General features: G+C 66.8%; 45 protein-coding genes (2 of these 45 only partly in view). 20 read left to right on the top strand and 25 right to left on the bottom strand.

Annotation, left to right across the window (positions count from 1 at the left end; genetic code table 11):
* From R2733_18580 to R2733_18540, 9 genes are all read right to left on the bottom strand, one after another.
* On the bottom strand, positions 1–111 hold the start of the coding sequence (locus R2733_18580; protein MEZ5378517.1) for an HAD-IA family hydrolase. 537 nt of this gene lie to the left of the window's left edge; 111 of the gene's 648 nt are visible here — the first part of the coding sequence; it begins with the start codon at positions 109–111; its stop codon lies beyond the left edge, outside the window.
* A 74-nt stretch (positions 112–185) separates the two neighbouring features.
* Complete coding sequence (locus R2733_18575; protein ID MEZ5378516.1) at positions 186–1496, bottom strand: DUF3179 domain-containing (seleno)protein; 1311 nt, start codon at positions 1494–1496, stop codon at positions 186–188.
* A 35-nt stretch (positions 1497–1531) separates the two neighbouring features.
* Positions 1532–2524: a branched-chain amino acid ABC transporter permease gene (locus R2733_18570; protein MEZ5378515.1), complete on the bottom strand. Its 993-nt coding sequence runs from the start codon at positions 2522–2524 to the stop codon at positions 1532–1534.
* Entirely contained in the window at positions 2521–3474 is a 954-nt protein-coding gene (locus tag R2733_18565) for a branched-chain amino acid ABC transporter permease (protein MEZ5378514.1), read from the bottom strand. Before R2733_18565 ends, R2733_18570 begins: the two co-directional genes overlap by 4 nt.
* Positions 3475–3577: 103 nt before the next feature.
* Positions 3578–5197, bottom strand: a complete 1620-nt coding sequence (locus tag R2733_18560; GenBank protein MEZ5378513.1) for an ABC transporter substrate-binding protein — start codon at positions 5195–5197, stop codon at positions 3578–3580.
* An 81-nt stretch (positions 5198–5278) separates the two neighbouring features.
* Positions 5279–6397, bottom strand: coding sequence for a branched-chain amino acid ABC transporter permease (locus tag R2733_18555; protein ID MEZ5378512.1), 1119 nt, complete (start codon positions 6395–6397; stop codon positions 5279–5281).
* Positions 6398–6410: 13 nt separating this feature from the next.
* On the bottom strand, positions 6411–7322 hold the full coding sequence (locus R2733_18550; protein MEZ5378511.1) for a branched-chain amino acid ABC transporter permease: 912 nt from the start codon (positions 7320–7322) through the stop codon (positions 6411–6413).
* A gap of 39 nt (positions 7323–7361) precedes the next feature.
* Positions 7362–8084: an ABC transporter ATP-binding protein gene (locus R2733_18545; protein ID MEZ5378510.1), complete on the bottom strand. Its 723-nt coding sequence runs from the start codon at positions 8082–8084 to the stop codon at positions 7362–7364.
* The gene (locus R2733_18540; protein MEZ5378509.1) at positions 8081–8845 is read right to left on the bottom strand and encodes an ABC transporter ATP-binding protein; all 765 of its coding nucleotides are present in this window, start codon (positions 8843–8845) and stop codon (positions 8081–8083) included. Before R2733_18540 ends, R2733_18545 begins: the two co-directional genes overlap by 4 nt.
* 495 nt (positions 8846–9340) lie before the next feature.
* Between R2733_18540 and R2733_18535 the strand changes: the two genes are divergently transcribed.
* Positions 9341–9652 (top strand): antitoxin, encoded by a 312-nt coding sequence (locus R2733_18535; GenBank protein ID MEZ5378508.1) that lies wholly within the window; start codon positions 9341–9343, stop codon positions 9650–9652.
* Between the two features lie 81 nt (positions 9653–9733).
* A complete protein-coding gene (locus tag R2733_18530; protein MEZ5378507.1) occupies positions 9734–10261 on the top strand; it encodes a GNAT family N-acetyltransferase in 528 nt (175 codons plus the stop codon).
* Positions 10262–10303: 42 nt separating this feature from the next.
* On the opposite strand, the gene R2733_18525 is transcribed toward R2733_18530, so the two are convergent.
* The gene (locus R2733_18525; GenBank protein ID MEZ5378506.1) at positions 10304–11062 is read right to left on the bottom strand and encodes an SDR family oxidoreductase; all 759 of its coding nucleotides are present in this window, start codon (positions 11060–11062) and stop codon (positions 10304–10306) included.
* Between the two features lie 197 nt (positions 11063–11259).
* Here R2733_18525 and R2733_18520 point away from each other — a divergent pair, with 197 nt between their 5' ends.
* A complete protein-coding gene (locus tag R2733_18520; protein MEZ5378505.1) occupies positions 11260–13125 on the top strand; it encodes an NAD(P)/FAD-dependent oxidoreductase in 1866 nt (621 codons plus the stop codon).
* Positions 13126–13129: 4 nt separating this feature from the next.
* Here the strand turns inward: R2733_18520 and R2733_18515 are convergent, their stop codons facing one another.
* On the bottom strand, positions 13130–13699 hold the full coding sequence (locus R2733_18515) for a TetR/AcrR family transcriptional regulator (GenBank protein MEZ5378504.1): 570 nt from the start codon (positions 13697–13699) through the stop codon (positions 13130–13132).
* Between the two features lie 102 nt (positions 13700–13801).
* On the opposite strand from R2733_18515, the gene R2733_18510 reads away from it, so the two are divergent.
* The gene (locus R2733_18510) at positions 13802–16255 is read left to right on the top strand and encodes a glycoside hydrolase family 3 C-terminal domain-containing protein (GenBank protein ID MEZ5378503.1); all 2454 of its coding nucleotides are present in this window, start codon (positions 13802–13804) and stop codon (positions 16253–16255) included.
* A 52-nt stretch (positions 16256–16307) separates the two neighbouring features.
* Here the strand turns inward: R2733_18510 and R2733_18505 are convergent, their stop codons facing one another.
* The 4 genes from R2733_18505 to R2733_18490 form a co-directional block, all read right to left on the bottom strand.
* Positions 16308–17471, bottom strand: a complete 1164-nt coding sequence (locus tag R2733_18505) for an LLM class flavin-dependent oxidoreductase (protein MEZ5378502.1) — start codon at positions 17469–17471, stop codon at positions 16308–16310.
* A gap of 93 nt (positions 17472–17564) precedes the next feature.
* The gene (locus R2733_18500; GenBank protein MEZ5378501.1) at positions 17565–19157 is read right to left on the bottom strand and encodes a helix-turn-helix domain-containing protein; all 1593 of its coding nucleotides are present in this window, start codon (positions 19155–19157) and stop codon (positions 17565–17567) included.
* A 231-nt stretch (positions 19158–19388) separates the two neighbouring features.
* Positions 19389–21302: a glycoside hydrolase family 3 N-terminal domain-containing protein gene (locus R2733_18495; protein ID MEZ5378500.1), complete on the bottom strand. Its 1914-nt coding sequence runs from the start codon at positions 21300–21302 to the stop codon at positions 19389–19391.
* Between the two features lies 1 nt (position 21303).
* A complete protein-coding gene (locus R2733_18490; GenBank protein ID MEZ5378499.1) occupies positions 21304–22746 on the bottom strand; it encodes a sulfatase-like hydrolase/transferase in 1443 nt (480 codons plus the stop codon).
* Between the two features lie 134 nt (positions 22747–22880).
* Between R2733_18490 and R2733_18485 the strand changes: the two genes are divergently transcribed.
* The 3 genes from R2733_18485 to R2733_18475 all read left to right on the top strand — a co-directional run bounded on the left by R2733_18485 (position 22881) and on the right by R2733_18475 (position 27546).
* Complete coding sequence (locus R2733_18485; GenBank protein MEZ5378498.1) at positions 22881–24455, top strand: AMP-binding protein; 1575 nt, start codon at positions 22881–22883, stop codon at positions 24453–24455.
* Positions 24456–24663: 208 nt separating this feature from the next.
* Positions 24664–26382 (top strand): FAD-dependent oxidoreductase, encoded by a 1719-nt coding sequence (locus tag R2733_18480; GenBank protein MEZ5378497.1) that lies wholly within the window; start codon positions 24664–24666, stop codon positions 26380–26382.
* Between the two features lie 153 nt (positions 26383–26535).
* Positions 26536–27546: a hypothetical protein gene (locus tag R2733_18475; GenBank protein MEZ5378496.1), complete on the top strand. Its 1011-nt coding sequence runs from the start codon at positions 26536–26538 to the stop codon at positions 27544–27546.
* Positions 27547–27580: 34 nt separating this feature from the next.
* Here the strand turns inward: R2733_18475 and R2733_18470 are convergent, their stop codons facing one another.
* The gene (locus R2733_18470; protein ID MEZ5378495.1) at positions 27581–29113 is read right to left on the bottom strand and encodes an MDR family MFS transporter; all 1533 of its coding nucleotides are present in this window, start codon (positions 29111–29113) and stop codon (positions 27581–27583) included.
* Between the two features lie 125 nt (positions 29114–29238).
* Here R2733_18470 and R2733_18465 point away from each other — a divergent pair, with 125 nt between their 5' ends.
* The 4 genes from R2733_18465 (at position 29239) to R2733_18450 (ending at position 33370) form a co-directional block, all read left to right on the top strand.
* On the top strand, positions 29239–30987 hold the full coding sequence (locus R2733_18465) for a DUF2207 domain-containing protein (GenBank protein MEZ5378494.1): 1749 nt from the start codon (positions 29239–29241) through the stop codon (positions 30985–30987).
* Positions 30988–31057: 70 nt separating this feature from the next.
* A complete protein-coding gene (locus R2733_18460) occupies positions 31058–31621 on the top strand; it encodes a LemA family protein (protein ID MEZ5378493.1) in 564 nt (187 codons plus the stop codon).
* Positions 31622–31818: 197 nt separating this feature from the next.
* The gene (locus R2733_18455; protein ID MEZ5378492.1) at positions 31819–32574 is read left to right on the top strand and encodes a crotonase/enoyl-CoA hydratase family protein; all 756 of its coding nucleotides are present in this window, start codon (positions 31819–31821) and stop codon (positions 32572–32574) included.
* 37 nt (positions 32575–32611) lie between these two features.
* The gene (locus R2733_18450; protein MEZ5378491.1) at positions 32612–33370 is read left to right on the top strand and encodes a VOC family protein; all 759 of its coding nucleotides are present in this window, start codon (positions 32612–32614) and stop codon (positions 33368–33370) included.
* A gap of 13 nt (positions 33371–33383) precedes the next feature.
* Here R2733_18450 and R2733_18445 read toward each other — a convergent pair whose 3' ends face one another.
* Positions 33384–34427 carry a mechanosensitive ion channel family protein gene (locus R2733_18445; protein ID MEZ5378490.1) on the bottom strand — a complete coding sequence of 348 codons (1044 nt, stop codon included), beginning with the start codon at positions 34425–34427 and terminating at the stop codon, positions 33384–33386.
* A gap of 69 nt (positions 34428–34496) precedes the next feature.
* Entirely contained in the window at positions 34497–35258 is a 762-nt protein-coding gene (locus R2733_18440) for an SDR family oxidoreductase (protein MEZ5378489.1), read from the bottom strand.
* 142 nt (positions 35259–35400) lie between these two features.
* On the opposite strand from R2733_18440, the gene R2733_18435 reads away from it, so the two are divergent.
* A complete protein-coding gene (locus R2733_18435; protein ID MEZ5378488.1) occupies positions 35401–36195 on the top strand; it encodes an enoyl-CoA hydratase-related protein in 795 nt (264 codons plus the stop codon).
* A gap of 22 nt (positions 36196–36217) precedes the next feature.
* Here the strand turns inward: R2733_18435 and R2733_18430 are convergent, their stop codons facing one another.
* Entirely contained in the window at positions 36218–37624 is a 1407-nt protein-coding gene (locus R2733_18430; GenBank protein MEZ5378487.1) for a wax ester/triacylglycerol synthase family O-acyltransferase, read from the bottom strand.
* Positions 37625–37746: 122 nt separating this feature from the next.
* Here R2733_18430 and R2733_18425 point away from each other — a divergent pair, with 122 nt between their 5' ends.
* The 3 genes from R2733_18425 (at position 37747) to R2733_18415 (ending at position 41336) form a co-directional block, all read left to right on the top strand.
* Positions 37747–38787, top strand: coding sequence for an AraC family transcriptional regulator (locus R2733_18425; protein ID MEZ5378486.1), 1041 nt, complete (start codon positions 37747–37749; stop codon positions 38785–38787).
* Positions 38780–39772, top strand: a complete 993-nt coding sequence (locus R2733_18420) for a phosphatase domain-containing protein (protein ID MEZ5378485.1) — start codon at positions 38780–38782, stop codon at positions 39770–39772. Before R2733_18425 ends, R2733_18420 begins: the two co-directional genes overlap by 8 nt.
* 238 nt (positions 39773–40010) lie before the next feature.
* Entirely contained in the window at positions 40011–41336 is a 1326-nt protein-coding gene (locus tag R2733_18415; protein ID MEZ5378484.1) for an alpha/beta family hydrolase, read from the top strand.
* Between the two features lie 217 nt (positions 41337–41553).
* On the opposite strand, the gene R2733_18410 is transcribed toward R2733_18415, so the two are convergent.
* Positions 41554–41736, bottom strand: coding sequence for a hypothetical protein (locus R2733_18410; GenBank protein ID MEZ5378483.1), 183 nt, complete (start codon positions 41734–41736; stop codon positions 41554–41556).
* A 286-nt stretch (positions 41737–42022) separates the two neighbouring features.
* Here R2733_18410 and R2733_18405 point away from each other — a divergent pair, with 286 nt between their 5' ends.
* Positions 42023–43081 (top strand): DUF4214 domain-containing protein, encoded by a 1059-nt coding sequence (locus R2733_18405; protein ID MEZ5378482.1) that lies wholly within the window; start codon positions 42023–42025, stop codon positions 43079–43081.
* Positions 43082–43095: 14 nt separating this feature from the next.
* Here R2733_18405 and R2733_18400 read toward each other — a convergent pair whose 3' ends face one another.
* The 4 genes from R2733_18400 to R2733_18385 form a co-directional block, all read right to left on the bottom strand.
* Positions 43096–43278, bottom strand: coding sequence for a hypothetical protein (locus R2733_18400; GenBank protein ID MEZ5378481.1), 183 nt, complete (start codon positions 43276–43278; stop codon positions 43096–43098).
* Positions 43279–43501: 223 nt separating this feature from the next.
* Positions 43502–44965 (bottom strand): glycosyltransferase family 2 protein, encoded by a 1464-nt coding sequence (locus tag R2733_18395; GenBank protein ID MEZ5378480.1) that lies wholly within the window; start codon positions 44963–44965, stop codon positions 43502–43504.
* Positions 44962–46032: a hypothetical protein gene (locus R2733_18390; protein ID MEZ5378479.1), complete on the bottom strand. Its 1071-nt coding sequence runs from the start codon at positions 46030–46032 to the stop codon at positions 44962–44964. The genes R2733_18395 and R2733_18390 overlap by 4 nt, the downstream gene beginning before the upstream one ends.
* Positions 46029–47975, bottom strand: coding sequence for a response regulator (locus tag R2733_18385; protein MEZ5378478.1), 1947 nt, complete (start codon positions 47973–47975; stop codon positions 46029–46031). Before R2733_18385 ends, R2733_18390 begins: the two co-directional genes overlap by 4 nt.
* Before the next feature lie 84 nt (positions 47976–48059).
* Between R2733_18385 and R2733_18380 the strand changes: the two genes are divergently transcribed.
* Entirely contained in the window at positions 48060–51650 is a 3591-nt protein-coding gene (locus R2733_18380; GenBank protein MEZ5378477.1) for an alpha/beta fold hydrolase, read from the top strand.
* 16 nt (positions 51651–51666) lie between these two features.
* On the opposite strand, the gene R2733_18375 is transcribed toward R2733_18380, so the two are convergent.
* A complete protein-coding gene (locus R2733_18375) occupies positions 51667–54831 on the bottom strand; it encodes an AAA family ATPase (GenBank protein ID MEZ5378476.1) in 3165 nt (1054 codons plus the stop codon).
* A gap of 199 nt (positions 54832–55030) precedes the next feature.
* Between R2733_18375 and R2733_18370 the strand changes: the two genes are divergently transcribed.
* The 3 genes from R2733_18370 to R2733_18360 form a co-directional block, all read left to right on the top strand.
* On the top strand, positions 55031–56584 hold the full coding sequence (locus R2733_18370; protein ID MEZ5378475.1) for a hypothetical protein: 1554 nt from the start codon (positions 55031–55033) through the stop codon (positions 56582–56584).
* Positions 56585–56601: 17 nt separating this feature from the next.
* The gene (locus R2733_18365) at positions 56602–57282 is read left to right on the top strand and encodes a Crp/Fnr family transcriptional regulator (protein MEZ5378474.1); all 681 of its coding nucleotides are present in this window, start codon (positions 56602–56604) and stop codon (positions 57280–57282) included.
* 130 nt (positions 57283–57412) lie between these two features.
* On the top strand, positions 57413–57671 hold the 5' portion of the coding sequence (locus tag R2733_18360; GenBank protein ID MEZ5378473.1) for a hypothetical protein. It continues 104 nt past the right edge of the window; only the first 259 of its 363 coding nucleotides appear in the window; its start codon is at positions 57413–57415; its stop codon lies off the right edge, out of view.

Raw genomic sequence — 57671 nt, 5'->3', positions numbered from 1 at the left:
GTCGGCCTCGTACTGGTTCAGCTCGATGAACGGACTCGAGATCACCACCCCACCGAAGTCGAAGAACACCGCGCGAAACGGGGTCGACGACGAGTGCGTAGGTGTGGTCATGAGGGCTCCCAGTGGTTGGACGACGCCCGATGATGCCCGAACTTCGGCGAGTTTGCAGCGTTCGTCGGCCACGTTCACTCCGACGGTTGCCACACGTCGGTGTCGGGATGGTTGGCGTACCAGGCGAACCAGAAGGACTGTTCGCTCACCACGAGCGACCCCATCGAGTCGGTCACCGCAGCCCCGGGGCCCGTCGGCGTCACCGTGAAGGTCTTGCCGCCAACCTCGACCTCGATCGCTCCGTCGAGCGCTGCCAACTCGATCGCCAACTGTCGGCCATCATGGTCGATGCCCACCACCTCGGTCTTCGGGTCGAACGGACCGGGTGTCTCGAGCACCGGGAACCACAGATCGGGGTTGTCGTAGTAGCTGCGGTAGGCCGTGCCGGGGCGATAGTCGTAGGCGATGGGTGGGCGTTCGAGTTCGTCGAAGAAGATCGGTTCGGGTGTGTCGAGTACCTCGGTGTCAGGATGCTCGGCGACCCAGTCCGCCCATTCGACCAGCTGGACCGGACGCGTCGTCAGCTCGACTCCCGCCAGCGGCCCGCCAATCCCGATACCGAGGAGGTGATGCCACAGCGTTCCGGTTTCGACGTCGTACATGATCTTGTTGGAGTTGAGCAGGAGCCCGCTGGTCTGGAACTGCAAGCTCTGCCCGTCGACCACCGACTCGAAGACGAGCGCCGACCGGCAAAGCGTGCAGTAGACGACAGCGATATCCGTCTCGCCGACGGTGTCGTTCACCAGCTCGTGATGCGACAGGAACCGCAGCGGGTACGCCACCGCCTCGCCATCGACTTCGACACCCAGCACCGCCTCGTCATCGGTCATCCACGTCGCCTCGGGCGCGGTGAGCCGGGCGGGGTCGTTCAGCTCGGGGATCCCGCCGAGCGGCACACCACCGAACTGGATCGCTGCCAGCTGTGTCTGGTCCTCGACCGAGAGGAGCAGCGGCCCGAAACGCTCGTCGATCCGGGCGTAGGTGCCGGCCTTGAACGCGCGGTAGCCGGGGCCACCATCGAGCCCGAGTGTCTGGGCCCACCCGCCGTAGTGGTTCAGGTCGGGGATCCGCGCCTCGCTGGGGATGCCGGTCATCGCCTCCAACACCTCGCCGATCCGAACGTCGACCAACGAGTTCCCACTGAGCCGGAGGAGATCGAGCAGCCAGGGCACCCAGCGATGATCACCGTCGGCGGCGATGAGCTCGACCAGACGAGGCGTCTCGACGCCGGTCGGATCGGCCAGAAAGACCTCGGCGGCTTCGAGCACGATGCCGTCGTCGGTCGGGTCGTCGGCAATCGATGGGGTCGAGCCAGATGAACCCGTGCACGCAGCCAGGACCAGCAACATGATCAACCCGATCGACCGAGCAGCGATCGTCGACATCGTGATCCGTGGTCGTCCGACGATCGATCGCATGGTCAACGAACCCGGCGGCCACCTCGAAGATTCCGCAGTCGGCCGATGGCTTCGGCCGCGCCACCGGGAGCGAGCAAGGTGACGAGGACGACCGCAAGGCCGAACACGATGTCTTGGTTGCCGAGGAACGAGATCCGCTCGGCGATCTCGGGAACCACCACCAGGACGATGATGCCGTAGATCGGGCCGGCCAGCGACTGCACACCGCCGAGTACGGCCGCGGCGTACAGCCGGAACGACAGTAGGGCATCGAACTCCGAGCTCAGGAGGAACGAGGTGAGGACGGCGTAGAGCGCTCCACCGGTTCCCGCCATGGCGGCCGAGATCCCCAGCGCTCCGGTCTTCGCCCAGCGTGCCGAAATACCGAAGGTTGCGGCGGCAATCTCATTGTCGTTGGTGGCTTGGATGGCACGGCCGACACGACTGTTGTTCAGGTTCCGGGCGAGCACGAACCATCCGGCGATCACGAGGAGCGACACGACGTAGTGCCACTCGGCGGTGGCGTCGCGCCCACCGAACACCGAGGGTGCGTCGAACGACGAGGTGTCGAACCGGATGCCGCTCGATCCCCCCGTGTACGCCGGAACCTTTTTGGCCAGCGGCTCGAACGCCAACGCCGTGCCCAGCGTGATCAGCGCCAGGTGCGGTCCCCGAACTCGCAAAGCTGGCAGGCCGAGGATGACACCAAACGCGGCAGCGACGACGATGCCGACCGGCACCGCAAGTAGGAGTGGTACACCGGCCTGTGCCGAGCTCGCCGTGGCGAAGGCGCCGATGCCGACGAACACCCCGTGGCCGAGCGAGACCACGCCCGCTCGTCCGGTCAACATACTGACGCCGAGAATCGCGAGCACCAGCACCAGCTGGCGGGTGAGTTGGTTGAGACGGAGATCGCTGAGGAGCAGCGGGAGCGCTACCACGATGATGGTGAGCAGAACACCGGGCACGCCCGCTCGCCGGACCAGGGTGCCGACACTCGAGAGCAGCGTGGTCACACTCGCACCACCCGTCTGCTCCCGAACAGCCCGGACGGTCGCAGCAACAGGATCAGCACCATGGCAACGAGTGGCGGGATCAGCGAAAGCTCGGTGGGCACGCCAAGGTAACCCGGCACGAGGCTCTGCGACATGCCGACGATCACACCGCCGACGATCGCTCCGATCGGCGAGTCGAGCCCACCGATCGTGGCCGCTGCGAACCCGAAGATCAGCAGCTTCATCATCAGGAAGGGCTCGAGGACGAGCGCACCGCCGATCAGCGAGGCGGCCATCGCCCCGATCCCCGCGGCCACCCCCCATCCGAGGGCGGTAGTGCGCCCGACCGACACCCCGACGAGCTGGGCCGATGCCGGGTTGGAGGTGATGGCTCGGAACGCCAATCCTGCTTTGGTTTTGAGCAGCAGCAATCCGAGCAGGAGCACCACGACCAACAGGACGGCCCATACCGCCAGGCTGCTGTACCGAAGCCGGGCGCCGGCGACGATGAACCGATCGTCGACGCCGTCCGGGAATGGACTGGCCAACGCGCGGCTGTTGGTCTTCCAGATCGCCACGGTGATGCCGTTGAGCAACACCAGCAGACCAATGGTGACGTTGATCTTGGTGAGGTCCGAGCGGTTCTGGATCGGCCGGATGCACACGAACTCGATCACGATGCCGAGCACCGCGCCGAACACGACGGCGCCGATCACGGCCGCCCAGGCCGGCCAGGGATGACCGGGCAGGTAGGAGGCGAGCGACGTGCCGGCGACGACGCCCGACGCTCCGATCGCGGTCGGCGGCGACACGAGGACGAGCGTGATGTAGCCCGAGAGCATGGCCATCTCGCCCTGGGCGAAGTTGAGCAGGTTGGTCGATCGATAGATCGCAACGAGTGCCAGTGCCAACGCGGCATAGATCGCCCCGTTGTAGAGGCCGTCGAAGAGCCGTTGGATCAGCAGTTCCATAGGTGTCCGGGGGATGGTCGAAAAATGGCGGTGGCCGGTGGAGCACTCGGCTCCACCGGCCACACGCCGCTGTCAGTTACTTGTTGTCAGGCAACGACGGGAATCAGGCGCAGCCGGACTCGGTCCAGGAGCAGGTGCCGGACGACCCGTTGAGGTCGATCACATCACCGATCTGCTCCGAGCTCTGGGTCGCAGCGTTCCACTTGTTGATCTGCGTACCTTCGACCAGGTAGGCGTCTTCGGCGCCGTTGTTGGAGAAGGCCACGCCTTCGAGCAGAGCCGGGTGGGTCATGTCGAGGGCACGAAGCGCAATCATGTAGTTGGTACGGGTGACGCCGCCATCGAGCTCTGCAGCAATCTGCAGGGCCTGGATGTGGGGCCAGCCGAACTCACCGAAGCCGGTGCCGACGAGGCCGATGGTGCTGTCAGCACCGGCGGCGTCCATGGTCTCGACTGCCCACTTGACGTAGACGTCGTTGGTACGGAAGTTCTCGTCGGCCATGTCCTTCCAGCCACCGCCGAGGGCGAGCCAGCCGTCGGCTGCATCCTCGGCCGGGCCGAGGAACGAAGCGGTGGCGCACACCGACGGTGCCCAGACAGCTTCCGCCGTCTCGACGATGCCGGCACGAGCCGCTTCCTGGAAGGCGATGGTGCAGGGAGCGCCAGCCGTCATGGCGATGAAGACCGCCGGGTTGGCCGCAGCCAGCGTGGTGATCTCGTTGGTCAGCGTGGCGGCTGCCGCGTCGTGGCGCACGAGCTCGACGTCGGGATCGATCACGTCGGATCCTTCGGCGGCGCTCATGAAGCCGGCCTCGTAGGCGAGGCCGAAGTCGTTGTCAGCCACGAGGGCGGCGACCTTGACGGGCGCCTGATCAGCCATGTTGGCCTCGATCCAGCCTGCCCACAGCACACCCTCGGTGAAGTAGTTGAGCTGGAGACCGGTGGTCCAGGGGTAACCCTGCGGATCGCCCCACGCCGGGTGGCCGGTGAGGGCCATCGGGTGCGGCACACAGGCGTCGTTCAGGCGGTCACGCACCGAGAAGGTATTCGGGGTACCGAGCGTCTGGACACTGAACGGCTTGATCGAACCGAGGAATTCCTCGACGTACTCCTGGGTGAGGGCGGCGTCGTAGGCGTCGTCCTTCACCGAGAGGGCAACCTGCAGACCGTCAGGGCCGATGCCGCCGTTGTCGTTCACGTAGTTGAAGTAGGCCTCCATACCGGTGGCAATGTTGCCGTAGGCGGCGAGGGTGCCGGACTGGGCGATCGAAAGACCAAGGGTGATGGTGCCGTCGACGATGCCTTCGGTATCGCTCCACTCGGCGGGGCAGCCCGACAGGTCGGCGGTCCAGCCACCAGGACCGGTCAGCATGCCGGCGTCGTCGACGCCGTAGCCGTTGGCCTTGATGTCTTCGACGATCGCGGCGCGCTGCTCGGCCCACAGGGCCTCGTAGTCTTCGATCGAGGCGAGTTCGGCCGCAGGCTCGGTCTCTTCCTCGGTCTCGCCTTCGCCTTCCGTGTCGCCGGAGCCGGAAATGGCCTCCTTGGCTGCGTCTTCATCGACACCACCGAGGTCGCCGCCTTCGCCGCCCGATTCGCCTTCGCTCGTTCCCTCGTCGGAGCCGGCGCTGGCCCCATCAGAGCTGGAGCCACCGCAAGCGGCAGCCGCAAGCGACAAGGCGAAGAGCATCGCCAGCGCTCGCATCAGTGTGGACTTGTTCATGGAAGTGTCTCTCCTCATTGGAATGGCTTGCTTTCGCATGTGGCCCCGGCAAGCTACCGGAGCACGAACTTGTGCCGTCGCCTACTGGGCGGCGACCTCGAGGTCGGCGGCCGAAGTGCGGGCCGTCGTCGCAGTGGCACCACCGGTCGGAGGCGTGGGAATGACCTGAACGAACCGAGGCGAGTACTTCTTCACGAAGCCGGCGATGCCGTGCGGAGCGAAGAACACCACCGCGATCAGGATGATGCCGAAGATGGCCTGCGACAGGGGTCCGTCGCCGTCGAGGGTGTAGAAGCCGAGCGGGATCGAGATGTTCTTGGTGAACTCCCGAACGAACACCACGACCAACGCACCGAAGATCGGGCCTTGGATGGTGGCGACACCACCAATGACCAGGGCGACCAGCAGGTCGACCATGAGCACGAAGGTGAAGCTGGTCTCGGCGACGAAGCCGGTGTTCATGGCGTACATCACGCCGGCCAGACCGCCAATGGCGGCGCTGAGACCGAAGTTGATGACCTTCACCCGTCGGATGTCGACGCCGCTCACGGCCGCACCGGTCTCGTTGTCGCGAATGGCAACGACGGCTCGGCCGGGGCGACTCTTCAGCAGATTGGCCACACCAACGAAGCACAGCACCGCCAAAAGCAGGATCCAGTAGTAGCGATACTGGAAGGGCTTGTCGACACTGAACCCGAGGCCTTCAGCAACACTCGTGGGAACGATGGCCTCATTGATCTTGAGTCCATTGGCGCCACCGGTCCGCCGTGCGATGCCGAACAACTCGAGCTTGGTGAGGCTCGGGAAGGCTGCGGCGAAGGCGACCGTAGCCATGGCCAGATACAAGCCCTTGATCCTCAGCGCCGGAACACCGAGCAACAGCCCGAACAGGAATGCCGCAAACATTGCGAACGGGACGGTCATCCAGTAGTCCCAGTTGCTCTCGTGCACCAGCGTGGCGCAGACGAACGCACCGATGGCAATGAAGGCCGACTGACAGAGTGCCAGGAGACCCGAGAAACCGACGACCAAGTTCAGGCCGAGGACGGCGGTGGCGATGGCGATCGCTCGATTGAGACGACCGACCTGGAACTCGGGGAGAATGATCGGTGCAATGAGCAGCACCACGGTGAGCAGGCCATAGCCCGCGATCTTGAGATTGCGGTGCTGGGAGCTTCCTTGTTGAACAACCAAAGCCATGTCTCGTTCCTCCCTACACTCGTTCGATTCGTTTGGTGCCGAACATCCCGGAGGGTCGGAACCACAAGACGGTCAGCAACAGGATCACCGGCGGCACCAGTGGCGTCGCCCGGAAGGCCTCGAAGGGCTCGAATCCTGTGAGGTAGCCGAGCCCGACACTGTTGATCAGGCCGACGACGATGCCACCGATGGCCGCACCACCGATCGAGTCGAGTCCACCGAAGGCGGCCCCGGCCAAGGCGTAGACCAGGATCGGCGCCATCATGTTCGGGTGCAGGGTGAGGCGGGGAGCCACGAGGATGGCGCCCAGCGTGCCAAAGGCACAGGCCGCCGCCCAGCCGAAGCTGAGGATGCGACCGACCCGGATCCCGACGAGTCGAGATGACTCGGTGTTGGACGACACGGCCCGGAAGGCCAGACCCATCTTGGTCTTGTTGAGGATGAGGTAGACCGCCAGGTACATGAGGCCGAGGCCCACCATCATGCCGATCGAGTCGTAGAAGATGCGAGCGCCCCCTACCGAGACGAAGTCGTCGAACCCGTTGGGGAAGATGCTCGGCACCGCTCGGGACTCATAGTTCCAGACATCACCGGCCACCGCATTCACGATGTAGAAGATGCCAAGGGTTATCAGCACCACAGGTAAGTGGTCTTGCGGATCGAACGGGCGAACCAGCACCCGTTCGATCGTCACGCCCAAGAGCGATGACAGCGCCATGGCAATGATGGCCGCCACGATCAGCGGCAACTCGAACGCTTGCACCGCAAAGACGTAGAAGAGGAAGGCACCGAGCATGGCCAGCTCGCCCTGGGCGAAGTTGATCAGCGTGGTGGCCTTGAAGATCAGCACCAGGGCGATGGCGACGACGGCGAAGATTGCTCCGTTCGACAATCCATCGATGACGCGTTGGAGGAAGAGTGCCATGGTCAGTTCGCTCCTGGGATGGTTGGGGTTCGGACGAGGTCAAGCACCGAGGTAGGCCTCCTGGATGGCGGGGTTGTCTCTGAGTTCGGCGGCGTCGCCGCTCAGGGTGATCTCACCCGTCTCGAGCACGTAGGCCCGGTTGGCGATCGAGAGCGCCAGGTTGGCGTTCTGCTCGACCACGAGCATCGTGGTGCCGCTTTCGGCATTGATCTCGGCAAACGTGCCGAACAGGTTCTCGATGATGATCGGGGCCAGACCCAACGACGGCTCGTCGAGGAGCAGCAGTTTGGGTCGCGACATGAGCGCCCGGGACACCGCAAGCATCTGCTGCTCGCCACCACTCAACGATCCTGCCGCCTGCTCCCGGCGCTCGCCGAGCACGGGGAAGTAGGTGAGCCAGCGGTCGATGTCTTCCTGGACACCCTTCTTGTCCTTGCGGATGTAGGCGCCGAGATGCAGGTTGTCCATCACCGAGAGTTCGGGGAACGTACCCCGGCCCTGCGGCACGTGGGCCACGCCGTGGCCGACGATCTCGCCGGCGTCAGCCTTGGAGACGTCGACGCCATCGACGATCACGGTGCCGCTCGACGACACCACCGGCATGTTGCAGATCGAGCGCAAGGTGGTGGTCTTGCCGGCGCCGTTGGCGCCGAGGATCACGCACACCTCGCCCTTCTTCACCTGGAGTTCGAGGCCTCGCAGCACGGTGACCTGGCCGTAGTTGGCGCGCAGGTCTTTCACTTCGAGCATCACATCGCTCATGCTGCGGTTCCTCCGAGGTAGGCCGCGATCACGTGCGGGTCGTTGCGCACCACGTTGGGGTCGCCGTCAGCGATCTTCTGACCGAAGTTCATCACCACGATCTTCTCGGAGATCGCCATCACCATGCGCATGTGGTGTTCGACCAGGAGCACGGTGAGGTTGTAGGAGTCACGGATCTGCTTGATCACGTCGGCCAGCTCATCGACCTCGCTGTGGGTGAGGCCGCTGGCCGGCTCGTCGAGCATGAGCAACTTGGGTTCACCGATGAGGGCTCGGGCCAGCTCAATGCGCTTGAGCGTGCCGAACGGCAGGCCGGCGGCGGGGTGGAAGGCGAACTGATGGAGATCGAGTTCCTCGAGGGCGGCGTAGGCCCGCTCCTTGAGCATGGTTTCCTCGGTCTTGGTGCCAACCCCGAGGATCGACTTCACGAATCCAGCCTTGCTGCGGGAATGCCCACCGACCATCACGTTCTCGAGGACCGAGAGACCCGGCCAGAGCGCCAGGTTCTGGAAGGTGCGGAACACGCCCTTGGTGCTGATCTCGTGCGGCGCCAGCGCCAGCAGATCCTCACCATTGAACGTGACCGATCCCTCGGTGGGGTCGTAGATCCGGCTGACCACGTTGAACAAGGTCGTCTTGCCGGCGCCGTTCGGACCGATGAGGCCACAGATCTGGCCTTCCTCGATACCGAAGGACAGTTCGGACAACGCAACGATGCCACCGAATCTGACGGTGATATCGGATACGTCCAGAATTGGCATGCAGCTTCCCTTTCCTCGGCAGCCTTCGTGGTGTGCGACGGATGTCACATGTCAAGACCGGGGAAGACCATACAGTCCTCACCCAGGGTGCGCCAGAACTCATGACCATTTCGAGTGATATGTCCCACGGAGAACGCTCGAAGCCCCCGCTGCTGCGGGATTCCGTCGATCATGACAATTTCGCATCACCCTGTTCAGTTCCGGAGGAGCCCTCCATTGGCATCGGACTCGCCACCAACGCCAACCCTCGGCTGTCGAGCCCACACTCAGCGAACGGTCGGCTGCCGAGCCCGGTTCTGGGCTCCAGAGCCGAGAGATGGCGAGCGGTGGGTTCCAGAGCCGAGAGTTTGTGCACGCTCCAGGTGATGCAGTGGACGACGGGGCTCGCGGAGAGAATTGTGAACGGTTTGTTCCACTTGGGAGCGACCGTCGCCGCGGCAACTCATCGCACGTAGATTGTCATGCGTTCCCGTCGTCACGACCGAAGGCATCATCATGAAGTTCCTCGACCAAGCCAAGGCACTGCTCACCAAGAACTCTTCCAAGATCACCGATCAGCTCGGCAACGTCGGCGAGATGATCGACAAGAAGACCGGCGGGAAGTACTCCGACAAGATCACCAAGGTCACCTCCACCGTCGAGAACAAGCTCGGCGATCTCGCCCCCGGCGACGCTGCGACCGGTGACGACACCGAGATCGATCTCAGCGAGACCATCGACACCGACGCCGCTGCCAAGGCGGCCACCGACGTGGTCGACACCGCCGCCGACGCCGTCGAAGACGCCATCACCGACACCAAGAACTGAGCGGTTCCGGCGAGTTCCGGCCGCCCGATCGGCGGCCGGAACTCCCGGCAGCACACTGGCATCGGTCGCTACGGTTGCCCGATGCCCTCGCCCTCGACCCAACCCGGGTCTGCGCTCCGCCTCCGTCGCCTCACCATCGACGACGGTCCGGCGTTCGATGCCGCCCACCGGGCCACCACCGACTACCTACTCGGCCTCGGGTACACCCCCGGGATGCCGTTCGCCGACTATCTCGCCGAACTGGAACGCCAGCGCTGCGGCCACGATCTTCCCGACCACCTCGTCCCGGCGACGTTTTTGGTCGCTGTCGTTGGCGGTGAGATCGTCGGGCGTTCATCGATCCGGCACGAGTTGAACGACTTCCTGCGTCGTGAGGGCGGCCACATCGGCTACTGCGTCGTGCCCGAGCATCGCGGCAACGGCTACGCCACCGAGATCCTCGCCCAGAGCCTGATCGTCGCTCGCTCCGTCGGGGTCGAGTCGGCCCTGCTGGTCTGCGATGACGACAACACTGCGTCGGCCGTCGTCATCGAGGGCGCCGGCGGACGTTTGGTCGACGTCGTCGAGGACGGCGACGGCCAACTCGTCCGCCGATACTGGATCGACTGACGAACCGGACTGTTCGGCAGACCACCGAACGGGGTGACCCTTCTACGCCGCCGACCAACCCCCGTCCGCGGTCACGATCGCACCGTTGACGTTCGATGCCTCGGCGGACGCAAGCCACGACACCACCGTGGCGATCTGCTCCGGCTGCGCCGGTGGGCCGCTGGTGGCGATCTTCGCCATCGCCCGCTCGATCGCCCACGGGCTCTGCGGAGCGGCGGTCGCTCCGATGCCGGTCTCGACGCCACCCGGGAGCACGGCGTTCGAGCGAATTCCCTTCGGCCCGTAGAAGAAGGCCACGTGCCGGACGACCCCCAGGACACCGTGCTTCGACGCGGTGTACGCCACGCCGGATGCGCCGGCACCAAGCGACGCCTCCGACGCGACCGTCACCACCGCACCTGAGCCTGCCGCTTCCATGAGCGGGAGCACGGCGCGGGTGAGACGCATCACACCCGTGAGGTTGACGCCGAGGACTCGGTCCCAGGTCGCGTCGTCGACCTCGCCGAGCGGGAGGAAGTGATCCATGATCCCGGCGACGTTGGCCAGCACGTCGATCCGTTCACCGGCAACCGCCACCAAGGCGTCGACATCAACCTGGTCGTTCACGTCGCAGTGCACCGTCTCGAACACCGCCCCCGACGCGGTCAACTCCTCGGCCAACGCCGCCAACCCCTCGTCATTCACGTCGCACGCCACCACCCGCGCTCCTTCGCCGGCGAACTGCACCGCGGTCGCTCGCCCGATACCCGAACCGGCACCCGTGACGATCACGGTGCTCCCGGCATGCCTCGTCGTTTCCATCACACTCCACCTCATTCATGCGTCGCCGACGACGCACCTCGACCAACACGGCGATCGTGCGACACGACGACGGGCGGGCCCAGAGGCTTCGGTCACCCGCGCCGACATTGGGATCGGCCGGGGCCTGCGAGGTAGCGTCGCCCAAGCCGAGGGAGCAGGTCGCCACCACCGCTCCCCCACCCGTGAGGAGACGTCGCATGTCCATCTCGATCGACCCGACCACCGGACGCAAGATCTTCGCCACCCGAGCCGCCAAGGCCAACGAGCGCATCGCCGGCAAGGGCTACTCGGTCATCGACGACGACAAGCTCAAAGAGCTCCCACCCCAACCGGCCGGAGCGAAGTTCAACGCCGAGGAGCAGGCCAAGTACCGCGAGTTCAAGGAGGCTCGGCGAGGCAACGCCGACTACATGGCGATGGAGGGCGAGTTCGCCAGCTACCTCGAAGACGTCTACTCCGCCGACCCGGTGCCGCGAGAGGCGTTGACCGACGAATGCGACATCGTCGTGGTCGGCGCCGGGTTCGCCGGTCTGCTGCTGTGGTACAAGCTGCGCGAGGCCGGCTTCACCGACGTCCGGTTCTGCGAGAAGGGCGGCGACGTCGGCGGCACCTGGTACTGGAATCGGTACCCCGGCGTGGCCTGCGACGTCGAGGCCTACAGCTACCTCCCACTGCTCGAGGAGATGGAGTACGTCCCGGCGATGAAGTTCGCCTCGGGCTTCGAGATCCTCGAGTACTGCCAGCAGATGGCGGAGCGCTTCGGCTTCTACGACCACTGCCTCTTTCACACGACCGTCGAGCGAACCGACTGGGACGAAGACGCCGCTCGCTGGACGGTCCACACCGATCGGGGCGACGCCATGCGAGCCCGCATCGTCATCCTTGCGAACGGCATCCTCACCAGTCCGAAGCTGGCACGCATCGAGGGCATGGAGACCTTCCAGGGTGATGCCTTCCACACCTCACGGTGGAACTACGACATCGATCTCGAGGGCAAGCGTGTCGGCATCATCGGCACCGGCGCCACGGCCGTACAGGTCATTCCCGAACTGGCGAAGGTGGTCGGTGAGCTGTTCGTCTTCCAGCGCACACCGTCCACCATCGACGTTCGAGACCAGCGAGCCACCACGCCGGAAGAGATCGCCCAGTGGGCGAAGGAGCCGGGCTGGGCTCGGGCCCGTCGAGCCCGGTTCTCCAAGATCTCGGCCGGCAGAACGGCGATCAAGGCCAACGACGACTACCTGGCCGGCAAGGTCACCGACTTCAAGGAGCGCAAGGAACACGAGCGTCGCCTCTCCCCCGAAGAGATGGTCGAGAAACAGCTCGACACGAACTTCCGGATCATGGAGCAGATTCGGGCCAGGATCGACGCCATCGTCGAGGATCCAGCGACGGCCGAAGCGCTCAAGCCGTACTACCCCTACGGGTGCAAGCGGCCGACCTTCCACGACGAGTTCCTCCCGACGTTCAATCGGCCGAACGTCACGCTCGTCGACACCGCTCCGCTCGGCGTCCGCCGGATCAACGAGCATGGTGTCGTCCACGACGGCATCGAGTTCCCACTCGACGTACTGATCTACGCCACCGGCTTCCAATGGATGGCCACCTCCACGTTCAACATGATCACCGGCCGCGACGGTCGCACGCTCAGCGAGAAATGGCAGTCCGAGGGCACCAAGACCTTCCTCGGACTCCACAGCCAGGGCTTCCCGAACCTGTTCATCGTCACCGGACCGCAGGGAGGCGGCGGCAGTTTCAACTTCACCGATGCCATCGAGCAGCACGCCGACTACGTGGCATGGATGCTCACGACGATGCGCGAGCGCGGCGCCGACGTGGTCGACATCGAGAAACAACCCGAAGAGGATTACGCCGAGCATTGCCGGCAAGCCGACATCGCCACGGCCCCGCTGCGAGACTGCATCTCCTACTACAACGGTCACGGCGACGCCGAGCCCGGCAGCCTGGCGTACTACGGCGGCGGACGCTGGCACAAGTACCGCATGGCCGCCCAGTCGACGCTCGATCCCTACGTCTTCGAATCGAGGGCCCCCGTCTCGTGATGCCTCAGGGGGCGACCAACGACAACAGGTAGGCCACGTGGTCGGCCATGTCGACATCGCCACGAATCAACCACTGGGTCTGAAGGCCATCGGCGGCGGCGATGAGGAGGCGAGCCAGACGTTCGGGGTCGATGTCGGACCTGACGGCCCCCTGCTCGATCGCCTGCGCGATGGCGTCGCTCAGCATGACGCCGACCCGCTCGAAGCGAGCGGCGAAGAAGTCGTGCGCACCGTGCTCGGCGTGGGTGGCCTCGGCCGACAACGACACGTACAGCTGCACGAGCCCGGGAACATCCGCATTCGCCGAGATCGTGGAGACGAAGTCGTCGAGTCTGACCGAGTCAGCCGTCGATGCGGTCGAGTAGGACGCGTCGCGTAGTCGCAGCACCTCGGCGAAGAGGTCCTCCTTCGATGCGAAGTAGTGCAGGACCCCGGCATTGCTGAGCCCGACCGCTTGCGCGATCTCCCGCAAGGTCGACCCCCGGAACCCTTGCTCGGCGATCAACGACAGGGCGACCTCGAGGATCTCCTGCCGCTTCGCCTCGCCCTTTGCGTATCGAGTCGGACCGACCATCACGACATGCTAGCCGAATACCTACTGTCGGTAGGTATTTGATATCGTGACCGAGCAATCGGGCGCGCCTCTCGCACGCACCACGAACAGAACGGAAGACCCGTGTCCCAGGCAAACGACCGCACACCGGCGAACGGCGTCGAGAACGAAGCGCTGCTCGGCTTGCTCGCCCAGCTCGATCTCGAGGAGAAGGTGCTCATCCTCACCGGCCAGGACTTCTGGTCGACCTGGCCGATCGAGAAGATCGGCCTGCGCAGCATGGTCGTCTCCGACGGCCCGAGCGGCGTGCGCGGCCCGACCTGGGACGAGCGCTCACCGTCGATCAATCTCCCGTCGGCCACAGCGCTCTCGTCGTCGTGGGACCTCGACGCGGCCTATCGGTACGGAACGGTGTCGGCCAATGAGGCGCGCCGCAAGGGCGTCGACGTCGTGCTCGGCCCGACCATCAACCTGCATCGCTCGCCGCTCGGCGGTCGCCACTTCGAGGCCTTCAGCGAAGACCCGCTCCTCACTGCCGAACTGGCTGCGTCCTATGTGCACGGCGTGCAGGACAACGGCGTCGGCGCCACGCCGAAGCACTATGTCGCCAACGACTTCGAGACCGAACGGTTCACTGCCGATGTCACCGTGTCGGACCGAGCCCTGCGCGAGCTCTATCTTCTCGCCTTCGAGAAGTCCATCACCGAGGCTCGTGCCTGGATGGTCATGAGCGCCTACAACTCGATCAACGGCGCCACGGCCACCGAGAACGAACTGCTCGAAACCCCGCTCAACTCCGAGTGGGGCTTCGACGGCGTGGTCGTCAGCGACTGGACCGCCGTTCGTTCGCTCGACTCGGCGCGATACTCACAGGATCTCGTGATGCCCGGGCCGAAGGGTCCGTGGGGCGCCAAACTGGTCGAGGCGGTACGCAATGGCGAGATCGACGAAGCTGCCGTCGACCGCAAGGTGCTCCGCCTGCTGCTGCTCGCCGCTCGTGTTGGCGCCCTCGCCGACTTCGATCCGCCGGCCACGCCAACGCCGATCGACGGCATCGCCTTCGCACGCGAGGCCGAGATCGAAGGCACCGTGCTGGTGCGCAACGAAGGTGCGCTCCCGGTCGTACCCGGCACCGTGTCGTCGGTGGCGGTGATCGGCCACAACGCCGTCCTCGCTCGCACGCAGGGCGGGGGGAGCGCCACCGTCATCCCCGAATCGGTGGTCTCGCCGCTCGACGGCATCCGCGCCGCCTTCCCCGACGCTGCCATCACCTACTCGCGCGGTGCGATCGTGCAAGAGGGCGTTGCCGAGTTCCCTCCCGGTTCCATGACCAACCCGATCACCGGTGGGCCGGGCGCACACGTCCGCATGCTCGACGCCGACGGCAACGAGTTGTTCGCCGAGGACCGTTTCGCCGGGGCGCTCGTCTACTTCGGCGGCGATGCTCCGGTCGGACAGATGAAGACCTTCGATTTCGCCACGCAGTGGACCCCGGAAGAAACGGGCAAGGCCCGTATCGGCTGCGCCGTCGTGGGCACGGCCCGCATCTTCGTGAACGACGAACTCGTCGATGAACAGCAGGCCCATCCGGTCGGCAACGACCTCGGCGCCGCCTTCCTCGCTCCGCCGTCGATGACGGTCGAAGTCGATGCCGTCGCCGGTCAGCCAATCGACTTCCGTTTGGAGCACCGCCCGCTCGAAATGAGTGCCCTGGCTGGGGCGATGAGCATCACGCTGGGTGTCGAGCCCCCGGTCGTCGACGACGACCAGCTGATCGCGGAAGCCGCCGCAGCGGCGGCGGCAGCCGATGTCGCCATCGTCGTCGTCGGCACCAACGCCAAGGTCGAGTCCGAGGGCTACGACCGGTCGAGCCTCGACCTGCCGGGCCGCCAGGACGATCTGGTCCGTGCCGTCGCCGCCGCCAACCCCCGCACGATCGTGATCGTCAACGCCGGGTCGCCGGTGGCGATGCCGTGGCGAGACGAGGTGGCAGCAGTCGCCCTCACCTGGTTCGGCGGCCAGCAGTATGGCAACGCCCTGGCGGATGTCATCACCGGCGCCGCCGAGCCCGGTGGTCGCCTTCCCACCACCTGGCCGGCGACGCAGGACGACGTCCCGGTCCTCGATGTCACGCCGGTCGACGACGGCATCGAGTACGCCGAGGGCATCCACATCGGCTATCGGGCCTGGCTGAAGGCCGGCACGGCACCGGCATACCCCTTCGGCTTCGGTCTCGGCTACACCACGTGGCTCGTCGGCCCCGCGTCGCTGGCCGACGATGGCGACACCACCACGGTCACCGTGCCGCTGACGAACACCGGCGACCGGGCCGGCAAGCACGTCGTCCAGGTCTACGCCTCGCGTCCCTCGTCGGCCGTCGACCGCCCCGTCCGCTGGCTCGTCGGTTTCACCACGGTCCGCGCCGACGCCGGTGCGTCCACCTCGGCCACCATCACGATTCCGCGCCGCGCCTTCATGCACTGGGACGGTGAGTGGAAGCTCGAGGCGGGCACCTTCGACCTGTCGATCGCCACCTCGGTCGACGACATCGTCGAGACGCTGTCGCTCGAGGTCTGAGGTCGACCGTCGGTGGCCGGGCGCATGCGCCCGGCCACCGCAACACCATCGCTCAGTTCGCCGCCGGCTGACCGAAGTGTCGGTCGGTCGCGTCCTGCACGGCGCGCTCGACACGATCGCCGAGTTCCTCCCACTCGCCGATCGCCGTCTGCTCCGCCAGCTGCAGGCGGTTGGCCGATCCCTGGAACTTGGGGGCGACGTGTTGCGCGATCAGCTCGTAGCTGCGATGGACAGCATCCGGTCGAGCCCACTCGTGGTGCATGAGCAGGTAGCTGCCGAACCCGCCATTCGACTGCTTCATCAGGCGGTCGATCTGATCGATCGCCATGTCGGGTGTGCCGATCACCCCGAGCCCGGACTCGTTGACCCAATCGACTCGCTCCTCGAAGGTCTCACCGGCGGCCCGGAAGTGCGGGACGGCGAGGATCTTCTGGGTGTAGTGCGCCCAATCATTGAGGCCGTACTTCACGTCTTCGATCGCCTGTTCCTTGGTCTCGGCGATGTGCATCGGACCGACGAGCCGCCACTTGTCGCGATTGGCGACCGTGCCGAACTCCGCCGCCCGGGCTTCCATCACGTCCCAGTGATGGGCGAGGGCATCGAACCCGCCGGCCGCCGTGGCACCGATGGACAGCAGGCCAATACCGTGCTTGCCGGCGATGCGAGGCCCGGTCGGCGAGGCGATGGCGGCCACGCCGATGTCGAAGTCGCTGTAGGCCGAGTACTGAGAACGGGCGTTGCGCAGCTTGTAGCGCGGGGTCTCCACCGTGAGCGGCTCGTCGCTGCGGAGCAGATGCATCAGGACGTCGGTGTCCTCCTCGAGCGCGTTCCGCTGCTCCTCGACCTCGATGCCGATCATGCCGGCGTCGCCGGGAAGTGCCCCCGGTCCGAGCCCGAGCATGAAACGGCCGCGCAGCAGCATGTCGAGGAAAAGCGCTCGATCGGCGACCCATAGCGGGTTGTGATACGGGAGCGAAAGCACGCCGGTGCCCAGCTTGATGTGGCGAGTCTGGGGCGCGCAGAACGCGATGAACGACATGGGATCGGGAATGGTCTCGGTGCCGGCCGAATGGTGCTCGCCCACCCAGACTTCGTCGTAGCCGAGCCGATCGAGCAGCTGGATCACTTCCAGATCCCGCTGGTAGCCGGCGAGGGGACTCTGCCCCGCCATCGGATGGAACGGGGCCATGAAGATGCCGAACTTCAGACGGGACATAGCAAATACTCCTTCGATGTGACGGACGTCATAACACCCATCATCGATCACGTCGGCCCGCGGTGAGTGTCCGAATTCGCTACACCCGCCCGGTCAAGCGACGTCGATCTGGAAGGTCCGCATCTTGCGATAGAGCGTGGAACGGGCGAGTCCGAGAGCCGCGGCCGCCGCCACCTTGTTGCCCTCGTGCTCGTGCAACGCCCGCATGATCGCCTCACGCTCGGCCAACTCGATCGCGGTCCAGCGGTCGGTGACGTTGCGTTGACGGAACGAATCCGGCAGGTGGAACACCGAGAGGTCCATGTCGCCGGCGGCCGCCAACGCCACGGCCAACACCGAACGCAGCTCGCTGACGTTGCCGGGCCAGGAGTGATGGAGCAGCGCGGCCATGGCATCGGGCCGGACCTCGCGCCGGCGTCCCTCACACAGTTCTGCCATCAACGTTGCGGTCAGCAGCGGGAGGTCGTCGATTCTCCGCTCGAGGGATGGCACCTCGACCCGGTGACCAAAGCAGCGCACCGCCGGCGCGGCGTCGGCCGACTCATCGGCAGTGGCGACCACCCGCAGCGATCGGGCATCGGCGACGGCAAGCAACTCCTCGACCTGATCGATCGGCCAGCGACCGACCGAGCGAGCGACGACGGAGCCGCCATCGATCGTTTCGAGCTCTGCAGCGGATCGCACGACCGGCGTCGCTCCGTCAGGTCGGCCACCCCCGGCGACTGCCCGCGCCACGAAGTTCCGCCCGGCACCGTCGGGGCCGACGACCACGACATGAGGCTGATCGACGATGGCGGAACGCACCGCCCGCCGGAGCTGGTTGGACGCTCGCGACCGACCGATGATCACGCTCGACAGCGGATCGTGATCGATCACCCGGCGAGCCGGACGCTCGCCGTCAGCAGCGACACTCCGAACCTCGAGCAGCGCCGCACTCGGCGGCCGCTGATCGCCGATGGCCGATGCGGTGATGGTGAGGTCGCCCGATTGCTCGGAGGCGAATACCCGACTCGCTTCGCTTCGCGTGGACAGGGCGTCGAGCGCCCATTGCCAGAGGACGAATCGGTCCGCAGGCGGCACCAGCGCCTCGGCCGCAGCGTTCGCCATCACCAGGTCGGAGCTCACGGCGATGACACCGTGCGGTGTTCGCCTCGATCGGGTCAGGTAGGCGTCGAGGATGGTCCGCTCCCGCAGCGACGACGCCTCGAGCAGACGGCGCTCGATGTCGGCGACCGCATGTTGCAGCAGCGGTCGAAGCAGGTGCGTGGCCTCGTCGACGCTGCAGGTGACATTCAGGACGCCTTGGGCGACGTTCGTCGTGGGCAGCACGATGGGCGCCGCCACGCACACCAGCGACTGGAGGCACTCGCGGAAGTGCTCCGGTCCCCGGACTTCGAACAACCGCTTCTCCTCGGCGGCACAGCCGATGCCGTTCGTTCCGACGCCGTGCTCGGCGAACGAGAAGCCGGGGGCGACGTTGTAGCGATCGAGCGTTGGCAGGAACGATCGACAGGCCCAGCGCTGCACGATGTGCGCCTCGCTGTTGGCCAACAGGATGGTTGCCGAGGTGTCGGTGAGCTGCGAGACCAGCTGCTCGATGACCGGCACGGCAGCATCGAGCAATCGGTGAGGAGTGGGGACGGCGTCGTCATACGGCACCTCGACGCTGTCCGGCTCGACTCCCATGCGGCGAGACCGTCGCCAGGAGGTGGCGATGTCGCCCCGGACGGCGTCGAGGCTTGTGTCGGGTGCCGAGGCGCCCAGGAACTCGTCACGAGTCGATCTGATCGCGCCCGGGTCGCCGCGTCTGACCCGACCGGCCCCCAACGAATCGACACTGCGTGACAGTCGTGCCATCTCCCCTCCCCCGAGAAGTTGACGCGACCCTACTGCGACGTTCCGCGCCGTGCGTGGCGGTCAGGCGCTTGGCGCCCCTCCGCCTCCGTGGCCGTAGCGGAAGAGCGCGTCCTCGTCGCGACCGGGCTGATCGCACGGCGAGGCGTTCACCACGGCCATCGACGCTGGGAGCTGGAAGGGCAGCTGCCCAATGGCGGTCTCGACACCGGTGAGCACGTCGGCGAGTGCGTCGGCCGAGACCCCGAACTCGCCGAACACCGCCGCCGCCCGATCGCTCAGCTGGGTGAGGACGGCAGGTCGGTCGAGGTGGACCACGACAGTGGTCGGGACCCGGTCCAGCAAGCCGTCGAGTCGCTGCCAGTCGGCGTCGGCGGGATCGAAATCGAGGTCGCCCTCGGCCTGGCGGGAACCAAAGAAGAAACCCGGGTGCAGCATCCGCCGCGGCGCCCGAACCTGGACGACCGCACGGGTGGCCTTCGCCACGTCGTCGGTCACTTCGATGTCGCGCCGGGCAAGCGCGTCGGCCAGCTCGCCCTCCGCGAGGACGACATCGCTCCGCCCGATGAGCGGCTGGCGGTCGCCGGTCAGCATGACGAGGGCCTGACGCTCGGCGGTGGCGGCGGCTGCGGCGTCGTGGGGCCGGCGAATGGCGGCGTCGACGGCGGCAACATCGACGATCGGGTCGTCGAACAACCCGAGTTCGAATTTCACCACCAACACCTGCCGAGCGGCGGCGTCGAGGCGCTCGAGCGAGATCAGTCCGTCGGCAACCGCCTGGCGCAACGGGGCAGGATCGTCCTCGCCACCGATCTGATCGACACCGGCATTGATGCACGCGGCGAATCGCTCGGTGCGGCTGAGGTCCTCGACACCCCACGGCATCGCGATGTCGGCCGGGGTCTGCGGTGGCTCACCAGTGCGCCCCGAGTCGGTGAGGTCGCGTGTGATCGCCCAGTCCGACAGCACCAGTCCGTCGAAGCCAAGCCCACATCTCAGCAGCCCGTCGATGAGCTGCCGGTTGAACCCGGCGCCGACCGGTTCGACCGGTTCACCGTCGAGTTCGAGTCCTTCGAGGATGTTGTAAGTCGGCATGACACCGGCCACCTTTGCGTCGAAGGCATCCCGGAACGCGTCGACGTGATCGTCGAAGGCGGCGGCCGGGAAGGCAGAGAACCGTCCGTAGTGGTTGTGGCCGTCGAATCCATCGCGGGCGGCGCCGTAGCCCACCCAATGCTTCACGACGGCGGCCACGCCGTCGCGTCCCGCGCCCGACCGGCCGCCCTGCACGCCCTCCACGTAGGCCCCGACGAGCTCACGGGCAAGGGTGGCGTTCTCGCCGAACGTGCCGGCGATGCGAGACCACAGCGGATTGGTGGCCAGGTCGGCCTGCGGGGCCAGCGACATGTGGAAGCCGACGGCTCGGTACTCGGCTCGCACACAGTCACCGAACTGGCGGACCAGGTCGGCGTCTCTCAGCGCAGCGAGGCCGAGAGTCTCGGGCCAGATGGTGAAGCCGTCGACGGCGACGCTGGCGCCGATCACCTCGCCGAGGTGGTGGCGCGGGTCACTGCTCACGGTCATCGGGATTCCCAACCGTCCCTCGGCAGCAAGTACCTGGAGGCGGTTGTTCTCCTCGGCCAGTGCGGGAGGCGCAGCACCGAGCCGGCAGATCATCGAGGTGATCGCGTCGTCGTGCACGAGCGGCTTCAGCGCATCGAGGTCATAGTGGTCACCCACGCCGATTGCCCCGAGCGGCCCGACCGAGAAGGCACTCCCATGGAGCAGCGTGCCGATCTTCTCGTCGGTCGTCATCCGAGCGAGGAGGTCGTCGGCCCGTTCGGCGGTGGGAAGCCGCCAATCCTCGTAGGGAGCGAGTCGACCATCGTGGTCCAGATCACGGAACACCATCCCGTCGACCTCGATGGTTGCGAGGGCACCGGCGGTGGCAGCGCTCACGGGTGATGAAGTGGTCATGTCAGGCTCCGTTCGAACCGGTGGTGGGGAGGTCGATCGTGGGGAACCGCGGGTCGGCATTCCATGGCACGACGTCGCCCGTCGCCACCAGCCACCGCAACAACTCGTCGCGGAGGTCGTGCTCGGTCGGAGCGTGATCGGCCAGCCCGGCCAGATTGTGCAGCTCTTCGGGATCGGCGTGTCGGTCGTAGAGCTCGGGCGGCTCGTGGAGACGCCAGACGTAGGTCCAGTCCTTCGAGCGGATGGCCACTGCCTTGCCAACGGCATCGGGCCGGTCGTGTTGCGCCCGACCCTTGAGGTCGTACGGGTACGCGGGCCGCTCGAGGAGGGGCTCCTCCGCCACGAGGAAGCCACCTTCGGTGAACGCGAACTCGCGGTGCGGCGCGTCGCTCCCGTCGAGCAGAGGGACGAGGCTGCGACCGAAGTGGGTGTAGTCCGCTTCGATACCGGCCAGCTCGTGGACCGTGGGGACCAGATCCACCATCTCGACCATCTGATCGACCACGACGCCCGGTGCGACAGACGGGCCGGCGATGACGAACGGGTCACGGGCGAGACAGTCGTGGAGCCCCGACGGCCACTTCTCGATCAGGTCGTAGTCGCCGAGGTACTCGCCGTGATCGCTGAAGAAGATGACATGGGTATCGGGCTCATCACCGAGGGCGGCGACCAGGCGCCCGACATGCCAATCGAGCCGCGACACCATGCCGTGGTAGGTGGCGGCGATCTCACGCCACTGCTCGTCGGTGAGGCGATCGGTGCCGTAGGTGTTGCGCAGATGCTGCATGTAGGCGGGCTCGTGTCCCGATTGCACGTGAGGGCGACGTTCGGGCATCGCGGCGCGATCGTGCATCGAGAACCACGGTTCCTCCACGCCGAAAGGACAGTGGGGGAAGATCAACGGGACGTAGAGCATCCACGGCGAGTCCGTCGGCCGGCGATCGAGCCATGCTTCGGCGGAGCGGACCGCGGCCTCGTCGAAGTCGTTGTCGCCGTCTCTCTCGCCGACGTAGAACGCCCTCGCCATCGGGTCGTCGTGGTCGAGTTCCTGCATCGCGCTCATCATCGACACGGTGGGCGGCTCGGCCCACCCGTACTCGTGGCAACTGACCTCGGTGGCACCCGGTGCCCAGGTGTCGCCACGTGCTCCAGCGTGCGCCACTCGATAGCCGCTCTGCTTCAGCGTCTTCAACAGATTCGGGTCTTCGGGCCGGAGCAGGTTCGTGAGGCTCCGGAATCCATGGACGTGGGGATACCAGCCGGTGAGGAACGAAACTCGACTCGGCGAGCAGACCGTGTGCTGGACGAAGGCGTTCGTGAATCGAGCACCGCGTGCGGCGAGGGCGTCGATGTTCGGGGTCGAAGCCAGCTCGGACCCGAACGCTCCCACCGCGTCGGCGCGCAGTTGGTCGGCGATGATGACGACGAAGTTGGGCTGGCTCACGATGTGCTCCTCCGGCTGGCGCGGGGTCGCCTGCTCGGCCCCATGATGGCCGCTGGTCGCCGACGGTTGCCCGACCCAGGGGGTTGCGGGCCGAACACATGACGAGCGTCGACCGGATGTTCTAAACAGTGGGCATGGCCACCACCTCGCAACCAACCGGCGCAACGTACACCCAGGTCGTCCTCAACGTCCTTCGGCGATTCCCCGATCGTCAGCTGTTCATCGACCCTCATCGCACCTGGACCTACCGTGAAACCGCCGATGCGCTCAGCCAGTGGGTGTCGCTCCTGCGTTCGCGAGGGCTCCAGCACGGTGAGGGTGTCGGCGTGTTGTCGCCGAACCGGGCCGAGGTCTGGCTCGCCCAGACGGCGCCGGCGTTCGCCGGTGGCCGATACACGGCGCTGCACCCGCTCGGATCACTCGACGACCACATCTATTCCTGTGACGATGCCGAACTGAAGTTCCTCTTCGTCGACCCGGCCTACGCCGCACGCGGTGCCGAGTTGCTCGCCCGCTGCCCGGGCCTCGAACAGGTCTTCTACCTCGGCCCAACCGATCAGGCGACCGGCGAGGAGCTGGCTCCGGCGCTCGAATCGATCGAGCCGGGTCCGCTCGACGCCGGACCACACACGCCCGACGACATCGCCTGGCTGCTCTACACCGGCGGCACCACCGGGGTGCCGAAGGCGGCGATGCTCACCGAACGTGGCCTGGCCCAGATGACCTTCAGCGTGTCGGTGGGCTGGGACCTCCCCGCCGAGCGTCGCTATCTGGCGGTCGCACCGATCAGCCACGCCGCCGGAATGCTCGTGGTGCCAACGATGATGGCGGGTGGCACGGTCGTGCTCCAGGCCGGGTTCAACCCGGGCAACTGGCTCCAGGCGATCGCCGACGAGAGCATCACCCTCAGCCTGCTCGTGCCCACGATGATCTACGCCGTGCTCGACCACCCCGATCTCGAGTTCGCCGATTTGTCCACCCTCGAAACCGTGATGTACGGGGCCTCGCCGATGTCGCCCACTCGTTTGGTCGAGGCGATCGAGCGGATCGGTCCGGTCTTCGCCCAGCTGTACGGGCAGACCGAATGTGCAGGTACCGCCACCGCCTTCTGGCGCTCACAGCACGACGTGAACGATCTGGTGCGCCTCACGTCGTGTGGCATGCCGATGCCCGGCAACCGGGTCGAGGTCCTCGATGACAACCACCAGCCCGTGGCGCCCGGCGAAGCGGGCGAGATCTGCGTGCAGGGGCCAACCGTCATGACCGGCTACTGGAAGCAGCCCGAGCTCACCGCCGAGACGATCATCGACGGATGGCTCCACACCGGCGACATGGCCACCGTCGACGCCGACGGGTTCATCACCATCGTCGACCGCAAGAAAGACATGATCGTGTCGGGCGGGTTCAACGTGTTCCCCCGCGAGATCGAAGACGTGCTGACCTCCGACCCGTCGGTCTCGGCAGCAGCGGTCATCGGGGTCCCCGACGACAAGTGGGGTGAAGCGGTCACCGCCCTCGTGGTCGCCAAGCCCGGCGCCACCGTCGACCCGGCCGCGCTCACGGCGCTGGTGAAGGAACGCAAGGGCCCGGTGTACGCACCGAAGACGGTCGAGATCGTCGACGCCTTGCCGCTCACCGCCGTCGGCAAGGCCGACAAGAAGGTCCTCCGCGCCCGCTACTGGTCCGACGCCCAACGCGCCGTCAACTGACCCCTCCCACCGCACCTCACTCAGCCCCTCGGTCGCCCCGTTCTGTGCGTCAAACACCTCGCGATCACCGTTCTGTGCGTCAAACTTCCCGGCTGCGGGAACTCTGACCCACAGAACGGGGGGTGGCGGTGAGAATGACGCACAGAACGGGAGGACCGGGACCAACGCCCCTAGTGAATGTACGGACAATGTGCGTACCGTCGTCGCCATGTCCGAACCCAAGAAGGTCATCATCGTCGGAGGCGTTGCCGGCGGGGCGAGCGTGGCGGCTCGAGCTCGTCGGCTGTCCGAGGACGCTCACATCATCGTGCTGGAGCGAGGCAGCTTCGTCTCCTATGCCAACTGTGGCCTTCCCTTCCACATCAGCGGAGAGATCGAGCGGCGTGAGGACCTGCTCGTCCAGACACCGGAGGGGCTGAAGAACCGCTTCGGCCTCGACGTGCGAACCCAGACCGAAGCGCTGTCGATCGATCGGGAACACCGCACGGTCGAGATCAAGGACCTCATCTCCGGCGAGGTGTACACCGAGAGCTACGACGACCTCGTGCTCGCGCCTGGCGCCGGCGCCGTGAGCCCGCCCATCCCCGGCATCGACCGACCCGGCAACTTCGCCCTGCGGTGGATCCCCGACATGGACGCCGTCATCAACTGGAACAACACCATCAAGCCGAAGCACGCCACCGTCGTCGGGGCCGGGTTCATCGGCCTCGAGATGGTCGAGCAACTCACGAGTCTCGGCATGTCGGTCACCGTGATCGAAGCGGCACCCCAGGTCATGGGGGCGATCGACGAAGACATGGCCTTCTGGGTGCAGCGGCAGCTCGAAGACCACGGGATCGACGTTCGGGTCGACACGACGGTCGTGGCGTTCGAGGAGCCGGCCGAGGGGGAGGATGCCGCGGCCTCCACGCTCGTGCTGTCGAACGGCGACCGAGTCCCGACCGACCTCGTGATGCTGAGCCTCGGTGTCAAGCCCGAGGTCGCCCTCGCCCGGGACTGCGGGCTCGACGTCGGTGACCTCGGCGGCATCCGCGTGAACCAGCACATGCGCACCAACGATCCCCACATCTGGGCCGTCGGCGATGCGATCGAGGTCCGCAATCCGGTCACCCAGGACTGGTCGCTGATCCCGCTCGCCGGGCCGGCCAACCGTCAGGGCCGGGTGGCCGCCGACAACGTCATGGGTCGGCCGTCTCGGTACCGCGGCACATGGGGCACGGCGATCGTGCGAGTGTTCGACCTGACGATCGCCGCCACGGGCCTGAGCGAGCGACTGCTACGCCGAGCCGGCATCGCCTTCGAGACCGTGCACGTCCATCCGCTCTCCCATGTCGGCTACTACCCGGGCGCCAAGATGCTCGACATGAAGCTCGTGTTCTCGGCCGAGGACGGGACGATCTACGGCGCCCAAGTGGTCGGCGACGAGTCGGCTGCTCGTCGGCTCGACGTACTCGCCACTGCCATTCAGGGCGGGTTGTCGGTCGACGACGTCGCCCAGCTCGAGCTCTGCTACGCCCCGGCCTACGGCGCCCCGAAGGACCCGGTCAACCTGCTCGCCATGGCCGCACGCAACATCGTCAACGACGACGTCGAGATCGCCCACTGGTACGAGGTCGACCATCTCGACGACGACACCGTGCTCCTCGACGTGCGCAGCGCCTCGGAGCGGGCGACCAGCAGCATCCCGGGTTCGATCCACATCCCGCTCGACGAACTGCGCGACCGGATCGACGAGCTCGTTCCCCACAAGCGGATCATCATCCACTGCTTCTCCGGTCAACGGTCGTACTTCGCCTATCGCATGCTCCGCCTCCGTGGTTTCGATGTCCGGAATCTGACCGGCGGCATCCGGAGCTGGCAGGCGGCCAAGCCCGAGCGCGACCGCCAAGCCCCGTCGCAGGAGTACATCAGCGCCCTCGCCCGCTGACCCCTCCCCCGTTCTGTGCGCCAAACACGTCGGGTTCCCCCGTTCTGTGCGTCAAAGTTCCCGCAGCCGGGAAGTTTGACGCACAGAACGGGGATGGCGGGGAGAATGACGCACAGTTCGAAGTGAGGACGGGGCTGGGGTAGACATGGCGCCATGACGACGCCCGACCCTCGTGACGAGCGCTTCCATCCCGTCGGCGACGACGGCGCCTGGAGCGAGAGCTACTACTTCAACTTCGTCGATCCCGAGTCGGGCATCGGCGCCTTCACTCGCATGGGGTTCCGGCCGAACGACGGATGGGCCGATGCCCTCCACGCGGTTTATCTCCCCGAGGGTCGGGTGGCGTTCACCTACGGACGACGGACCGACCTCACCCCGGCGCTCATCGATTCGATGGGTGACGCCGACCCCCAGGTCGCCAACCTCACCCTCCGCCGGGGCGAGCCGTTCCAGCAGTGGTCGATCGTGTATTCGGGTGAGGCGAAGGTGATGGACGACCCGACCGTCATGCTCCTCGCCACCAAGGACCGGCCCGAGGGCTGGTCGGTCGAGCAGCAGCTCGAGATGGACATCTCCTTCGAGGCGCTCAGCGAACCGCACTACGCCGTCGGCGGCTCGCAGGGTCACTTCGAACAGACCGGACGGGCGACCGGCGTGATCCGCCTCGGCGACGATGCATGGACGGTCGACGCCTATGGCGTCCGCGACAAGTCGTGGGGGCCACGCACGTGGCAGGCGCCGAGCGGCTCGAAGTCGAAGTCGTCGGAGCCCGAGGCCGTTTCCAGCGGGCTGTTCATCAACTGGTTCTCGATGAACTTCGGACCCGATCTCGCGCTGGGCGGTACCTGCGGCCGCACGGCCGATGGCACGTTCCGCGGCAAGGGTTGGATCCAGCGCGACGGCGAGACGCTGTCGCTCGACGACGTGAGCATGACCACGGTCCTCGACCCCGACAACCCGCTCCTCCACCAGACCGTGCAGCTCGTCGGTACCGACAGCAACGGCCAGTCGATCACGGTCGACGGCGAGGTGCTCACCATCTGCCCGACCAAGGTGCCCCGCCGCGACGGCGTCACCTTCATCAACGAGGGACTGGCTCGCTTCACCACCGACGGCCGTGTCGGCTTCGGCATCGCCGAGCACTGGCACGCCGTACCGCGCTGAGAGCCCGTCTGCCCAACCCCGATCCGTCGGATCCTCAGGTCTCCGAAGGTGCCGGCTCCTGGGCGGCCAGCGCAGTCGTGGTGCGCAGCTCGAGCTCGGGGAGGAACCAGACAGCCACGGTGAAGATGGCCATCACCGGCAGCGCAGCCAGGAAGACCGAGTGGCTTGCGACCGCCACCGCCGATTCGACGGCCTCACGGAGTGACGGGTCGAGCGCCTTGATGTTCTCCGGCGTGGACAACAACTCGCTCGGGTCGATACCGGCCTCGGTGCGGGCCAGCTCGCTGGTGATCCGGCTCGTGAGGAGCGCACCGTAGGCGCCGACGCCGAGTGTCTGACCGAGTGTGCGGAAGAAGTTGACGGCCGCAGTGCCCGCTCCGAGATCGGGAAGGGCGAGCGAGTTCTGTGTGGCGGTGGTCATGGTCGGGAACGCCGTTCCCATCGAGGCGCCGAGGATGGCCAAGAACGGGATGGCCGAGACTGCTCGGCTGTCGGCGTCGAGAAAGGTGAAGGCAACGAGCGCCAGCAGTGACATGGCGGGCGCTACCAGCAGCAGGCGTCGGTACCTGCCCGTTCCCGTCGTGATCCGCCCGGCGGTATAGGACCCGACCGTCACGAAGATACTCATCGACGCAATGATCAGCCCGGCCCGAGTCGGCGACTCCCCCAGCGAAACCTGGAAGTACAGCGGGAAGAAGGCGAGTACGCCCATCGCGGCGATGCCATAGACCGCATTGCCCGTGATCAGGATCGCAAAGGTCGGGTTCGAGAACAGGCGCATCGGTAGTAGCGGCTCGGGCGCTCGCCGCTCCCAGAACACGAAAGCAACAGCGCCTACGGCAGCCGCAGCCAGCAGGGCCACGACCTGCACCGAGCTCCAGGGGTAGGTCTCGCCACCGAGCGCCAGGCCGACGATCAGCGCCGTCACCGCAGTCACCAGCACCAGCGCCCCGACGAAGTCGAGCCGGTGCTCACGCACCGGCAGTCGGAACGTCAGGTTGCGATGGATGATCGACACGGCCAGCAGTCCGAGCGGCAGGTTGATCAGGAAGATCCAGCGCCACGAAGCAACGTCGACGAAGAGGCCGCCGATCACCGGGCCAACGATGGAGGAGAAGGTGAAGTTCATCGTGTAGTACGCCATGTAGCGACCACGCTCACGCGGCGAGAAGATGTCGCCGATCACGATGAACCCCATCGCCATGAGTCCGCCACCGCCGATGCCCTGCAGCCCGCGCGACACGATCAGCTGCCACATCGTCTGCGACGCCGCCGCCATCACCGAGGTGACCACGAAGATGCCGAGCGCCGCCTCGGTGAGTGCCCGCCGTCCGTAGAGATCGCTCAACTTGCCGTACAGCGGTGTTGCGGCGACCGAACCGAGGAGGTAGGCGGTGAGCACCCACGGCAATTGGTCGATGCCACCGAGGTCACCGGCAATGGTGGGCAGCGCGGTGGAGACGGCGGTCCCGTCGAGGGATGACAAGAAGGTGGAAACCAACATGCCGACGAAGATGCGGTGCGTCTGCGATCGGGTCAGGCCCGACGCCGAGGTGTCGACGGTCACGTCCGCAGCCTGCCAGGTGCCGGCGCCGCGAGCGAAACGATGGTGCGTTTGCGGCGACGATCGACGTGATCCGGTGTTGAATTCCTGTTGAGCATGGCCAACGAGGTCGAGCGTAGGCTCACGACATGAAGCGACTCGTGGCGTGCCTCATCGGCCTGGTCGTGATCACGTTCGGCCTGTTCCTCCCTGGCCTGATTCCCACCAGCGACAACCCCGCGGCGTCCACCTTCGAGCCGACCACCATCACGTCGTACGTCGCCGACTTCGACCTCGCCGCCGACGGACGGCTGGAGGTCGTGGAAACCTTGACGGTCGACTTCCCCCGCTCCCCCAGCCTGCACGGCATCTTCCGCTTCTGGGATCGCTATGACAACAACGACACCAGCGCTCGTCGCAACGTCGAGGACATCTCGATCACGATGGACGGCGCGCCGGTCCGAGTCGATATGTCGAGCAAGGACCGCGGGCGCTACACCGTGGCCCGCGTCGGCTCACCCGATGCCTACGTGTCCCCCGGCCAGCACATCTACCAGATCGCCTACGCCATCGACGGTGTCATCATCGATGGCGAAGGCGAGCGACCATCCGCCTTCTACTGGAACCTGATCCCGGCCGGCTGGGCGCAGCGCATCGACTCGGCCGACCTCACCGTGCACCTGCCCGCCGCCGCCGAGGCCATCCGATGTGGCGTCGGACTGGGGACCGAACCACCGGCCTGTGACCTGACGGGAGCGGGCACGTCCGAGCTGGCCGTCCATGCCGCCGATCTCGGACCCAACACGCCCGTCACTCTTCGCACCTCGCTCTCGATCCCGCGCCCGGCGAGCGGCAACGCTCTCCCGTGGCCGGCTCGGTTCGATCCGGTCCTCGGCACCCATCCGTTCCTGATCGGATTGGTGGCACTCCTGACCGCCGGAACCAGCGCGCTCGGTCTCTCCGCTGCCCGGCGATCGGTCGAGATCACACCGCCGTTCCCACTGATGTACGCACCTCCGGACGGCATCGGCCCGGCGCAGGCGTCATACGTCCTCGAGGAGAGCAACCGCGACGACGCCTATGTCGCCACCCTCATGCTGGCCGCCGAGAAGCGAGCGATCGATCTGCACCACGATGCGTCCGGCTGGGCCATCACCAACCGCAACGACCCAGCGGCGTGGGCCCAACTCGACCCGGTCACCCAGGGCATCACGCATCTCATCGGATCTGGCACCTTCACGGCCAAGAAGAAGGACGTCACCGGCGGCAAGAAGCTCAAGGCCGAGATGTCCCGATTCGGCGGTGACGTGAAGAACTGGGCGCGCCAGTCCGGCAATCTCGACACCGCCGGTCTCGGCGACTTCGGGCGGTTCCTCGTCATCGCCGCCGCAGCGATCATGGTCGTCATCGGCATCTGGAACCCGTTCTCGATGTCGCTGCTCGGGCTCATCCCGGGCGGTTTCGCAGCCGGCGCCGCCTCCCTGCTCCTCCCCGGTGCCTCGACGCTACGCACCGCCAAGGGACGCGAGTTGTGGTCTCGCGTCGGCGGCTTCCACCGGATTCTCTCGACCCCGTCCAGTGTCGACCGCTTCGACTTCGCGGGGCGCCAGGAGCTCTATCTCGCCTACCTGCCATGGGCGGTGGCCTTCGGTTGTGCCGACAACTGGGCCTCGAAGTACCGCACCGAGATGGGCACCGAACCGCCGCTCCCCATCTACTTCGGGCCCGGCCACTACAGCATGACCTCCAGCCAGTTCGCGAGCTCGATGGTGCGCGACTTCCAGTCGACGCTGAGCAGCGCGATCTCGTCCTACGAAGCCACACAAAGCAGTTCGAGCAGCGGCGGCGGCTTCTCCGGCGGCGGCGGTGGCGGCGGCGGTGGAGGTGGCTCATGGTGACCATCGACCCGAACCGCCCGACGCTGCCACCACCAATCCTCGACCAGCCAACAACCAAGGGAATGCGACCATGATCTACGTCATCATCCTCGTGGTGCTGATCGCCCTCGTGGCGTTCGGTGCCAGCGGGTTCAACCGACTCCGTCGAGCCGACATCAGCGCCCAAGAGGCGCTCGGCGGCATCGACGTCCAACTCACTCGCCGTGCCGATCTCCTCCCCAACCTGGTCGAGACGGTCAAGGGCTACGCCGGGCACGAGAAGGAGGTGCTCGAGGAGATCACGCGGGCTCGCACCCGCCTGGCCGCTGCGGCGAAGGGCGATGACGTCACCGCCAAGGCCGCCGCCGATGCTCAGCTCCAGAACGCGCTGGTGAATGTCAACGCCGTCGCCGAGGCGTACCCCGACCTCAAGGCGAACACGAACTTCCTCGACCTCCAGCGCCAACTGGCCGAGACCGAGAACCAGATCTCGTTCGCCCGCCAGTACTACAACGATGCCGTCGCCACGCTCAACAAGCTGGTGTCGACCATCCCCTGGATGTTCTTCTCAGGCATCGCCGGCGTCGGCCAGCGGACCTTCTACGAGGCACCCGACGGCCAACAGCAGGCGCCGACCATCTCGTTCGGCAACTGACCACCTACCCGTACCCCCACCCACCCGTACCCCCACCCCAAGCAACTTTGGAGAGTTGATGCCGCTGAGAGGTGTCGGGACGCCAGAGTTGCCCTGGCACCCGGCCGTGGAGGCGGAGGGGAGAAGCGGCCTTCGAGCTGGCGAGGGGGCTGTGTTAGCGTCACCGCTCGTTCGATCCCTACCCAAGGAGACCCCCGATGTCCGACGATGCCGTCCTGACCGAGCGCCGCGGTCGCGTGATGATCATCACGCTCAACCGCCCCGACGCCATGAACTCGATCAACGGCGCGCTGTCGGCCGGGCTGGTCGCCGCCATCGCCGAACTCGACGGCGATGACTCGCTGACCGCCGGCGTACTCACCGGCAACGGCCGCGGTTTCTGCGCCGGCATGGACCTCAAGGCGTTCGCCGCCGGTGAGGACATCGGGCCCATGATGCAGTTCATCCGTCACGGTTCGGAGAAGCCGCTGATCGGCGCGGTCGAGGGCTTCGCCTTGGCCGGCGGCCTCGAACTCGCCCTCACCTGCGACCTGCTCGTCGCGGCCGAGAATGCTTCGTTCGGCATCCCCGAGGTCAAGGTCGGACTGTTCGCAGCCGGCGGCGGCCTCCAGCGGCTCCCCGGTCGGGTCGGCTTCGCCAAGGCCATGGAGATGGCGCTCACCGCAGAGGCGATCAAGGCCGACGAGGCGCTCCAGTCGGGCCTGGTATCGCGAGTGGCGCCCAAGGGATCGGCAGTCGACGTCGCCATCGAGCTGGCCGAGGCGATCGCCAAGAACGCCCCGCTCGGCGTGAAGGCGTCCAAGAAGCTCATCTGGACCGCGGTCGATGCCTCCGAGGAGGACTTCTACGCCATCCAGGCACCGCTCCAGCAGTCGGTGTTCAGCTCGAACGACGCCAAGGAAGGACCCGCAGCGTTCGCCCAGAAGCGGGCGCCGGAGTGGTCCGGCAGCTGACGACTGCTGCACCCATCGGCGCATCTACGCTGCGCCGATGGGTGTGCATTGGCTGACCGCGTTCATCGACCACTCCGCAGCATCGGCTGGGGACGAGCTCCGATTCTGGCAGGTCGCCACGAACTCGGCCTTGTCGGCCCGTCGTGGCGATCGCGGCCAATTCGCCACCTTCGTGCCCAGCGACGGCGACGCCTTCCTTCGAGTGCAAGAGACCGACAGCGGCGATGTCGGTGTCCACCTCGACCTACACGTCGACTCGGTTGACAACGAGACGATCCGATCCCTCCGGCTCGGTTCGACGCTGATCGATCGGGTCGACGACGGCCTGGCCGTCATGCGGTCGCCGCGCGGTATGACCTTCTGCCTGGTCCAGCACCACGGTGAGGCGCAGCGCCCCTCGCCGGTCGAGGTTTCCCATCTGGGCGTCGTCTACCTGCTCGATCAGATCAGCATCGACATCCCACACGACGCGTTCGACGACGAGTGTCGATTCTGGTCGGATCTCACCGGATGGCCGATCCACGGAGGCTCGGTCCCGGAGTTCCGGGTGCTCCAACGGCCCGACGGCATGGCGCTGCGCATCCTCCTCCAGCGCCTCGACGACGACGATCCTGCCACCCTCGCCCGCGCCCATCTCGACTTCGCTGTCGGCGAACACGGCGACGCCATCGCTGCGTGGCACCAGACACTGGGCGCGACCTTCGCCCGACAGGGCAGACGCTGGATCACGCTCACCGACCCGGCCGGTCTCCCCTACTGCCTCACCGAACGCGACCCAGTCACCGGCACGCTCTGACAGCAGCGAGACGTCAGTCGCCAGGCGGAGCCGACGGCTCGTTCGGGTCGTTCTCGTTCTTCAGCCAGACCGTTCGCTGAGGGAACGGGATCTCGATGCCTTCGGCGTCGAATGCCTTCTTGAGCCGAGCGCGGATCACCCGAGCCACGGCGAACTGCTCGGACGGCTCGGTCTTCACCACGGCTCGCAACACGATGGCGTCGGCGCCGAACGACTCCAGACCGAGGACGGTTGGTTCCTCGATGATGGTGGCGTCGGGGAGGTGCTCATGCCACAGCTCGTCGAGTACGCCCTTGATCACGTTCGTTGCGTGATCGACGTCGGTGTCGTACGCGACCTCGATGTCGAGCAGCGACTTCGACCACAGCTGCGACGAGTTGCCGACCCGCCGGATCTCGCCGTTCGGCACCACCCAGAGCACACCGGCCGCATCGCGCAGACGAGTGGTTCGCAACGTCACCTCTTCGATCACACCGGACGCCTCGCCGACGTCGACGATGTCGCCGACGCCGTACTGGTCCTCGATGATGATGAAGATCCCGGCGAGGAAGTCGCGTACCAGCGACTGGGCGCCGAAGCCGATGGCCACACCGGCGATGCCGGCCCCAGCGATGAGCGGTGCCAGGTTGATCGAGAGTTCGCCCAACACGAGCAGCGCGGCGACGAACCAGATCGCCGCCCGGGCCACGCTGCGCAGCACCGCTCCAAGGGTCACGGCTCGTTGCCGGGCGCGGGCCTGCCGGTCGCCGAGGTAGCGGAGACGATCGACACTCCGACCGAAACGCGAGACCTCCTCGTCGTCGGCCACCTCGGGCGCCGTGCGAACCAGGCCATCGACGAATCGCGTGATCGACCGAGCAACGATCCGCGACACGATGGTCGCCACGATCACGATGAACAAGATCCGCAGCGGTCGATCGAGCAGCCACTCGACCGCCTTGGCGGCACGTTCGCTCGACGTCCAGTCGTAGACGGCCTCGCACAGCAGCCCCGGGCGGTCACCACAGGCGGAGGCGAGGTCGGCGAACACGAGTGAGGGTGCTGCAGGTGAGGTCACCAGCCGCACGGTAGCGAGCGGCATGCTCGTGCGTCCGACCGGGCGCACGAGCATGCCGTCACGATCGGTCTACTTCGGGGCGAACCGGGTGCCGGCGTCGAGACGAATCGTGTCGCCGTTGAGCATCGGGTTCTCGATCATCGCGATGGCGAGCCGGGCATACTCGTCGGGACGACCGAGGCGCCGCGGGAACGCCGCATCCTTCGTGAGATTCGCCGCTCGATCTTCGGTGACGCCGGCGGTCAGACCCGTGGCGAAGAGTGACGGGGCGATCGTGTTCACGCGGATCCCGAGCGAACCGAGATCGCGGGCCATGGTCAGAGTCATGCCGGCAATGCCCGCCTTGGCTGCGGTGTAGGCGACCTGGCCGATCTGCCCTTCGAACGCCGCGATCGATGCCGTGTTGATCAGCACACCGCGCTCGTCGTCTTCGTTGGGCTCGTTCTCGGCCATGTGCGCCGCACACAACCGGTTGGTGTTGAAGGTGCCGATCAGGTTCAGGTCGATGCACGCACGGAAGTCGTCGAGTGAGAATGGGCCGCTGCGGCTGAGGGTCCGACCCGCTTTGCCACCGCCCGCCGTGTTGACGGCAGCGTCAAGACCGCCGAGCGCCTCGACGGCTTCATTGATCACGAGCTCGATGCCCTCGAAGTCGAGCACATTGCACGGGTGCCACGTGCCGCCGAGCGACGAGGCCACCTCGGGCCCGGCCGATCCCTCGCGGTCGAGGATTGCCACCTTGCCACCGCCGGCGGCGATGCGTTCGGCCGTCGCTCGTGCGAAGCCCGATGCCCCGCCGATCAGAATGGCCTTGAGTCCAGAGATCTCCATCGTACGAACACTCCTCGAGTTGTTGGTTGCGGTGTTGGTGCGCACACGTTGGTCTAGCGCGTGCACCGCCGCGGAGAAATTCGACGCTCGGCGCCCAGCCACTAGGTTCTGCTCGCACCAGCCGCCGACGATCCGAGGAACCATGAACTACACGACGCTGCGCATCGAGCGAGACGGATCGGTGGAGACCCTCACGCTCGACCGACCGGAGCGGATGAACGGGATCACCGGCACGATGGTCCACGAGCTGGCGCACTACTGGCAGGCGAAGATGTCCGACGTCGAGACCCAGGTCGTCGTCATGCAGGGTGCAGGTCGGGCGTTCTGCGCGGGGCTCGACATCAAGGAACAAACCGCCGACGGCGACCGGCCGACCTTCCATCCCGGCGAACCGACGCTCAGCGATCTCGCTCCGCTGATGCGGCGGATTCCGCAGCCAATCATTGCGCTGCTCCACGGCGGGGTGTCGGGCGGCGGTTTCGCCATGGCCCTTGCCGCCGACTTCCGCTTCGCCGGTGCCTCGCTGAAGATGAACGACGCCTTCGCCCGCATCGGCATGTCCGGTTGCGAGATGGGTGTCAGCTACTTCCTGCCTCGACTGGTCGGCCTCCCGATGGCGCGTGAACTCATCTACACCGGGCGATTCGTCGATGCCGACGAGGCCGTACGGATCGGACTTGCGTCGGCGAGCGGACCTGACGACGAGCTACGGGCGCTGGCCCAGCCGCTGATCGAACAGCTGCTCGCTGTCTCGCCCACCGGCCTCCGCGAGTCGAAGCGCACGCTCGAGGCCAGCCTGGCGATCGACGACCTCGACACGGTGATCGCGCTGGAGTCGGGTGCGCAGCAACGCTGCCAACAGACCGGTGATTTCGATGAGGCACTGCGAGCGTTCATCGAGAAACGCCCGCCGAACTTCCGCCCCCTCCGTCGCTGAGCGCCGGCTCCCTCCTGAACGCCTACGCCAGGTCGTCGAGGTCGAACTCGAGCCCCACGGCCTGCGCCAGCTCGACCAGTGCGCCCGGCACCAGATCGGCCATCGCCCACAGATCGGGCACGAGATCGCGATCGGCGATGAAGCCGACGTCGATCGTGTCCTCCGTCGACTGCACGGTGACGTTCAGACCGACTCCGTCGGCGATGGCCGACAGTGGCAGGTTGTGGAGCACCCGGGCCCCGGCGAGATACAGCGGGATCGGCGGACCGGCGACGTTCGAGACGACCACGTTGTAGGGCAGCGTCACCCACCGAGCCAGCCCCAGCCGCGCAGTGGTCCGAGCGACCGAGGCCGCGACCGCGGGCGGCGTCAGCTCGGCGATGTCGGTCACCAGCCGCTTGGGCAGCGCCTTCTGCTGCTCCTTGACCTTCAGCATGGCGTCGTGCACCGCTGCGAGTCGGTCGGCCGGATCGTCGAGGTCGGTGGCCAGGGTCACCACGCTCGATGACACGACGTTGCCGAGCGTCTCGCTGTCGGTGGCGTCTCGCAGGGAGATCGGCACCATGGCGGTGAGGGACTTGGCCGGAAGCTCGTCGTGGTCACGCAACCACTGCCGCAGCACCGAGCCGACCAAGGCCATGATCACGTCGTTCACGGTTGCGTCTGCTGCGGTCTTGACCGCCTTGACCGAATGCAGCGGCATCGAGGCGTAGGCGAAGCGCCGGTGCTCGCCGATCACGTCGTTGAACGAGACTCGAGGAGCCGACAGGCCCGGGGTCGTCGAGATCATCGACGGAGCGACCTTGGGCAGGGCCCGGGCCAGCTCGACGCCGGTCCGCGCGGCATGCAGTGGCCCGAGCAGAAGATGTTGCGCGGCACGTGCCGCCATCTGGCTGGTCGACACCCGGGGCGGGGGTGGATGGGAACCGTCGTCCGGTCGTTCGGGAGTCTCGGCTGTCAGGTCGAGCACGGCGCCGAGCATCTCCACGCCGGCCTCGCCATCGATGGCGCAGTGATGGATCTTGGACAGCAGGCCGAACTTGTCGCCATCGACCCCGGCGATCACGTAGCTCTCCCACAGCGGTCGGCTGCGGTCGAGTGGCCGTTCGTGGATTCGGGCGACGAAGTCGGCGAACGCTTCCCGCCCACCGTCTCCCGGCACCGCGGCGAACCGGAGGTGGTAGTCGAGATCGAAGTCGTCGTCGGGAACCCAGTACGGGCGGTCGATGCCGAACGGCACTTCCCGCAGCTTCTTGGTGTAGACCGGCAGCAGGTGAAGGCGTGAGGCGAGGTGCGCTCGGTAGTGCTCGAACGTCCACGGTTCGGGCGACGTCGACGGATCGACGATCAGCACGCCGGTGATGTGTCCCAGCCCGTGGCCGGCCTCCATGGTGAGGAACTCGGTGTCCAGTCCACTCAGCTGTTGCATGGTCTCGTCCCCTCGATCCGATTGCTTCCACGGTGCACGTCCGACGTCGTGCCCGCCGCGACTCACCACGCCAATGACTTGACCGAATGCGCCAACTTGGGGAGGGCTGGTACGTTCCGTCCATGTCCGCAGCGTCTGCGCCGAGCAACTCGCCCAGCGTGCTGATCGCGTGGACCGACACCCTGGTGCGCGCGCTGGAGAGCCGTGGTGTCGATCCCCAACCGTTGCTCGACGCCAGCGGGATCACTCGCACTCAACTCGCCGACCCCGAGGCGCGGCTGCCGCTGGCGGCGTCCACTCGACTCTGGCAGCACGCCGTGGAGGCAACCGGCGACGACGGGTTCGGCATCGAGGTCTCGCGTCATGTCACCGCCGGGTCCTTCCATGCCATGGGCAGCGCCTTCTTGACCAGCGCCTCCCTCCGTCTGGCGCTGGAACGCGTGGCGCGCTTCAGCCGCATCACCGCCGATGTCGCCCGTGGCACCGTCGAGGAGACCGATGGCGAGTTCTCACTCGTCATCGGTTGGCGAAGTGCCCGAGAGCGGCCTGCTCCCGCGGCGCTCGATGCGGTGCTGGCCGCCATCGTGCGGTCCGCTCGTTCATTGCTCGGCCGTGAACTCGCCCCCATCGCCCTTCGGCTCGAGCGGCCGCAGCCGCTGGCCGTTGATCGGTTCGAGCGCTTCTTCGGCTGTCCGATCGAGTTCGCCGCCACCGAGAATCGGCTGACCTTTGCCGTCGCCGACGCCGACCGCCCGATCCCCGGCGGCAACGAACGCCTTGCCTCGGTGAGCGACGCGGTGGTTGCCGACTACCTCGCCGGGCTCGAACCCGACACCTTTCTCGACGACATCCGCGCCTGCCTCGCCGACGCCCTTTCGGCGGGAGAGCCCGCACTGGCCGTGATTGCCAGCGAACTCGCCATGAGCCCCCGCACACTCCAACGCCGCATCGGCGAACACGGCACGACGTTCCGCGGCGTCGTCGCCGACACGCGGCTGGGCCTGGCGACGGCGCTGCTGACCAACGGCGTGTCGGTCACCGAAACGTCGCTACGAGTCGGCTTCAGCGAGACCGCTGCCTTCTCCCGCGCCTTCCGCCGCTGGACCGGCCACGCCCCCTCGCAACTGCACCACCGCGATCCAGAAACGGCGTCGTTTGATTAGCCGACTGGTCCGGCGGGCGCCGGCACGCATCGATCCCTACCGTTCGTTCGGTCCTGCCGGCGAGCTCCGATTTGCCGGACGAGTGCTGGCGAACCCCGAGATCACCCCAGCCGAGCCGGGCGAGCACTCGGCTCGGGCCGTGCTGCGCATGGCCGAGCGCTTCGCCACGCGTGAGATCGCCGACGAGCCGATCGTCATCCACATCGGCGATCGGCAGGCGGAGACCACGACTGATGCCGACGGCTACTTCGAGGCGACCATCGACGTCGACGACGGTGCCCTGCGGAGTGGGAGCTGGGTCCATGCTCACGGCGCACTCCCCGATCGTGACGACGCCACCTGGGTCCTGCCCTCACTCGTGGTCGATGAGACCACCGATCGACTGGTGATCTCCGACATCGATGACACGATCCTCAGCAACGGTGCGGGCAACGTGGCCCGGACCGTGCTCCAGACCATCGCCGGATCGCATCTGACCCGGCGGCCGATCGACGGTGCTCCCGAGCTCTACCGGCGGCTCACCACGATCGGTGCTCCTGCTGCTCCGCCGTGTCCGGTGTTCTACGTCTCGAGCAGTCCCTGGAACCTGTTCGACTTCCTCACCGCCTTCATGGACCACCACGGCTTCCCGGTCGGCCCGCTCCTGCTGCGCGACCTCGGGCTGAACCGTTCGACGTTCGGGGGCGCGCACGGTGCCCACAAGGTCAGCGGCATCGCCGCCATCCTCGATGCTGCTCCGAATGCCGATGTCGTGCTGATCGGCGACACCTCGCAACAGGACGCGATGGCGTTCTCGACGACGATCATCGACCATCTCGACCGAGTCACTGCGGCGTACCTGCGAGACGTGGGCGATGAAAGCAAGACCAACGAGGTTCGGCAGTTCATCGTCGACGAGGCGCTCGACGACACCATGCTGGTGATCGACGACCTCGCCCAGATCGCCGACGACCTCGCCGCTCGGCAGTGGGGCCGCTCCCGCTGAACACAGCGCACCCCGCCACCGAGAACACCGTCGCTCACGGCGGCCGCTGACACGGCGCGAAGCTCAGGGACTCGCCGCAATCTCGGGGAAGCTCAGGGCCTTCCCGCAGCCCGCTGCTGGGAGCCCCTGAGCTTTTGGGGAACTGCTGGGAGCCCCTGAGCTTTGGTGGAGGGACATTGGCCTCTACAGCGGTCGCCACCCGCTCACGATCATCGAGAGAAGCGCAAAGGAGAGATCGATGTTCTGTGATCGGACCGATGCCGGCAAGCAGCTCGCCCAGCGACTCCACCACCTCCACGGCGACGACGTGGTCGTCGTGGGGTTGCCCCGCGGCGGAGTGCCGGTGGCGGCCGAGGTCGCGGATGCGCTCGATGCCCCACTCGACGTCGTGATCGTGCGGAAGCTCGGTGTCCCCTTCCAGCCCGAACTGGCGATGGGCGCCATCGGCGAGGGCGGAATCCGGGTGCTCAACCAGGACATCATCGAGCGCACCGAGACCAACGCCACCGAACTTCGCACGATCGAAGACCGCGAGCGCGACGAACTCGAACGACGAGCAGTCCTCTACCGATCGGATGCGCCGGCGATCCCGCTCGAGGGCAAGGTGGTGATCGTCGTCGACGATGGCATCGCCACGGGATCGACCGCCTCGGCGGCCTGCCAGATCGTGCGAGCCCGAGGTGCGAAACGCGTCGTGCTCGCGGTCCCGGTCGCCCCCGCCGATTGGAAGCACCGACTGGCCGGCGTCGCAGACGAGATGATCAACGTCAAGATGCCCCGTCACTTCAGCGGCGTCGGCGAGTTCTACCAGGACTTCTCCCAGACCACTGACGAGGAAGTGCTGGCGCTCCTGGAGCGGGCCAACCGGCTGCAGCTCGTGGACACCGCGTCGCCCGCCGGCGTCGCCGATGAACCCCAGCCACGCGACGACGAGGTCGACCTCCAGATCCGCCAGGTCCGGCTGAGCGGTCACCTGACCGTTCCCGAGCACGCCCGCGGCGTAGTCGTGTTCGCCCACGGCAGCGGCAGCAGTCGTCACAGCCCGCGCAACCGGTTCGTCGCCGAGGTCCTCAACGAAGCCGGGCTGGCGACACTCCTGTTCGACCTGCTCACCCCCGACGAGGAGCAGAACCGCTCGAAGGTCTTCGATGTCGAGCTCTTGGCTGGTCGACTCCGCGACGTCACTCGCATCCTGCTCACCGAGACCGACCTCGGGAGTCTGCCCGTTGCCTACTTCGGGGCCAGCACCGGCGCGGCGGCCGCCCTACGCGCCGCGGCGGCTCCCGAGAGCATGGTGACGGCGGTGGTGTCGCGTGGCGGGCGGCCCGATCTTGCCGGGCTCCACCTTCACTCGGTCAAAGCACCGACGCTGCTCATCGTCGGCGGCAACGACGACGTCGTGCTCGGCCTCAACGAGATGGCCGAAGCCGAGCTGCGCTGCGAGTCCGAGCTACGAGTCGTTCCCGGTGCCACCCACGTCTTCGAGGAGCCGGGCACACTCCAGGCTGCCGCCGAGCTGGCGAGGGACTGGATCCTCGGTCACCAAGCACCGGTGCCCGCCTGACGGGTGGTCGTGCGGCGTCGGGCCGGCCGCTCCTCGACGTTCGTGTCGGGCCCGACGCGAACCGTGCGGACTGAAGCCCATTCGTGTGATCTTTCGACACTGGAGCTCATTCGGGGGCTTCAGTGTCGACAGATCGCCAGGATGGGCTTCAGCGTCGACAGATGGGCTGAGCCGACGGGTGGCTGCGACCGACCGTTCGACCAAGCGAGCGAGTGTCTCAGTAGTACTGGGCGCTCCCCCGCGGCAGCGTCTGGTCGCGCTCCCACTGGTCGGCCGAGTGCCGGATCCAGAGGAACAGGCCGAGCATGGCGGTCAGGACAATCGGGTTGGGCAGCACGGTGAAGACCATCACCGCTCCGCTGAGCAGGATCGGCACCCGATGCCGCTGTGACCAGTCCACGATTCTCGACTCTCCGTCAACCGGGTGGCGGGCCAGGAAGACGAGCACGTAAGCAGAAGCGAGCACAGCGGACGCCGAGAACGTCCACCAGACGGTGGGAGGGAGCGGTTGATACCAGGGCATACGACCTACATCGGAAGATCGACGCGAAAATCTTGAGCACATTCGCTCACAATTCTGTAGCTCGGAGATGAGCCCGATGGCCCACGAGCGTCGGCCCCAGCCCGACCGTCGATCTGTGAACCACCTCACAGACGCAGCGCTCGGCGCTTCGTACCGTCACCCCATGACCAGCTCCACCCGCACCTCCACCCGGCTCGCCGCGACCCTTGCCTCGGCCGCCATCCTCCTTCTCACCCTGGCCACCCCGGCCGCTCCGACCTCGGAGTACGACTCCGTCGGACCCGCCGCGAGTATCGAGGAGCTCACCGCATCGCCGCGCTACCTCGCACCGCTCGACGCCGCCGTCCTCCGTCTCTACCGAGCGTTCTTCCGTCGCGAGGCCGACGTCGCCGGTGCCATCTACTGGATCGATCAGCACCGCAACGGCGCATCGCTCGAGGACCTGGCCTGGGGGTTCAGCAATTCCGACGAGTTCATCGCCGACTACGGCACGGGCCTCGGCAATGCGGCGTTCCTGGACATCGTCTACCCGAACGTCCTTGGCCGCGAGCCCGACCCCGACGGCTACGCCTACTGGCTGGGCGAGATGAACAACGGTCTCGGCCAGGACGGTGTGGTGCAGTGGATCACGGCGAACACCGAGTTCGTCGACCGCTACCCCTACGCCGGCAAGTCGGAGTGGGTACCACTCGACCTGTTCCTCAGCCCCGGCGAAGTAGACGAAGCCACTGGTGTCAACGAGTGGTCCGACACCCTGACACTCGCGGCATTGGGGTCCGGCATTCCATGCAAGGACCGATTCTCCCCCGCTGCGGCGTTCGCCGGCCGGGTCTCGGGCTTCGACCCCTCGGTTCGGCCGTTCGCTACCCAAACGGTCCACGAGTTCGACACCGAGGCAGAGGCTCAGGCCTTCATCGCCGCCGGTCAGTCCCTCCAGGCAACTTGCGGCACCATCGTCGATGGGACGACCTACGTCGAGACACAGACCCCGATGACACTGACGACGGTCGCCACGGATCAGTACTTCGCGGTCCTCATTACCCACGAGGGCGACCCCGCCGACAACGGTGACATCTTGATGGTCGCCTCGGTGCGCTTCGGTCGGACCGTGACCACGGTCGGCCTGATGACGAAGCTGAACGACAGCGACACCGTCCCCTTCCAGAAGCTGCTCGGCTACGTGCAGGACCGGGCCGACTGGATCGCTCCCGACGGCGACTGAATCCTGGCCTGCGGTCAGCTCACCCTCGCCTCGGCGAGGGTGAGCCCGCCGACGATCTGGGTGGCAGCGTCGAAGCTGAGATCGAGTTGCTCGACCAGTGCCTCGATGATCTGGCGGGGCGAGCATCCGCTCGTTGCCAGGTAGCGGGCGCTTCGTCGAGCGAACCCGAGATCGGTCGTGTACGGATGCAGTTCCATGGCGATGCCCCTCGATCATCCGGTGGTCCCTCCCACCGCTGCATCGAGCATCGACCATGTGCTGCGACCGGCCATCGGGGACATCCCCCTTCGGCAGTCCCCACCGCGCCTTCGGCAGTCCCTACCGTGCCTTCGGCAGTCCCTACCGTGCCTTCGGCAGTCCCTACCGTGCCTTCGGCAGTGCTACCAAGCCTTCGGCAGTGCTACCGAGCCTTCGGCAGCCCTACCGTGCCTTGGGCAGTGGCGAGGTTGGCAGCGAATTGGTGCCGAACCCCCGGCGGACCTGCACACCCCAGTCGCCCTTGCCCTGGGCGTAGAACACCAGGCCCTCGAGCCGCCAGAAGATCGTGAGCGGGCGGAAGATCAGGTGCTCGACCGCCACGATCAACACCATGCGAACCCGCATTCGGGCATCGGTCAACATGCCGAACGCTGCGTCGTCGAGGAGCAGCACCATCATCGACACGAGAAGGCCGAGGGCGTAGGCCGAGCCGACGAAGAGCAGGTGCCCGAGGCTGACCTGGCCGAGCGCCAGGCCGGCGATGAGCAGGAGGATGCCGATCGCCTCGACCAGCGGCGCCAGCGCCTCGACGATCACGAAATACGGCAGCGACAACATCCCTGCCGTCCCGTACTTCGGACGGAGGATCATCTTGCGGTGGAGGCTGAGCACCTCGAGCAGGCCCCGGTACCAACGGTTGCGCTGGCGGCGCAGCTCGGGCAACCCCTCGGGCCCCTCGGTCCAGGCCACCGGCTCGGCGTCGAAGGTGACCCGCGCCGGCGTCCCCGTCTCATACCCGTACCGGCGCAGCCGCACGATCAGCTCCATGTCCTCACCCATGCTGCCCGGCCGATACCCGCCGACATCAACGACCGCCTGGCGACGGAACACACCGAACGCGCCACTCACGATCAGATTGCCGCCGAGCTGGTTCCAGCCGAGCCGACCGATGAGGAACGCCCGGGTGTACTCCACCACCTGACACGCCGCCCAGATCTGGCGAGGGAACAACGGCCGAAGGCCACGGGGACCACGCACAAGGCCACCATTGGTCAATCGGACCGATCCACCTGCGGCGACGACGCCCGGATCGTCGACGAACGACGTGACCAACTTCTGCAGCGAGTCGGGCGTGATGATGGTGTCGGCATCGATCGCACACACCAGCGAACCGCTGGCGAGGTTCACACAGGCGTTCAGTGCGTCCGCCTTGCCGCCGTTCTCCTTGTGTGCCACCACGAGACGGGGATCGACGCGGGAACGGTAGAGACGCACGATCTTCTGCGTACCGAGCAGCGCTTGATAGACGTTGTGCACTTCGACGAGGTCGAACTCGTTCACGAGCACCGCTTCGGTCTCGTCGCTCGACCCGTCGTTGACCACGACGACCTCGAGGTTCTGGTACGTGAGCGCCAGGATGCCGGCCAGGGAGTCACGAATCGTGACGGCCTCGTTGTAGGCGGGGACGAGGACGGTCACCTTCGGGGCGAGCGACGAGTTCATCACGGCGCGCCAGAGACGATGCCGTGATCGCTTGTGCGACTGGCGCAGGTCGACAACCGCCGCCACCATCAGCACGACCTGCAGCAGTGCGGTCAGTACGACCACGCCGGCCAGGACCAGCGCAACGGCATTGAACAAGGTCGGCCCGTCGGAGAGCCACGCAGCGGTGACCGACCCCGTCACGCCGCCACCCAACGACTGGTCGACGAGGCGGCCGTCAGGCCGCTCATCTGCCCGAGAATGTGCATCGCCATGTCACGAGCGAACAGGTCCTCGTCGTGCAGGTGGCAGCGCAGCACGACCCGGCCCATGGCGCCCAAGTTGGCCAGCGCCGTCCCGGCCTCGCGGCGAACCTGCCACGTGGAGTCGGCGAGGAGACGCCCCAGCGATGGGGCCAGCTCCACGAGCCCGCCGGCTCCCGCCGAACGCGCCGCCTCGGCCCGCACATCGGGCACCTCGTCGGCGAGCAGTGCAGCGAGACTCGATCCGGGATCCTGGAAGACACCGTTGCCGAGACAGCCGGCGACGAGCCGCCGGATGCGAGCGTCTTCATGGTCTTCGAACGACAGGATCGGCTCGACCAGCCGTGGGTCGGGCAACTCGGCCGCCACCTCGACCACCAGCGCCGACGCCTCGGCCGTGAGTCGTCCCTCGTGCACTCGGATCATGTACTCGACGATGTGTGGAACACAGCTTGATCCGCCACGAGCAAGGGCGTGCTGCGCTGCAGAGCGAACGGCGGGACTGGCGTGCCCGAGCGAGTCGAGCAAGGTCTCGGCGAACTCCTCGACCGCGGACGGGGGGAGACTCTCGATCGCCCGTGCGCGAACGAACGGGTGCGGGTCGTCGAGCAACATCGAGCGCTCGATGCCGTCATCGGGGAGCAACATCATCAGGTGTGCCCCCTGCACTCGCCGGTTCCAGGAGTGGCGATGGACCAATCGTTCGATGCGATGAGTGAGACCGGCATGATGAGCGACGACCTGGAGTCGGCGGCGAGCCTCGCCGGTCGTGTCGGCCGACAGGTGCTGTAGCACCTCGGCGAGCACCGAGATCGGCAGATCGGCCAACGCCCGGCCCGCAGCCTCGAGGTCGGGGCCGGCGTCGAGCACAACGGTCGCTGCCCAGTGGTGAGCGATCGCCCGCTGCTCGTCACGGCGATTGCGCAGTCGGTTGACGACGGCACCGAGGACGCAGAACGACAGCGCGGTGGCGAACACCAGCACCTGAATGGCGACGAAGACGGTCATCCGTCGGCGTCCATGATCCGCAACAACCGGCGCACGAGGATGCCCGGTGAGAACGGCTTCTGGATCACGTCGACCGCTCCGAGGTCGTACGCCTCACGAATGTCGTTCTCCCTCGTCCGAGCAGACAACATCACGACATCGAATCGCCGTAGCGCCGCCTGTTTCTGGAGACGCCGGAGAATGGTGAGACCATCGATGGCGAGCAGGTCGAACTCGAGGAGGACGACCTTCGGCAACCGCACGAGCGGATCCTGGAGCCGGTCGAGCAGCACCTGACCATCGGTCACGTGGTCGACCGAGAGGCCGGTTCGTTCGAGGGCCTCGCTGATGACTCGGGCGATCGCCGGATCGCTGTCGGCGACCAGGACGTCGTGGGCCACCAGTCCCCCGGGTCGCCAGTCGGCAGTGACCACGCGCGGGCCACCCTGGGTCCGGCTTCGCTCGACCAACCCGCGAGCCACGTCCACCAGGTCCGACACGCTCTGTGCGTCGTAGGGAAACTCTGCAACCCCGACCCGGATGCCCACCGACACGAGGCGCGACGCCATGGCCTCGAGTCGAGCGCTCGAGACCTCGTGGTCGACGCCGCCCAGGACGAGGATGGTCTCTCGATCGCCGCTGCGGGTCACGATGTCGTCGGTTCGGAACTCGCGCAGCAGCTGTTCCTGCACCGCATCGACCTGCGCGACCGAGTCGGATTCGTCGAACTGGACGACGCACAGCGACGCCACCGAGTCCGAACGATGGACGCCGAGCAACAGGCGTTCGGCGAGGAACGTGGCCGATGCCCACGGGACGCCACCCGTGCGGCTGGAGGCGGCGAGGTCGGCATCGACGTCGGCCCGCAAGCGAAAGAGTGGCGGAAGCGAGCGTGCCAGCGCATCGCCCGGCGAGCGATCCGGCACCGTCATGTCGACCCCGACCCGCGGCGTCATCGACCCGTCGGGTGTGATCACCTCGGCGATGATGCAGCGACGGGTCGACACCTGCGCCCGGATCACGCTGACCAGCCGCGCATTGTCGCTCGACGGCATCAGGATGACGCCAGAGGCTCGTCCGGCCTCGAGGCCCGACAACAGCTCCGGGAGATCGTCGGCGTCCCACGCCTGCAGGCCACGGGCGCCGAGCACCGCGATCAGTTCCTCGCTGCCCTCACCATGGACGACCACGCGTTCGGTTCGCCTGCGGACGTGGATCTGCCGCCGGACCTCTTCGACGATCTCGATCGGACGAGCGTTGAGCGGCAGCAGGCTGGTGGCGTAGCGAGCCAGCTCGATGCGGTCGAGCGGGTCGTCGGGTGCCCCGACGACGATGGGGACGCCGGGGTAGCGCTCGGCGGCAAGGCGGCTGGCCATGATCGTTGCTGCGCTCGAACGAAGCTCGTCGCCGACGACCACGATGGCGTCGGCCACTCGGGGCCATGACCGCAGGCGGGTCGAGTGATTGACCGTGAAACCGCTCGTGACGGCGAACCATACGAGACTGTCAGCTGCCTGACCCGGGTCACCGATCACCAAGAGGTTGTCGCCAAGGGCACCGGAGCGGCCGCCACCGGCCGTTGTCGACACCGACGACCGCAGATCCTCGAGCAGACCAGCTGCCGTGATGGCGGCTGCCGGGTCGGCGTAGCGAAGATGATCGGGCGTACTGAGGCGTTCGAACAGGTGACGGGTGAGGCGAGCGGCCGAGATCATGCCCAGCTCGCCGAGCCAGGTCGCCAGGTCGAGCAGCGAGGCGAGGGCGGCGTTCACCTCACCCTGTTCGAGCGGACCCTCCACCAGTCGCATCGTCGCCAGTTCGGCCGGCCGCAGGTGCTCCTCGATGCGCCGGTGGATCCGATCCCACACGCCGCTGAGGGCCTCGGACATCGTCTCGACGGGCGCGCCGGTCTCATCGCCGTCGAGGTCGGCCTCGAAATCGCTCGCGAGAAAGTCGATGTCCACGCCGCAAGCTTCGGCGATGTTTGTGCAGGTGTGAGCCTCGCCATGCTTCAGGATGTGAAGCGACGGATCGACTAGGTTCGAGGCGTGCTCGGTGCCGATGGAGGGTCGATGGCGAGCCGATACGACGTGGTCGTGATCGGCTCTGGCTACGGGGGCGCCATTGCGGCGTCACGCTTCGCTCGGGCCGGGCGACGGGTCTGCGTGCTCGAACGAGGAGCCGAACGTTGGCCGGGCAGCTATCCCGAGCACCTGTGGTCGGCCGCTCGCGACACCCAGATCTCGTCGGTCCGGCGACGCGTCGGATCGCGATTGGCGCTCTACGACATGCGGTTCGACGACGAAGTCAACGTGCTCGTCGGGTGCGGTCTCGGTGGCACGTCGCTGATCAATGCCAGCGTTGCGCTCCGCCCGATCGATGCCGTCTTCGCCGACGACCGGTGGCCCGACCCGATCCGCAGCGCAGGCGGCGCCGGACTAGCGCCGTACTTCGAGCGGGCCGAGCAGTGGTTGGGATCCAACCCCTATCCGACGACATCGCCCGAGCTCGCCAAGCTCGATGCGCTGCGAGTCGTCGCCGGACACCTTGCCGCTCCGCTGGAACGTGCGCCGATCAATGTCACCTTCTCCCCCACCACCAATCGAGCAGGTGTCACCCAGCCCGCCTGCAACAACTGTGGCAACTGCATCGCCGGCTGCAATGTCGGGGCGAAGAACACGGTGCTGATGAACTACCTGCCCGACGCCGTGCACCACGGCGGCCAGATCTTCACCGAGCGGTGCGTCGACTGGATCGAGGACGCCGGCGACGACGGTTGGCGGGTCGTGTTCACCGAGGTCCGGACCGACCGTCGCCGATTCGGCGCTCCACGCCAGTTCGTCCTCGCCGACCTGGTGGTGGTTGCCGCCGGCACGATGGGGTCGACCGAGATCATGCTTCGCTCCGCCGAGCGAGGGCTCCACCTCTCCGATCGTCTCGGGTCGAACTTCAACGGCAATGGCGATGTGCTGGGGTTCGGCTATGACAGTGATCGAGATCTGAACGCCATCGGGTGGGCCGGCCGGCGCAAGGGTCGTCCGGTCGGGCCGACCATCACGGGCGTCGTTCCGGTGAACGACCGGGGCATGAACTCACCGATGTTCGCCGATCGGCCTGATGCCCGGCTCGCCGACGATGCCCTCGTGATCGAGGAGGGTGCGATCCCCGGCATCCTCCGGGCGATCCTCCCGCTCACGCTGCTCTACACCGCGGTCACCGCCGGCGAGGTCTCCCTGCGTCGCCGTCTCCGTATGCTGTTCCGTTCGTGGGCCGGCGCTGCTCGCAACACGCTCACCTATCTGGTGATGAGCAACGACGACACCGGCGGACGCCTCGTGCTCCAGAACGATCGGGTCACCGTCGATTGGCCGACCGGTCCGACCGGCGTCCACATCCGCCGGAACAACGACGTGCTCGCGGCGGCGTCGGCATCGATCGGCGCCAGCTACTCGCCCGAGATGCTCTACACAAAGGCAATGGGGCACCAGCTCGTCACCGTGCATCCTCTCGGCGGTTGCGTGATGGCCGACTCGGCGGAACTCGGCGTGGTCGACCATCGAGGCGAGGCCTTCATCGGGTCATCTGGCACCCGCACACACCGTGGGCTCCACGTCCTCGACGGTTCGATCGTCTCCCGCCCGCTCGACACCAATCCGTCGCTGACCATCGCAGCACTCGCCGAACGAGCCGTCGAACTGATCGCGGCCGAGCGAGGATGGCCGCTCGATCTCCGACCCGCCACCGATCCGATTCCGCAGGCGCTGATCGCTTTGCCTGCGGGACCCGCTTCGTTGGATCGCGGCCATCGATCCAACACCGTGCGCTTCACCGAACGCATGGCCGGCTGGTTCGGCGTCGATGCCGAGACCTACGAGGATGGCGTCGGTCGAGGTGAAGCCGACGCATCACCGATGTCGTTCGTCGTCACTATCACGATCGACGACCTCGCCGCGCTCGAGGCCGATCCCGGTCTCGTGTCAAAGCTGTCCGGAACGGTCGAGGCACCTCGGCTCTCGCCGGAGCCCATGATGGTGAGCGATGGCGAGTTCCGACTCCTCGCTCGCAATCGCGACCACGCCGAGATGTGGAACATGTCGTACCGGATGACGCTGACGACCGTCGACGATCGCCGCTACCGCTTCGAAGGTCACAAAGTGGTCACCACGGGCTCGCTGCTGCGGGGATGGTCACAGACGACAACGCTCTACGTCACCGTGACCGCTGCGAACGACGGAATCGACGATGAAGCCCACGACGATGGCGGCGACGGTGCCGAAGGCGACAACATCGGGCACGACGCCGACGACGTCGTCGTTGGACGTGGCATTCTCGAGATCTCGGTCCCGGACCTCCTGCGGCAGTTGGCCACCATCGACGCTCCGGGCAGCGTCGCGCGGCGCCTGCGCAACCGCTACCGGTTCGCTCGAGCGTTCAAGGGCGCCTTCCTCCCGATCTACGGCGGGGTGTTGGCCGAGGGCGAGCGGCATCTCCATCGACCGCTGCCAGCCGACCGTCCACTTCGACTCCCGATCCCCTCCTTCACGGTCTTCGTGGCCGACCAGGGGTGGGAGACGCTCGACCGGGACGCATCGAACGAGGCCGCCCTCAGCGCCGCGGATCACCTCGAGCGTCACGGCACATCGATCCTGCAGAGTGTCGATCCAACGAGCGAGCTGCTCCTCACCCGGCACCGAGGCGGCGACAAGGGGCCGGTCCTCCTCGCTGCCGGGTTCAGCATGCGGGCCAGCTCGTTCGCCGAAACCACGAACGCCACGTCACTCGCCGAGGATCTGGTCGCTGCCGGCTACGACGTGTGGCTGTTCGACTATCGGGCAAGCATCGCCCTTCCATCGTGTCGCCGCGAGTTCACGATCGACGACATCGCCCGAATCGACTGGCAGCGCGCCGTCGACGAAGTGCGGCGACAGACTGGCGCCGGCGACGTCGCCGTCATCGGCCACTGCGTCGGTTCGGTCACCATCTTGATGGCGCTACTCGACGGACTCGAAGGGGTCCGCACCGCGGTCTGCTCGCAATTCCCCCTCCACCCGGAGACGAGCCGCTTCAACCGCTTCAAGAACGCCCTCCACCTCGTCGACGTGCTCGCCTGGCTCGGCGTTCGCAGGCTGCAACCGAGCGTCGGGCATCGCATGGCCGACCGATCCATCGATCTCGCAGCACGGATCCTGCCCGTCCCTCGGGGCGAGTCGTGTCAGGTGCCGATGTGTCGCTGGCTCAACGCCGTCTTCGGACTCACCCACACCCACAGCCAGCTCAATGCGGCCACACATGAGTCGTTCACCGCAGCCTTCGGTGTCGGCGAAGTCACGCCGCTCCGTCAGCTCTCGCTGATGATGCGCAAGCGAGCAGCCGTCGATGCCGACGGCAACGACACCTATCTTCCCCACGTCGAACGCCTCGACCTTCCGGTGCTCTTCATCCAGGGCGAGAAGAATCACATCTTCCGCCCGAGCGGTATGGCGAAGACGCTGGCGTGGCTGCGCTCGCACCACGACGCCGAGCTCCACGACCTGCTGTATCTGCCGGACTACGCCCACCTCGATGGCATCGTCGGCCAGCACGCCGCCCGCGACGTCTTCCCCCGCATCATCGAGCACCTCGACCGCCACGGCGCGTGAGGCCCGGCCCAACGCTTCAGCCCAACGCTGCCAGCTCCGACTCGGTCAGCGTGCCGAACGCGACGGCGCCCATCGCACGATGGCGTTCGGCAGCTCGCTCGTAGTGCTGTCGCGCCTCATCGACCCGCCCCAGCGTGGTGGCGAGTGTGCCCAGGTGGTGTTCGGCGGCCCCCAGGAACGTGGCGAATCCCATCATCGCATTCGACGAACGGAACGGGAGCATGATCCGGTAGAGATCTGCGGCAAGTTCGCAGTCGCCCAGGGCTGCGGCGGCACGAGTGAGTGACACCGCATCGTGCCACCACATGTAGTCGAGGCTCGCTTCGAGATCGGCCACCGATGGTGCCTCGGCGAGACTCGCCCGCGCAATGTCGACCGAGCCGGCCTCGGCCGCGAACCAGGCCCGGGTCGATGCTCGACCGCCGGAGGTACCGGTGATCTGGATGAGGAACGGCGAGCCATGCTCGAACCACAGGGGGACGAAGCTCGTCGCCCCGAAGAGCCGTTCGATATCGGCCTTCGGGTAGTCGGCGATGATCGCCATGAGCTCCTCGACGTGACGCCTGCTCTCCTCCCAGTCGCCACGAACCTGTGCGTCGATGTTTCGCCACATTGCCTGCAGCCGCCGACCTTCGACATTTTGCAGCTTTGCTCCGGCCGAGATCAGGCGGTCGGCGTGCGCGGTCGCCACATCCCAATCGCCGAGTTCCATCGCTCCGATCACCCGCAGATACATGGCTTGGAAGTCGAGTGCGTCCGACCCCAGCTCCGCAGCGAGCGACTCCAACTCGTACGAGGCATCGAGCGCTTCGGCAACAGCGTTCGGCCCATGGAGGGCGCGGTGGCGCTCGGACAAGATCATGGCCAGGGTGCGCTGGTCACCAAGGGCCCGTGCGATGTCGAGCGCCTCGTCGACCGCAGCCAATCGCTCCGTGTACGGCCGATGCTGTCGCTGCCAAACACCCAACGCCGACAACAACCGGGCTCGCCGAGCGGTCGGCGCTCGGTGGTGGTCGAGCGCTCGTGTGATCAGCTCGACGGGCTCGCTCACATCGGGTGGCGCCTGGTTCTCCTTCAGTTCGCCGCCGTAGGCGATGGCGATGTCGGCAACGAGGTCCCAGTCACCGGCAGCGTGGGCGGCCGCAGATGCCTCGACCATCGTGGCTTTGCCGACCTGCAGTGCGTTGGCGGTCTGGGCTCGTCCGAGCGCCGCCAGGGCGACGGCGAGCTCGCGCTGGTCGATACCTGCGGCGATCGACTGGTCGACGGCCAGCTGACGGAACTGCACCGCGTCGGCGAGAGCGAGCTTGCCCGAGGCCTCCGACGCTGCCGCCCCGGCCGCCTCGATGATCTCCATGGGATCGGCCAGCGACCCCGCGCTCCGGAGGTGATGGAGCCGCTCGAACACGTTCCCCGAACCCGGACGGCTCGACATGGCGTCGGCGGCTGCTCGGTGGCGTCGCATCCGGCCGATCGTGGTCAACTGCCGGTAGAGCGCCTGCTGCACCAGAGCGTGACCGAAGGTGAACCGCCGACCGCCGGTGTCATCGGGTCGGACGAGCCCGACCCGTTCGGCGAGGTCGAGCCCCTCGACCGCATCACCACCGGACATCGCACGAAGCTCGGCGAGATCGAACGACTCGCCGAGCACCGCGGCATCGGTCAGGACGTCGGCGACATCAGCACCGAGTTTGCGCACCCTCGCGAGCGCAAGTTCCTGCACGGTCGATGGCATCGTCGAGAGCGCATCGAGGTCGATCGCAGCACCGCTCGTGACCGACGAGCCATCCCGGAAGGAGCGCAACAGCTCGGTGCAGAACAGCGCGTTGCCCGCGGTCTGATCCATCAGGTAGCCAAGCAGAACGTCGAGTGCGTCGCGATCAATGACACCGAGCAAGGTCTGGCAGAGACCGGCGACTTCAGTGCGGTCCAAGGGGCCGAGGTCGATCCGGGCGGCGTGGTGCGAAGCGGCGAGCCAGTGGACGAACTCGGTGGCAGCCGAGTTCAGCTCGCCGGCCTGGGGGCGCAGCGTGAACAGCAGCGAAGTGCCCAAAAGCCGGCTGGAGCGCAACAGGGAGCGGAGAAGGTCGAGAGTTTGCGCGCTGGCCCAGTGCAGGTCTTCGAAGAGCAACACGAGAGGCTGGCGATCGCTCAGCACGGCGAGAAGGTCACCAATGGCGTCGAACAGATGCTGACGATCCGGCGCAGCGTCGTCGTCGCCAGGATGCTCGGCTTCGACTCGATCCAGCAGTTCGGGAAGCAGTCGCGCCACGATCGTGCCGTGTCGCTCGATGTGGGCCGAGACGTCGTCGACGGGCAGCGATCGAGCGACAGGCCGCAGCATCTCGATGATCTCGAAGAAGGGATCGTCGAGTGCTTCGTCGCTCCGGCCGATCAGGCACAACACACCGTCCTCGCTGAGCTCGCGGGCGACGTGGTAGGCCAGCGCGGTCTTGCCCGACCCGGCGTCGCCGGCCAACAGCACGAGCCTCGGCTGATCCGATCGTGGCGGGAACAGTGCGCGGTGCAGCTGCACGATCTCGGCGACCCGACCGACGAAGGCCGTGGCGTCGACCGTCTCCTCGAGCAACGGCGAGGATTCGACTCGTTCGATGCCGACGACATCGAGCGCCGGGTCATCGACGCCGGTGACGATCGTGAGCGCAACGGGCGTCGGCAGGCCCTTCATGTTGCGGCGGCCGAAGTTCGTGTAGCGAACGGCAGCGCTGTCCTGCCGAAGAGCCTCGACCGTGGCTTCCGACGCCGCGAGGTGGCGAGCCGGCGCGGCATCGCACACTCGCGCTGCGAGATGGATGGCGAGCCCAACCATCCCGGTTGCGGTGGGAAGCACCGGGCCGGTGTTGCAGCCAGCCCGCAGCACCAGATCGTCGCGGTCGGCCGTCGCGGCGAGCATCGCAAGACCTGCGGCGGCCGCGTCGTTCGCCAGCTCGAACAAGGCGGACCCGCCGTCACCCTCGTCGGAGAGGACTCGTCCACCGTGCTCGGCAACCACCCGTGTGAACATTGACCAAAGATCACCCCGAATCGCCACCATTGCCTCGTCGCCGAGCTCGGCCAACAGACGAGTCGAACCGACCTGATCCACGAACAGCATCGTGGCAACATCGGCGGGAGGGGATGACACGTCGTCCTCGGCTACAGCGGGCTGGTTGTCGCTCATTGGCACGGTCTCGTCCTCATCGGCACCGTCTCACCATCGTTGGATGTCCTCATCGACGCGGGCCGGAGAGTAGCGCGCCCACCCGGGGGCTTCGCCATCGTTGACTCGCTGGCCTCGCCCGACCTCGGCTACACACGGTGCGGACCGGAGACAAGTGCTGACCGAAGACCAGTGCGACCGCAGAGTGGAGGGGACCGAGATGCCGACGGACAGCACATGGATCGTCGCGGTGAGCGACCTCCACATCGGCACGGGTGAACCCACCTGCTGGTACCAGCCACATGTGCACGAGACCCGCCTCGTTGCGATCCTCGATTGGGTCATCGACCATGCCGATCGGATCGCAGAGCTCGTTCTACTGGGCGACGTGGTCGATCTGTGGACCTACCCCTTCGACCGGCGGCCGCCGACCTTCGCCGAGGTGGTCGCGGCGAACCCCGCCATCTTTGCACCGAGCGGCGCCCTGGGCCGAGCGCTCGACGCCCTCGACGGCGCCGTCACCTGGGTCGCCGGAAATCACGACATGGGGATCACCGGCGACGAAGCAGCCGTGGTGGTCAGCACCGGAGGACACCGTCTGCAGCTTGCGCCCGAACTCCTCCACCATCCTCTCGGCGACGATCGACGACTCGTGATGAGTCACGGCCACCACCACACCTTGTTCAACGCAATCGACCGATCGAGTCCGTGGAATGGCCTGCCTGCCGGCCATTTCGTGACTCGCGCCGTTGCCGAACACTGGCGCCGACACCTCGCCTCCGGACAGACCGTCGCCGATCTCCCCGGTCAGGGCGCACCGAACGGGCTCGATCTCCGGGGCCTCGTCGGCTCGATCGGTGGCGCCCCCGGAGCCGGCATCGTCGGGCTGCTCTTCGACTACCTGGCCGCAGCGCTCGATGTCGACGTCGACGCACCGATTGCCATGCCCGACGGGACCTCCACCACGCTCACGCAGGCCCGGTCGATCTACGGGGATCTGTGGCACCGTTGGGCTCGCAACCACGAGCGTGAACACCCTGCGGATCGGGCCAAGCAGGGCGAGGTCGAGGCCGCTCGGTCGGCGTGGGCCGATGGTATGGAGCTGCTCGGCTGGCACGCGCAGGCCGACGCGTTCGCACTGGGCGCCGACCTGGTGGTGATGGGGCATACGCACGGCGCCGTCGCCGGCCTCACCAGCTCCCTGGTCGGCTACCTCAATACCGGTTTCGAATGCCCGTCGCAGCCAGACCTCGACCAACGACCCGTCACCTACGGCGTCATCGATGTTGCACCCGACGGTCTCACGCCGACGATCTGGGAGGTGGTGGAACTTGACGACCGGCTCGTCTGCTGCCCGAGCACCGCAGACCCCGAACCGATCGACAACCAGTTCACCATGGACTTCTCGACCTACGTCGAGATCGACAACCGCCACGGGACCGAACGGCTCGAGCTGGTCGAGGCATCGACCGCTCAGGGCCGGTTCGTCCACGACCCACCCTCGATCATCGCTCCGGGTACCGTCGCCAGGATCTGGGTGCAGGACGATCTTGGACCATTCGGCTCGCGGCTCACCCTCCACTACCGAGGCGATCAGTCGGACCTGATGCTCGACGCCGCCTGCCCGACCGGGCTCCGACCGAACCGTTGCCGAACCCGTGAGCACTTCGTTGCTCGCTCCGGCGCCGATCCTTGGCTGCCAGCGGGCACCGTGCCGTCGTGGGGCCATCCACTGTTCGTTCGCATCGTGCCGGGCACGACTCATCGACGCTGACGCTCTGAGGTTCTTCGATGCCCGCCAACCCGCTCTTCACCGAATTCCTCTGCCGATCCGACCTCCGACTCGACGCGGTGTCGGCGTCAGCACTCGGCGCCGCGATGTGGCCGGTCCAACTCCGAGCGTCGGAGTTCCTCTTCCATCAAGGAGATCCCTGTGACCACTTCTACGTGGTGTACGAGGGTCGGGTCGATGTCCAGGCCACCAGCATCGAAGGACAGGAGCTGTTGTTCACCACGCTGCACCCCGGCGCACCCATCGGCGAAGCCACCATCGTGTCAGGTGAGCAACGGACTGCGTCCATCCGGGCCAGAGACAATGCCACGCTCCTTGCCATCGATCGAGTCCGGTTCCTCCAGCTCGCTCACGAGCACCCCGAGATCTCGCTCACGCTTGCCCGCCTTGCGGCTCAAACACTGCGACGACTCTCGACCCGAGTCGAGCGTGAAGCCTTCGCCGACCTCGACGTCCGCCTCGTCGAACTCCTCGATTCCCTCGTGAGCGCAACCTCGGCCGGTGTCGGCCGCGTCGAGGTGCAGGTCACGCAGGCGGCGCTCGGCATGCAGCTCGGCGTGAGCCGCGAATCGGTCAACAAACACCTTGGCCGGCTGGCCGCACGTGGACTCATCGAGCTGGGACGCGGGCGCGTGATCGTGCTCGATGCCGCCCAGTTCCACGACCTCGCCACCGGTTGAACGCGGCGGGGCGACCGTCATCTCGGGCCATCCTCTCCCGTCCCATCGGGCGGATTGTGTGAACCGCTCCACAGACATGATCGGCGCCGAGACACACACTGTGTGGTGACTCGCGCCAGCAGGAGCTCGCATGGATCACGACGCGGGCGGACCGAACAATCGGCCGCCGATGCCACACATTCTCGATTTCGACGAGCCCGAGGCCTACAGCGAGGCGCTGAAGGCCGCCGGGTATCTCAGCGACCGAAACGAGGGAGCGCTGACCGACGACGACGGTGTGTTGCGCGCCGCGCACTACCGCAATGGCCGTCTGGAGTTCGATGACCCCGGCCATGAACTGAGCTCGCTGTACGAGCAGCGCCGAACGCTGCGTCCCGATGCTGCGGCGC

The organism is Acidimicrobiales bacterium (assembly GCA_041394265.1).
Taxonomy (GTDB): domain Bacteria; phylum Actinomycetota; class Acidimicrobiia; order Acidimicrobiales; family SZUA-35; genus JBBQUN01.
Note: the sequence above shows the minus strand (reverse complement) of the source record. Positions and strands in the feature narration are given on the sequence as shown.

Bases quoted from the DNA above. Each gene is read 5' to 3' on its own strand.
- R2733_18575 (MEZ5378516.1), bottom strand. From the start codon at position 1,496: ATGTCGACGATCGCTGCTCGGTCGATCGGGTTGATCATGTTGCTGGTC.
- R2733_18565 (MEZ5378514.1), bottom strand. From the start codon at position 3,474: ATGGAACTGCTGATCCAACGGCTCTTCGACGGCCTCTACAACGGGGCG.
- R2733_18560 (MEZ5378513.1), bottom strand. From the start codon at position 5,197: ATGAACAAGTCCACACTGATGCGAGCGCTGGCGATGCTCTTCGCCTTG.
- R2733_18555 (MEZ5378512.1), bottom strand. From the start codon at position 6,397: ATGGCTTTGGTTGTTCAACAAGGAAGCTCCCAGCACCGCAATCTCAAG.
- R2733_18550 (MEZ5378511.1), bottom strand. From the start codon at position 7,322: ATGGCACTCTTCCTCCAACGCGTCATCGATGGATTGTCGAACGGAGCA.
- R2733_18545 (MEZ5378510.1), bottom strand. From the start codon at position 8,084: ATGAGCGATGTGATGCTCGAAGTGAAAGACCTGCGCGCCAACTACGGC.
- R2733_18540 (MEZ5378509.1), bottom strand. From the start codon at position 8,845: ATGCCAATTCTGGACGTATCCGATATCACCGTCAGATTCGGTGGCATC.
- R2733_18535 (MEZ5378508.1), top strand. From the start codon at position 9,341: ATGAAGTTCCTCGACCAAGCCAAGGCACTGCTCACCAAGAACTCTTCC.
- R2733_18530 (MEZ5378507.1), top strand. From the start codon at position 9,734: ATGCCCTCGCCCTCGACCCAACCCGGGTCTGCGCTCCGCCTCCGTCGC.
- R2733_18525 (MEZ5378506.1), bottom strand. From the start codon at position 11,062: ATGGAAACGACGAGGCATGCCGGGAGCACCGTGATCGTCACGGGTGCC.
- R2733_18520 (MEZ5378505.1), top strand. From the start codon at position 11,260: ATGTCCATCTCGATCGACCCGACCACCGGACGCAAGATCTTCGCCACC.
- R2733_18515 (MEZ5378504.1), bottom strand. From the start codon at position 13,699: ATGGTCGGTCCGACTCGATACGCAAAGGGCGAGGCGAAGCGGCAGGAG.
- R2733_18505 (MEZ5378502.1), bottom strand. From the start codon at position 17,471: ATGTCCCGTCTGAAGTTCGGCATCTTCATGGCCCCGTTCCATCCGATG.
- R2733_18500 (MEZ5378501.1), bottom strand. From the start codon at position 19,157: ATGGGAGTCGAGCCGGACAGCGTCGAGGTGCCGTATGACGACGCCGTC.
- R2733_18495 (MEZ5378500.1), bottom strand. From the start codon at position 21,302: ATGACCACTTCATCACCCGTGAGCGCTGCCACCGCCGGTGCCCTCGCA.
- R2733_18485 (MEZ5378498.1), top strand. From the start codon at position 22,881: ATGGCCACCACCTCGCAACCAACCGGCGCAACGTACACCCAGGTCGTC.
- R2733_18480 (MEZ5378497.1), top strand. From the start codon at position 24,664: ATGTCCGAACCCAAGAAGGTCATCATCGTCGGAGGCGTTGCCGGCGGG.
- R2733_18475 (MEZ5378496.1), top strand. From the start codon at position 26,536: ATGACGACGCCCGACCCTCGTGACGAGCGCTTCCATCCCGTCGGCGAC.
- R2733_18465 (MEZ5378494.1), top strand. From the start codon at position 29,239: ATGAAGCGACTCGTGGCGTGCCTCATCGGCCTGGTCGTGATCACGTTC.
- R2733_18460 (MEZ5378493.1), top strand. From the start codon at position 31,058: ATGATCTACGTCATCATCCTCGTGGTGCTGATCGCCCTCGTGGCGTTC.
- R2733_18455 (MEZ5378492.1), top strand. From the start codon at position 31,819: ATGTCCGACGATGCCGTCCTGACCGAGCGCCGCGGTCGCGTGATGATC.
- R2733_18450 (MEZ5378491.1), top strand. From the start codon at position 32,612: ATGGGTGTGCATTGGCTGACCGCGTTCATCGACCACTCCGCAGCATCG.
- R2733_18440 (MEZ5378489.1), bottom strand. From the start codon at position 35,258: ATGGAGATCTCTGGACTCAAGGCCATTCTGATCGGCGGGGCATCGGGC.
- R2733_18435 (MEZ5378488.1), top strand. From the start codon at position 35,401: ATGAACTACACGACGCTGCGCATCGAGCGAGACGGATCGGTGGAGACC.
- R2733_18430 (MEZ5378487.1), bottom strand. From the start codon at position 37,624: ATGCAACAGCTGAGTGGACTGGACACCGAGTTCCTCACCATGGAGGCC.
- R2733_18425 (MEZ5378486.1), top strand. From the start codon at position 37,747: ATGTCCGCAGCGTCTGCGCCGAGCAACTCGCCCAGCGTGCTGATCGCG.
- R2733_18415 (MEZ5378484.1), top strand. From the start codon at position 40,011: ATGTTCTGTGATCGGACCGATGCCGGCAAGCAGCTCGCCCAGCGACTC.
- R2733_18405 (MEZ5378482.1), top strand. From the start codon at position 42,023: ATGACCAGCTCCACCCGCACCTCCACCCGGCTCGCCGCGACCCTTGCC.
- R2733_18400 (MEZ5378481.1), bottom strand. From the start codon at position 43,278: ATGGAACTGCATCCGTACACGACCGATCTCGGGTTCGCTCGACGAAGC.
- R2733_18390 (MEZ5378479.1), bottom strand. From the start codon at position 46,032: ATGACCGTCTTCGTCGCCATTCAGGTGCTGGTGTTCGCCACCGCGCTG.
- R2733_18375 (MEZ5378476.1), bottom strand. From the start codon at position 54,831: ATGAGCGACAACCAGCCCGCTGTAGCCGAGGACGACGTGTCATCCCCT.
- R2733_18370 (MEZ5378475.1), top strand. From the start codon at position 55,031: ATGCCGACGGACAGCACATGGATCGTCGCGGTGAGCGACCTCCACATC.
- R2733_18365 (MEZ5378474.1), top strand. From the start codon at position 56,602: ATGCCCGCCAACCCGCTCTTCACCGAATTCCTCTGCCGATCCGACCTC.